This is a genomic window from Ectothiorhodospira lacustris (assembly GCF_022227785.1).
In the GTDB taxonomy this organism is placed as follows: Bacteria; Pseudomonadota; Gammaproteobacteria; order Ectothiorhodospirales; family Ectothiorhodospiraceae; genus Ectothiorhodospira; species Ectothiorhodospira lacustris.
The window spans coordinates 1-57,671 of sequence record NZ_JAJNQM010000001.1 but is presented as its reverse complement, the minus strand read 5'-3'; the positions used below and the strand labels follow the sequence as shown (position 1 = coordinate 57,671).

Genomic DNA, 57,671 nt, shown 5'->3' with positions numbered 1-57,671 from the left:
GTCTGCACAAGCTGTTCCTGTTCCTGCGCGAACACCGCAGCAACGGCCAGCAACTGATGATCAATGACCGCCTGAGGGACGTGGATGCCTTGCGCTCCGCCATCCGCGCTGCCGAAAAACGGTTGCAGACACGCAGCCACGACGTCCCCTGGACGGAAGTGGCCCACGCCCTGCAGGTCCTGGGCCTGGAGCCCGGCTGGGGCAAGGACGTGGGCCGGGTGCTGGAGAGCCTGCGGTTGCTTTCGGATCTGCTGGAAGCCCCGTCACCGGAGACCCTGGAGCGCTTCCTGGCCCGTATCCCCATGATCTTCAGCATGCTGATCATGTCGCCCCATGGCTTTTTCGGCCAAGCCAACGTGCTGGGGCTGCCGGACACCGGGGGGCAAGTGGTCTACATCCTCGACCAGGTGCGCGCCCTGGAGCGGGAGATGCACCGACGCCTGGAAGAGCAAGGCCTGGACATCCAGCCCCGCATCCTGGTGATGACCCGGCTGATTCCCGAAGCCCGGGGCACCACCTGCGACCAGCCGGAGGAGGCCATCTCCGGCACCCAGAATGCCAAGATCCTGCGGGTGCCCTTCCGTAGCCGCGACGGCGAAGTGATGTCCCAGTGGATCTCCCGCTTCGAGATCTGGCCCTATCTGGAACGCTATGCCGATGACGTGGAGACCCGGGTCAAGGCCGAACTGGGCGGCCGCCCGGACCTGATCGTGGGCAATTACTCCGACGGCAACCTGGTGGCCACCCTACTGTCCGCGCGCATGCAGGTCACCCAGTGCAACATCGCCCATGCCCTGGAAAAGACCAAGTACCTCTACTCGGACCTGTACTGGAAGGACAACGAAGAGCAGTACCACTTCTCCTGTCAGTTCACCGCCGACCTGATCGCCATGAACGCGGCGGATTTCATCATCACCAGTACCTACCAGGAGATCGCCGGCACCGACCATGCCATCGGTCAGTACGAGAGCTATGACGCCTTCACTCTGCCCGACCTCTACCGGGTGGTGAAGGGCGTGGATGTCTTCGACCCCCGTTTCAACATCGTCTCCCCGGGGGCGGATTCGGAGGTCTACTTCTCCCATCAGGAAACCGAGCGACGCATTCGGGGTCTGCACGAGGAGCTGGGGGAGATGCTCTTCGGCGGCCCCCATCCGGAAGGGCGTGGGGTGTTGGCGGATCCGGACAAGCCGGTGATCTTCACCATGGCCCGTCTGGATCGCATCAAGAACATCACCGGGCTGGTGTCCTGGTACGCCAACAACCCCGACCTGCGGGAGAAGGCCAACCTGGTGGTGATCGCCGGCTATGTGGATGGCGCCCGCTCATCGGACCGGGAAGAGCAGGAGCAGATCGCCCACATGCACCACTTGTTCGACGAACACGGACTGGAAGGCCAGGTGCGGTGGCTGGGGGTGCGTCTGGACAAGGTGCTGTCCGGCGAGTTGTACCGCTTCATCGCCGACCGCAAGGGCGTGTTCGTGCAACCGGCCCTGTTCGAGGCCTTCGGCCTGACGGTGATCGAGGCCATGGTCTCCGGCCTGCCCACCTTCGCCACCCTCTATGGTGGCCCCCTGGAGATCATCGAAGACGGCCGTTCCGGTTACCACATCGACCCCAACCACGGCGACGAGGCGGCGCGGACCCTGCTGGAGTTCTTCCAGCGATGCGCCGAAGACCCCGGTCACTGGGCGCGGATCTCCGAGGCCGGCATACGTCGGGTGGAGGCCCGCTACACCTGGAAACTCTACGCCGAGCGCATGATGACCCTGTCGCGGATCTACGGCTTCTGGAAATACGTCACCAACCTGGAGCGGGCGGAGACCCGGCGCTACCTGGAGATGTTCTACGCCCTTCAGTACCGACCCCTGGCGGCCCGGCTGGAGGGGTGAGCTTGCCGGTCAATTCAGCAGCAATGCCTGCCTGACCCAGCTGTGAGGCAGGTCGGTGGCTTCCGCCAGAATGTCCAGGAAGGTGTCGCAGGTGTCGGGGCTTCTCTGCCGGAGGGTGGAGAAATATCCGAACACCAGGACCACCGACTTTGCTTCATGGATGTCGTCATCGCCGAGGGTATCGGCCAGGGCATCCCAGTTGAAGCCGAACCAGGCGGGCAGGGCGCAACTCTGATAGAGGGCATGCAGCAGGGTGTCTTTGTCGAATACTGGTGCCCGGTCTACCCGCACCGCACGGAGGCCGCGGGCCCGCAGGGCCTCCATCAGGGCCTCCATCTCCCCCTCCAGCGGGGCTTCGAGGATGGGTTTAGTGCCGTCCAGGACGGCCTCCACGATTTGTTCGGGCAGCATCAGCGTATCCTTGTAAACGTGCGGTAATGGTCCGCCGTATAGTAGACCTCCCCTCCCTGGCCGATCACCAGGCGCTGGGGTCCTGCATGTCGGATGCCGGGCGTTCTCACCACGTATTCCCGGTAATACCCCCTTTCCCTGGCCGGCAGCCTGCCTTCCCGGTTCTGGAAGACGCTGCCGTCATTGCGATGGGGATCGCGCTCACCGCGCTTGATGCGGGCCAGCTCCGGCGCCAGGTCCACATCGCCCTGAAACGCCAGGCGGCCGTCCATGTCATGGACCCGGACATCCTTCACGATCAGGGAAGTGTCCGCCCCGGCCCGGCTGCCCGGATCGGAGTCCGATGCCGAGAAGCATCCGGTGAGCCCCGTCATCAAGACGATGAGCAGGCTGAAAAGAAATGTCAGTGATCGTGTCATCACGCTACCTGGGTTTCGATGGATCGGCTTCGGCTTCGGCTTCGGCTTCGGCTTCGGCTTCGGTTAAGGACGCTCTGAATACGTCATTCCCGCGCAAGCGGGAATCCATTCACAGCCTGAAAATTCCGGACTCCCGCCTTCGCGGGAGTGACGAGAGGGGGGCTTTGGCGTCCCGGCGTCAGAACCGGCTCCACTCGATCTTGAGGATCTGCCCGCCGCTGACGGTGATGGTGTAGTTGAGGTCATTGTGGCGATAGAACCAGGTTTCCGAGGCCCGCCATTCCAGGCAGCCGCGGCGATCCCGCCGCACGCAGGTTTCCTGGCTGCTGCGGTAGCGGGGCTCGCCCATGTGCTCCAGCAGCAGCCAGGCGGGGCTGCCTTCGCGGATGAGCACGCCGTCGAAACGCAGGCTGGAGGCCTGGGATGTGGCGGCTACCAGGAGTAGTAGCAGCAGGAGCCATGTCCAGTGTTTGATCATGTGCGCACAGACCTTGCCGGGAGGATTCTGCCGACATGATAGCAGCGGTCCCGTCGCATCCTCACCGCCCACGGCGACCGCCGCCGAGGTCATTGCACCACGATGGGGTGTCGCTGCCGGACCTCATAGCCTCCCGCGGGCCAGTCATGGTAGATCCTCAGTTCATACTTACCCGGCGGCAATGGATTGAAGATGGCTGTTCCGGCGGTTTGGCCCTGGGTATAAAACCACTGTGCATAACGGTTATCCGGCTGGCTGCTTTCAATCAGGGTGAGCCAGTCCTGCGGGTGGCCGGGCAGCGTGTCGTAGTCAAGGGTGATCGGTTCACCCGCGGTGAAATACCGCACCTCATCATCGGTTTCCGTGCGGGGAGGAAGGTGTTCGAGCTGATGGTTCAGCTCCAGGATCGGCGGGTATTCCGGATAGGCCCGGCGCAGCCGCTGGACGATGGCCCGGGCTTCATCCTCCTGCCGGCTTGTCATCAGGCGCGAGGCTTCGGCCAGGTCGCGATCAACGGTGTCCTGCAGATAGCTGAGTCGTTGCAGGTGACGACCGGCCTCGGTGTGGGCCGGATCAATGGCCAGTGCGTCCTGGACGGACCGCAGGGCGGAATCCAGCCGTCCCGCGCGGGCGTGGTCCCGCATGCTGTCCAGGTGAGCCTGGATCTGCCGGGCTCGTTCGTCGTCATCATCCGGCGGGGTATTTGACAGGACGCTGAGGGTGCGCCGGGTACTGCCCAGCATTCTTCCTTCGGCATCGTGCACGGAGAGCTCGATGGCATAGGTGCCGGCGGCATGGGCCGAAAACCGCGTATCCCGACCGCCGGGGCTGAACAGCCGGGCGCCCGAGGGGCTGACCTGCCAGCGGTAGCGGAACTGATCCGCTGTCCCGGGCGCTATGTGGGCGCTGAGGTAAACCTCCTCATGGGTGACAACGGCACCCTCGGGGACCGGGGCCAGGCCGCCTCTGGCCGCGTCCCAGACCTGGGCCGGTGGGCCGGGCCGACGTGGATCGGAGATGGACACCCGATAACCACTGCCGGTGTAACTGCCGCGAACCGTTGCCAGGGTGTCGCCGTGGTGAGGGACCCGGGCATGGACTTCCAGTTGCACGGGCTTTTCGTCCTGGATCACGAAGGCGATCTCGGCGGTGTGGCCGCCGTATTCAAGACGATTACCGGCAGAGGGTTCCATCCAGCGATGATCCACCAGTGCGTCCGCGACGGCGGGGCGGCTGACGACCCGTGCATGCACGGTGTCGCCGATCCTGGCCTGGCCGTCCGGTCGCGAAAACTGCAGGGCAAACTCGGGTGCGGCCACATCCACCGCCACGGGCTGGGACTCGGCGTGCAGGCGCCAGGTATTGCCTTCGCGAGCGAGTATCTGCACCCAGACCAGGACGCGCCCCATGCGATTGTAGGTCACGGTGGTGCGGGGGCTTTCCGTGGTGGGCTGGTCGAAGTGAAGGTCAGGGCTGCCGTGCCACACGTAACGATAGGGTGCTGGCTGGCGGCCGGTAGGCCGGGATGACCGTGTTCCTGCATCGATTCCCTCGATCCGGATATCGGCGCAGTAGCGGAACGGGTTGCCCGATTCGTCGGCAACCGCAAAGGGTGATTCTGGTCCGGGTTCGACGCATTCCACCGGCTCGGGCGGCGGGGGTTCGGGGACGCTGACGGTCAGGGTGGCCTGGCTGCCGTAAAGCACCCGTCCCTGCAGGGAGGCGGTCAGGATCGCGGTACGCTGGGCCGAGGTGCCTGCACCCGCACTTGCGCCGCCCCGGTCGGAGGCGGACGGCAACCCGGGTGAGGGCGCGGTCGGTGCCGCCACGGTATCGTCCGGGGTTGTGGCGGCGGCCGGTTGCGGGCTTGCGGGCTGGGAGTCCGGTTGAGATGCCGACGGTGGCCGGTCCTCGGGAGGACGGTCGGGTTCCAGACGGATCGGCAGAGCGGTCAGTGTGCCGTAGGCCTCCACGTGGTCGCGTTCGAAGGGCTTGTGATCCTTGGCGGTTGCGTGAAGGGTAAAAGGCGTGCGCCGGGTCACGACGGCAGAGAAGCGACAGCCGGATCGCGTGCATTCCAGGGGCTGGGTCTGGCCATCGATGCGCACCACCACATCGGCAAGCGGTACATCATGCGCGGTTGAAGTGACCTGTCCCGGTATGACGATCTGGTGCTGATGGGCTTCCACCCATTGGCTGATCAGGGACCGGAAGGGCTGACTGAAGAAGTTCAGGGCCGCAAATTCGTCCCGCCGGCCGCTGCGCAGCAGATAGCTGGTGCCGTCCTGGGCGGTCAACCGTTGGCCGTCGGTCTTGCCGGTCCTTTCCAGGACCTTCTGGAATTCATCGCTGCCGGGTCCGTCAACGATCTCGAAATACCGGCTGAAGGTCTGGTGCTGCTGGGTGATGGGCCGGGTCATCGCCATGGCGATGCTCACCAGGCGTTCGGGTGTGACCATGTTGCGGTGTCGCTCTTCGGTGCTGCCTTGCAGGGCCCGGTAATAGGCATAAAGGATGGCGAAGCTGCCACCATCCACCAGGGCGTGCATGCGCTCGTCCAGATAGATAAAGTGGCTGTTGTCTTCCACCCCCTGCCAGACCCGGATCGGACTCAGCCCCGGGTACTGATCGTCCTCGGCCAGAAAGGCGGCGCAATTGCAGTTGCTGCCGCAGCTTGCCTCGAAGGCACGCTGTACGGCCTTGTCCCTGCCCATCTGACCGCACAGCGCACCCTGGCGGGCCTGGGCGATCTGTGCATCGAGCCGATCCAGGGCGCCGATGAAGGCATCGGCGGCCTCCACGTAAAAATCGATCATGGCGTTGAGCGCCGGAACCTTATCGGTGAATTTTTTCGAGTAGGTCAGTACGTCCCGGATCCGGCGCAGGCTTTCGGTGGGGACTTCCGGGTTGGAACTGGTGGGGTCGAACAGCTTGACGAATTCCACCATGCCGCCGGCCGTCTTCAGGTGGGCTTCGCCCCGGTCCAGATGCGCCTTGGCCGTGCGCAGATGCCTGACCGCGGCACTGTCCCGGTAGGTGCGTTCCAGTTCGCTCAGCCGGTACATATGACCAAAGGCCTCGGAGCGGTTGCTGCGAAACCAGGAGAGCAGGTCCACTTGGTCGGAAATCCTGAATCCGAGGGTGTCCTGGAACTGACTCAGGGCCTTGAAGCCTTCTTCCCCAAGTCCCAGTGCCAGCAGCTTGTCGATGGCATCCTGGTTGAGATCCTGCAGCAGGTCTTCCACGCCCTGGATGTTTTTGTCCTGGGCTTCGCGCGTGGTGGCTCGCCGCCAACCGTCGATGGCCTGCTGGAATCGCTCCATCTGGGTAGCCGCGTAATCCACCCGGGACTTGACCTCATCAAAGGCCGCCTTGACGTCCCCGTAGGACTGCTCGTAGATCCGTTTTTCGATGTCGTTGGAGGCTGTTGCCATGGTTGGCAGGAGCAGGAGCACCAGCAGTGCCAGGGTCCCGACGAGGTTTCGGGCAAGGATCAGGGGCAGGACGGGCATCGGATCATGTCTCCCGGACGGCACATGCCGTGGCAGCAAGGATGGACTGGGAAGTCAGCGGCCAGTGTAGGTAAATCCCGGCCTGCCGGCTGTCGTCCGCGTGTCATCCGTCGCGGCCTCGCCTGCTTGAGCACTGCCTATCATCCGGTGGCCCTGTCCCTCTCTCCCTGCTATCCCTGCCGGCTTGCCTCGCACAGGGCGCGCATCTGTTCCGGCACATTGTCCGGGCAGGCGCCGCACTGTTCGTTGCCGGGCAGCGCGAAATCGATCTTGCGGGGGTAGGGCAGGTCCATCTCGTGCATGATCTTCACGAACTCCGCCTCCGTGCGGCCCTTGCCCAGCCGGGGGTTGCGCAGCTTTTCCTGGGCGATGGTGGTGATGCGCCGGTCTTCGTAGTCATGGGCGGGATAGACCAAGGTCTCGTCGGGCAGGGTGAAGAACTTGTCATGGATGCTGCGATACAGCACATGAGCATCACCGGACTGGAAATCAGTGCGTCCGCAGCTCTCGATCAGCAGGGCATCTCCCGAGAACAGGAGCTTGAGGCCGTGATGATCCAGCAGATAGGCGTGATGGGTGTCGGTATGTCCGGGGGTGAACAGGGGGTGGAGGGTGATGCCGCCCACCTGGAAGGATTCCCCTTCCCGCAGCCCTAGGTCTCGGCAGGGCAGCGCGTCCAGGGCCGGTCCCGCGATCCGGCAGCCGGTGAGTTGTTTAAGTCGCCGCGCCCCGGTGATGTGATCGGCGTGGATGTGGGTTTCCACCGCGTAATCCAGGGTCAGCCCCATGGACTGCAGGACCTCCAGGTCCCTGTCCACCGTTTCCAGCACCGGGTCGATGAGGGCCGTGACACCGGTGTCGGGACAGGCCAGCAGGTAGGTGAAGGTGGAAGAATCCGGTTCGAACAGTTGCCGAAAATGCATTGGGTTTTCCTCTTCCAGTCGTGTGCCCGTTGCGTCGGTTCCAGTATAGCCGGTCAGGTGCCCTTCCTTGGCGGGAGAGGGGGGCGCCTTTCCGCGCGCACCAAAAGACGACAGATGGTCGACTTTCGCACGCAGCCTGGGCGGGGCAGTATGGCCTCGGACCTTCATGATGCTTTTCCGACCCTGGGAGCGTTCCGTTTGCACATGGTCTTTCCAACCGCCTCGGTGCCTCTCCGGTATCCGGTCACCGCCCTGCGCCTGGCGATGCTGTCCATGCTGCTCCTCTGTGCCGGTGCCGTTCAGGCGCAGCCGATACTGAGCATCCTGCCGGAATCCACCGGCTGCGTGTCGGTGCTGACCAGCCAGGCCGGCGGTTTGTATCGGGCCTGCGGACCGGACTGGCGGTTCCGGCGCGTCGCCGGTGCGCCCGATGCGCTACCGGTGGCTCTGGCCGAGAGCCACCGTTCGCTGATCCTCGGCACACGCACCGGCCTCTACCAGCGCCCATCCGACCAGACCGGGTGGCAACGACTCAGCGATCAGCCCACCGGCGCGCTGGCCTGTCACGGCGCTCGCTGCGTGGTCCGGCCCTTCGGCCAGGGGCCGCAGCGGTTATCGGATGGCCGGTTCTCCCCGCCGCAGGTCCGGGGCCTTCCGGATCAGCCCCTGCAACAGTTCGTCATCGCCGGAGACGGTGCCCTGTATGGCGCCGGCATGGGCGCGGGTGTCCTGCGGCTCAAGCCCGGCAGTGATGCCTGGCAGCCCGTCGGGTTCGGTCTGGGCAACGGCAACGTGCTGGCTTTGGTGCTGGCGGACGACGGCACCCTCCATGCTGGAACCTATGGTGGCGGCCTTTACCGTCTGCGCCCCGGCGAGGTCCGCTGGCAGCGCCTGTCGGGTCTGCAAGCCGTGAAGGTAACCGCCCTGGCGGTGTCCGCCGATGGCAGCCGGGTGCTGGCCGGTGTCGGCGACGGGGTCCGGGAGTCGTGGGATGGCGGCGACAGCTGGCGGGAGGTGCCTGAATTGGCGGGTATCCCCGTGCTCAGCCTGGCCTTCGACGGGGCGGGCCGCGCCTGGGCCGGGACCCGGGAGGGACGGCTGTACCGTCGACAGGGCGAGGAGTGGGTGCGGGCCCGTTTCGGGGCTGATCTGATCGTCCACCAGGTGGCGTCGGTGGGGTCGGGCGGGCTATTCGTTCTCATGGGCGATCGGTTGTACCGGCGCCCGCATCCCGGTGCGGACTGGCAACGGATCGAAACGCCGTTTCCCCTCACCGATGGGTCGGTGTCCCTGGCCGTGGATGCCGTGGGCCGCCTTTATCTGGGCAGTCCACGGCATCCGCCCCGGCGTCTGGACAGCCGGACCGGGGAATGGCGGATGTCGGCATCGGGATGGCCGGGGCCGGGGGGGGTACGTGCCCTGCGCACCGGCCCGGAGGGTGTCGTGTACGGGATACATGCCGACACCGGCCAGCTCCACCGCCTGGATCCGGAACAGGATCGCTGGACGCCGGTCGAGGTCGGTGGGGCTCTGGGCCATCAGCTACGGGATTTGCGGTGGCTGCCGGGGGGGCATGGGGTGGCCTGGGGTCCCAATGACCTGGTGTGGCTGCGGCCCGGTGAGCCTTGGGGGCACAGCCGGTTTGCCCAGCTTGAGCGTGGGGCACCGGGACTGGATGCCGACGGGACGTTCTGGACTCGTCGCCAGGTCACGGTGTTTTCGCTGGCACCCGGCGAGGATCGCTGGCGCGACGACGCCATCCGACACCCTCTGTACGTGGAAGCCGTGACCCTGGCCGATGGCACGGAGCTGGCGCTGACCGAGGACGATCGTCTGGTGCGCCTGCGGCGTCGGGAGGATGGCACCTGGGTGGAACGCAATGCCTACGCACCGCCTGGGCCGCCGCCTTACGCACTGACTGCCGCGGGAGGCCGGGTCTATCTGGGTACCCTCGACGGTCTTCACGAACTGGACCCGGTGCATGGCACCTGGCGGGACATCACCCCTACACATTGAGGCCGGCCATCCACATGTTGCTTGTGTTTCGCAGTCTGATCGTTGCCATGCTTCTGGCTCTGGGCGTCATGCTCTGGTGGTATCCCGCCGCCACCCTGGTGACGGTGGAGCCGGTTGCCTGGGGACAGTTGCACGAGCAGCAATATGCCCCCCGGCAGCGGGCGTCGCCATTTCTGTCTTCCGCCGTGATCGAGCAGTCCCGGCAGTCGCGTCCCTTCATGCCGATGGCGGAGTTCATCCAGAACCAGGTCGGCGGGGCGATGCTGGAGGTCGAGGCTGGTGAGTGGAGTCGAGAGCTAACGGGTTTCGATGGCGACCGGACCTGGATGGCACCGGACCGGGTGCCCGTCACCGATCCTCCGCGCGGCTGGGTGCATCTGGCCCTGCGGGACGGGGAGTCGCTGGATTTCTACCGCCTGCAATGGGTGGATCCGCTACAGCATCTGGGTGACATACCCCCGGCGCAGGCCCATCCTTTCCGGAGTGTTCCGCTGCTCTGGGCGTGCATGGGCATCGTCCTGGTGGTGATGCTCGCGCTGCCGGTTCGTGAATCGCCTGCCCAGGCCAGCAATTTGGCCAGGGGCATGCGGGCGGGACTGGGCCTGCTGTTTTTTTTCCTGCCGCTGACCCTGGTGAGCCTGTGGCTATCGCAGCGTTCGGCGCCGGACGCGGTCTACGCCCTGATCGTGATCGGGGGCATGCTGGCATTGACCGGTCTTGTCACGGCCCTGATCTTCGGTCGGCAGTACGCCTGGCTCAGGCGACTCATGGCCGGTGAGGGTTTGCTGGCCCATTGGCAACTGGCACCCGAACAGTGGCGGGATTTCGTGCAGAGGGACATGCGGCGCAGCCGGGGGGAGAAGCTGGCCAGGCTGGTGATGGTGGCGGTGATGGCCGTGGTGGTGGGCCTGGGGTTTGTGCTGTTTGCGCCGGACCGGGGAGCGGGTCTGGTGGTGGCGGGGGTGCTGACGGGCATGGTGGTGCTGCTTGCACTGATCGTGTTGCTCATGCCCCTGTGGACCCGTCGACGTCTGTTACAGGCGTTACCGCAGGTCTGGCTGGGGCTGGAGGGTGTCTGCATCGGCCATCAGGCCCACCATTGGTCGGGACTGGGCTCACGGCTTGAGTCGGCGCGATTGCAGAGGGGCAAGCAGGGCCGTCCTGCCCGGATCGAGCTGACGTATTCCGGATTGCGCGGGGTGAGCAGTGGTCGAGGGGTGTATGTCTATCGTGACCAGCAGAACGTGGTGGTACCGGTCCCCCCCGGAAAGGAAGCGGAGGCGGAAGGGGTCATTGCCCGGCTGCGAGCCGGCAGGGGGAAATGAGGATGGGCATGAACACCCTGTTGCTGTCCCGGCGCCGCGGAATGTCACGGCTTGTTGTCGGCATGATGGGTGCCTGCACCCTGTCCCTGCTCCTGGAGTGCACTGCGCCCGCGAGGGCCGACACACCGGCTCTGGCCCCGGAACTGCAGACGCTGGCGGCCCAGGGCAAGCTGACCGTGCGCGCCCTGCGGGCCTGGGGGCTGTTGCCGGATGCCCATCAGGGTCTGGTGATGGCGCTGCATGGCCGTTCGCTGGACCTGCTGGCGGCGGATCAGGCGCAGGTTGATCGCTGGGTTGAGGATGCCGATAGTGGGCGCCTGTCCTTGTCGGCGGATCAACTGGGCCATCTCAGGGACCTGCAGGCCCTGATGGGTCGTATCACGACCCTGAGCATGGAAGCATCCGGCGCCGACTCCGCGCTGGCGGGTGCGCTGGATATCGAACAGACCTGGACCCTGGAGGACTGGGAATCTCTCGAAAAGGCCCCGGCCTCGATGCCGGGCGGGGGGTTCGGTGCCGTTCTGTTCGCCCAGGACCCCATGGAGGCGGCGATGCTGGACCGGCTGGAACGTCCGGAGGGTTTTGACCCTCCGCTGCGTCTGGATGCCCGGGCCACCCGTGAGTTGCTGTTCCCACCGGAGAAGGACACCCCGGATGTCGCTGCTGCGCCGCCCCCCAGCGTACCCGCCCCGCCCGCGGGGTTGATCCGCGCCGACCTGGCCCAGGGCGTCAATACCCTGGGGGATACCTACTGGGCAGGGCAGGTGATCTTTGCCATGCAGGGCATGCGCATGCTTTACGGCGTTCTGTCGGAAGCCGATGAGGCGGCCTTCAGCCGTCTCTGGGCACCGTTGTTCGAGCATCCCAGTGAGACCGTGCTGGCCTGGCTGCAGGCCCTCAACCCCTTGCTGATGGAGTTTCTGGCCGCGCAGCAGGAAATGGCGGCGCTGCTGGAGGGCCTGGACGAGGCAGATTTTGCCGTGGAACTGGCCATGGCCTACGGCGAGGACGCAGACATTGCCGCGGCCATGCATCGGGTGGGGTTGCTCAATGCCCGTATCGGTGACGTGAAGCGGCACATGGAACAGCTGGTGGCGGCCATTGATGCCCTGGGCGATCCACCCGATGTGCGGCGGGAACAGGCGCGTGCCCGGGCCAGAACCCGGCAGGCTGTCGAGCTGGTGAAATCCCTGGCCCCGCCCGCCGAGGTCCGTCACGTCCCCCGTCCCGGCTGGTCGGCGGAGACGGCCTGTGGGTTTGCCGGCGGTTGCCCCCGTCACGAGGACTTCGGTGAACTGAAGACGGTGTTTCACTACGCCTTTGAACATCGCCATTTGCGATGGGATGGTTCCATTTCCCGGGACCAGATCACCGCGCCGCTGATGCTGGCCTTCGTGATCCACGATCCGGTGCCGGCGGAGACAATCGTGCAGGGGCGCTGGGCCGGATGGCAGTGGATTGATGAATGGATGATTCCCCATTTCATGAGCCCGGACGCCGGTGACTGGGTCCGGACCCACCGGATGCAGGGGCGGTATGACGATGCCATGACCGGGCTGACGCAGACCACGGTGGATGGCCGTCCCGCCCTGCGCTGGCCCTATCCGTGGCTGTACGGCATTGAGCTGGTGAACTATCTGATCCAGCCGGGTGGGGATGAAGATCCGCGCATCCTCCTGATCCAGGTGCCGAACTGGGCGGTGATCGGCAATGCGGGGGGATTGCGTGATCAGATTCAGCGCCATCAGCTGTTTGAACTGGAGGCGATGATGGGGCATCTACGCCTCGGCCCCGATGGGGGTGGGGACGGTACGGATTCACGTTTTCCCGATATCGCGCTGGAATACACCCAATACCGGCAGCAGACCCTGGAATGGCTTGCAGAGCAGATGGCCGGCCTGCAAGGCGTGCTGGAGGTGGAACGTCGCCACGACATACGGCGGATACAGGAAGCCGGATTACACGAGTTACGGGATCTGATGGAGATCCTGCGCAGCGGGCGTTATCACTGGACGCCCACCTTCATGCACGAGCGCTGGGCCGAGCACGGATACGGCAGTCATGGTGAATACGGCCTGCGCGATGCCCGTCTTGAGCAGGCCCCGGCATCCTGGCTGCCCACGGCAAGGGTCGTGCTGGAGCCCGGCGCACCCCTGGATCTGCTGCCCCAGCCCATTGATGAGGTGGGAGAAGTGGCGCCTTGTATCGAGTGCCGTGTGCTCATGCCCGAGGTGATACCAGGATTCCCCTCGAACAATGAGAACGAATATCTCACGGTGCGTGAATTGGTGGCGGCGGGCCGCCTGCGCCTGTTACCAACGGATCACAGCCTGCCGGTGGGCAATCTCTTCGGCGTGGGTGATCTGGATGTGGCGCGTATCGACATCCCGGTGGCGCCGGAGGGATCATCGGCCCCGGCGGAGGATGATCCGCTGCAGGCCCGGGTGCGCTTTCACGAGAACAACATCGGCTGGCTGCAGGGCGACATCCAGCGCCTGGAACAGGCCATGCGCGGCAGCGGCAATGAGGATGAACGCCGGTTTCTGGCCCATCAACTCACCATCAAGCGGGCCGATCTGCAGGGAGAGCGGGATGCCATCACCACCCTGCGGACGGGCAATTTCGTCCGCACTCCCACTGCCTGGGATCAGCTGGTCAAGGAGCAGATGCTGGCGCAGGGGCGGGAGATGGCGGCCCGGGTGGAGCGGTCACGGCGCAATCTGGACCGCATCGAGCACATGGTGGATACCCTGCCGCCGGAAGAACGCCGCGACCTGAGGGACTGGGTGGATCGCCAGTTGCGGGATACCGGGATGGATCTGGAGCGGCAGGTGCAGGTGGGGCATGTGGTGGCCAGGAACCTGCAGGCGCGGGCGGAACAGCAGCGTGCCGCCGCCCAGGAGGATGAGGCCTGGGCTCAACTGGCGGTGGACATCCTGGAGAATTATCAGCAGGCGGCCACCTACGCCATGTATGCCACGCCCTTCGTCAGCGGAGGCGGCGTGCTGTCGGTGGCCTATGGCATCACCAGCGGCGGCATCGCCGGTTATGCGGAGCAGGGTGATGTTCACGGCGCCATCCGGGGCGCGGCGCTCACCTCCCTGCGTTACTGGTCGCCCAAGGCGGACTATGCCCTGACCGCCTATGAAGGCTACCAGGCCGGTGGCGTCGAGGGCGCCGCCCGGCGCGTGGCCTCCACCTATGTGCAACGCAAGGTGGTCCAGACCGCCACCCAGGCCGCCCTGAACGTACAGGGGCAGATCCAGGCTTCCCATCGGCAGGCCCGCCGGGAGGCCTGGCGCGAGGCCCAGCGCAAGGTGAATTTCCGCGAGGAGCGGGCCGCGGGCCGCGCCCTGGCGGAGCAGCACCAGGCCCAGTTCGCGCAAGTCCGCCGCCTTGAACGGAGCATGCGACAGCAGGGGTATATCGAAGTGGATGGCGTGCGCTACAGCGGTGACCTGATGTGGCGGACCCGCACCTGGACCGATGCCAACCGGGCGCTAATGGACACCACTGCCGCCATCAAGCACGCCCCCCACGCCAAGCTCTGGATGAAGCGGGGCGCCGATCCACTGGCCCAAAGGGACTACAACTTCACCGATCGGTTGCACACCCGCCAGGTGGTCAGGGATCTGCGTGCCGACCTGCAGGCCCAGGGGATTGCCCCCGATGCCCTGCAGTTTCGACCCATCCGCAACGCGGGCAATAGCTCGCCAGGCATGGACCTGGACCTGGCGATGCGTTTCACGGGCGATGCCAGCCATCTGCGGCGGGTCGATCCCGCCACCGGGCAGGCGCAGCAACTGAGCCTGGCCGAGGCCAACGCCTTCGTACAGGGACGTTTCAATCGGGTCTACGCCCGCAATGCCGGAGGGAGAACCGCGCAGGGTTCCTGGCAGATGGTCACCAGCAGTGCCCATGCCGAGGCCTACCAGGACACGGCATGGCTGCATGTGCGTGACATCGTGCGTTCCGGGGTGGACCCGAATTCGGTCATCAACCCACGGCATGCGGCCCAGGCAGGCGGCGTGACCGTGCACAAGGCACACGAGATGCGCCGTTTCACCGGCATGGGGACGGACAACCAGAACTTCGAGATCTACCGCGGCACCGCCAAGGATATCGATTCCAAGGTGATCCCGTTGCTGCAGTCACGGGTGCGGCAAGCGCCCGACGCGGGGCAACGTCAGGCCGCCCAGGAGTCGCTGGATTTTTACCGGGGTTTGTCTCGGGCGATGAACCGGGCGGTGATGGATCCCATCGCCGCCGACAAGGAGGTACGACAGATGACCGGCATGGATACGCTGGGCGCGGTGGAACTGGTGGGTGGGGCCATACAGGCCCTGGGGCAGGGGCTTCGGCACTGACAGGGCACGAGATTTGCGCGCCCAGTATCGGCATACGTAGGGAGAATCAATGATGACCCGGTTCAAGGCATGCCATCGCGCCCGTTGCCGAATGATGATGGCTATCACGCTGGCTATGTTGTGGCTGGCCGCAAGTGCATTCGGGCAGGAAATTGAAACTGCTGTCGGTACGGAGCGAGCCGAAGTGACGGCGAGGGAAAAAGGCGCCGAGACCCGACAGGCCGATCTGCCGGCAGAGCTGGTGGACCTTGCAGCCAGGGGTCAACTTACCGTCAGAGCCCTCCGTGGTTGGGATCGGCTGCCGGAGCGTTTCAGTCAGTTGGCACTGGAGTTGCGATCTTATGATATCGACCTGCTCGGTGCCGATCGGATCATGGTGGAAGCGCTTGTCGCCCGTTCGACTGAGGCGCCTTACCTGTCCTCCCGTATCAATGAACTTCGCGCCCTGGCGCAACTGCTGGCGAGCTTTGATCCGGCGGAAACTTCCTTGGCCGCGTCGATTTCCGAGCGGGCAACGCAGCACGGTGAAACGCTCACGCTCGACGGCGTTCCGGGCTGGGTGATGGTTTCCGCCGAAGAACGCTCGGGACAGAATCGCGATAGCCATCAAAGGACATTCTCTTTCAGTCTTCGATCTGATGGTGCTGTTGATCGGGCGCAGGTTAAACAGTCCAGTCAAGGCTACTTGCGTCAGGTTGGCCTCGCCTTCGACATGAACTGGGACGAACCGCCGCGTTATGTCTTCAACGGAAGCGCCTGGGACGGTCGAATTCGGGTGATCGACGCCGGTAGCGGCGTGGAATACCTGAGCGGGGCGTCGCCAGGGACGGACCCTCGGTCGGGCGGTTTCGCCGTTAGCGCTCAATACCGGTCCGGTAGCCGGCCGGTCTCGGATCGTGGTCGCGCGGCGACCGGCAGGTTTTCTCCAGACAACCCGGATTCCATCGGCAACCCCCAGGGAGAAGCCACGATTCGGTGGCCTGACCAGGGCTGCCCGGGTGATCAGTTCACCGTTGAAATACGGGCCAATGGCTGGTCTGGTCGCGGCACCGTGACCTGGGTCTATGAGTATCACCCCAATCTGCTGCGTTCGCCGGCGTTCAGCGGGCAGTTGGAAGCCCAGCAGAAGGCCAGTCCGTCGCCCTCCAGTCAGGCGGGAACCAATTTCGAATATTTCCGGGATTGCCCGGAATGTCCGGAGATGGTGGTGATTCCGGCCGGCAGTTTCCTCATGGGTGCTCCCGAGTCCGATCCCGGCCGCACGGAGCACGACTGGCCACGGATCAGGATCACCATCGCGCGACCCTTTGCCATGGCTAAAACGCCGATCACCCAGGCGCAATGGTCTGCCTTGATGGATGAGGAGCGTTCCCGCTTCAAGGATTGCCCCGATTGTCCGGTCGATAGTGTTTCGCATCGTGATGCCGAGGTGTTTCTCTATCACCTGAGCAGGAAGACCGGCCACGAGTATCGGCTACCCAGTTCCGCGGAGTGGGAATACGCCTGCCGAGCCGGTACCGAGTTGCGCTACTGCGGGAGCAATCAAGTCGACGAGGTGGCCTGGTATCGATGCAACAGTGACGGCCGAACGCATCCCGTTGCGGCCAAGGCCGCCAACGCCTTCGGCCTGTATGACATGAGTGGCAATGTCATGGAATGGACCCGCGATTGCTCCTCCGGCAATGTTGAGCTGATGCCGACGGATGGCAGCCCGCTGAGGGAGAGCGCTTCCTGCACGCTGATGATATCCCGTGGAGGTAGTTGGCTCAGGTCTGAAGCGGATGTTCGTTCAGCCGCCAGAAGCTCGGGGGGCATGATGGGCATGGGGGAAGACGGGTTTCGGCCGGTGCGAGTGCTGCCCGGGTCGGACGCCATGAGTCCTGAAGGCGGTGGCAGATAGAGGGCGCTGAGCATTATCGTCCCTTGGCACCCGGCGCCGGGTGCGGTTCGGTCGGGGCGATAGTGTTCGGTTTCAGGCCAGGGTGCTCAGTCCAGGTCGTCCTCTTCCATTTCAAACAGCGCGTTGAGTTGATCCAGGTAGGGCAGGATGGCGCGGATCTGGGCGGCGGGCACCGCGGCGAAGCGTGCCCGGGTGTCATGGAAGGTCTGGAAGAAGGGCATGGCCATCAGGGCCTTGCGCTCTTCGGCGGGCATGTCCTGCAGGGCGGTCTGGAACTCGTCAATACTGATCATGCCGATATGGGCGATGTAGGCCCGCGTGATATAGGCGGACTGTTCCGCGAAGGTAGACACCGAGGCATAGCCGTTGCGACGGATGATGTTCTCGGCTTCCCGGTTGTCGGCAAGGATTTCCATGAACTCGCTTTTCATGGTGTCGATGTCCAGGAAATTCAGATCGTCATCGTCGTCATCATCGTCATCAAACTCATGGTCATCGATATGGGGTATGAGCTGTTCAAAGGTGCTGATGAACCGCTCCATGTCCGATGAGGTGATGTTCATCGCCAGGGCCTGGCCTGCCAGCAGGAAGAATACACTGGCAATGATTGCAATCCGCTTGAGCATGGTGGTTTCCTTTGGTTCGGGGGTGGGTGTGTCTCGCCGTCAGTTGTTCTTCAAGATGTTTCGATCACGTCATTCCCGCATAAGCGGGAATCCAATGACGGGCTGGCTGGACTTCTGCTCTCTTCAAGATTTTCGATCACGTCATTCCCGCGCAAGCGGGAATCCAGTGACGGAAGGTGGCCCGCGCAGTATTTCCATGAGCACTGGAATGTCGATCTCCGGATCAGGTGCGCGGCGCGGCCAGGGTCATGTTCCGACAGCCGGTTTCCACCAGTCGCCAGGAGGCGATGACAGCCAGGGCGGCAAAGCCGGTGAGCAGCCACAGCCCGCGCTGGTAATCGGCCGCCGTGTACACGGGGACGCCGCCGCTCATCAGGCCCTCCCAGCCCAGGTCCATGGCCCAGCCGAACAGGGGCTGGAACAGAGCGGCCCCCAGGAACAGGCCGGTATTGACCAGGGCGATGGCCATGCCCGAGAGGGCCGGGTCCGCCACTTCCTTGGCATGGGCGTAGGCCACCACGAAACAGCCGGCGCTCAGACCCATGAGGGTGAACAGGGTCAGCCCGGAGGCCCCCGGACCCCAGGGCAGGAACAGCAGGCCCAGACAGACGGTCAGGTAGACCAGGGCGCCGGCCTGCAACACGGGACGGCGCCGACCCAGGCGGTCGGAGAAACTGCCCGCCAGCAGGCAGCCGACGGCAAAGGCGACCGTGGCCACGGTGGTGTAGACCGAGGCATCTCCCCGGCTCAGGCCGTGCACGTCCCGCAACAGGGGGATGGCCCAGAGTCCCAGCATGCCGAACAGGCTGCCGGTGATGCCGAAGTCATAGACAAACCCCGGCCACAGCCGGCGGTTGGCCAGCACGGCCCGCAGATCCTTGATCCAGTGCTGTTTTCTGGGGGCATGGGGCGGCAAGCCTTCCATCTCCCGCACCGAGGGAAAGCCCAGTTGTTCGGGACGGTCCCTGACCAGCCACCAGGAGAGCAGGGCGAGGACAATGGCGACGATCCCCAGAGCCACGAACAGGCTGCGCCATTCCACGTAGAGCAGCATCAGGGCCAGGGGGCCGGTGGCGGCAATGGCGCCCAGATTGCCCAGCAGCAGGGTGAGTCCGCTGATGCTGCCGTACTTGCGCTCGCTGAACCAGACGGTGTTGCTCTTCATGAGACCGACGAAGACCACCGAGACCCCCAGGCCCACCAGGAAACGGCCCACGCTGGCGGTGGCCAGGGTATCCGCCAGCCCGAAGACGATGGAACCGCTGCCGGCCACCAGATTGCCCAGGGTGACGGCATAGCGGGACCCCAGGGTGTCCGCCAGCACCCCGGCGGGGATCTGCATGGCGGTATAGATGTAGAAATACATGGCCGATAACGATCCCAGGGCCGCCGCCGTCACGCCGAACGCGGCACTCAGTTCGCTGGAGACCATCGCCGGTGCAAAGCGGTGGAAGAACACCAGCATGTAGGCGGCGATGAGGACGCTGTAGATGGTCCAGCGGATCCGTTCGAAACGGGCCGGATCGTAATGGGGGGGCATGCTGGCGCTTCCTGTAAACTTGGGCAAAATAAGCGAAAGCTAAGGTATGCACGATTGCCACCGGATGTTCAACCATGCCGGGTGGTGTTCAGGGCGACCTTATGGCACGTTGATCAGGCCAGCCCCCGCAATGTGGTCACCAGGAGCGTCATTCCCGCGCACGCGGGAATCCATGGCCGTGGTGAGGGAGCCGAGAGATGGATTTTACGGCCCTCCGTCATACACTCGCTCCATGATGATGGAGACATTGTTCACCGGCATGTCGATCACGGATTGCAGGGAAAGCCCATGTTCCCGCCCCGCAGTTTCGATGTCGGCGATGTCCCGCACGCCCCAGGCCGGGTTCTGCGTCCGCAAATACTGGTCAAACCGCTGGTTGCTGGGCGCGGTATGCCTCCCATCGCGGGAGTAGGGGCCATAGAGGTAGAGCAGGCCGCCTGGCATCAAATACTTGCCGGCATTCCTGAGCAGGCCCGCCGTGGTGGCCCATGGGGAGATGTGCACCACGTTGATACACACCATGACTACAAAGCCATCGCCGGGCGGCCGATTGGATTGTCCCAGTTCCCAGTCAGTCTGACTCGCATCCAGCCGCACCGGTGCGTTCAGGTTGGGCAGGGAGACATACTGCCGCCAGGCCTCGATGCTTTTCAGGTGATGCGGGTCAATATCGGTGGGCCACCAGGTGATCCCGGGGAATTCGCGCGCAAAGTCAACCACATGCTGACCGGTCCCGCTACCGACTTCCAGGGCGTGGCCTTCCAGATCCTGGAAGGCATCCCGCAGTACCGCCAGAATGGGCGTGATGTTTTCGTGGTAGGAAGCTGAATCCAGGCGGGTGTCGGTGGGCATCGGGTTGCGCTCATCTTGGCGGTATGAACGGAAACCGCTCGCTGGTGGCGAAGCCATGGATGATGGTCTGCATCTCCGTGGCTTGCAGATAACCGATGTAACGGTACCAAGTCCGCCCATCGGGACCGATCAGCAGGTGTTGTGGCAGGGTGCGGATGCTGTGCCCTTCTGCCAGTACCCGTTCGGGGGGAAGGCCAAAGCGGCCGGCCCAACGGCGGGCCTCAGCGACCCCCGCCGGCTGAAACGGTTCATCGGCACTGGTCAGCACGGTGTAGACCTGCAGTGAAGGCCCGGCCGACCGGAGCAGTTCACGAATGGCGGCAGCCTGGGTCTGACTAGCCCCGCACCAGGCCGCCGCGTAGGTCACCCAGATCCAGCCTTCCTCCACCTTGTCGCACACATCTACCCGGCGCCCCGTTCCATCCACACGCTCGTCGGCTACCAATGGAACAGCGGCACAGCCACCGGCACGATCCCAGTCGGTATAGAACTCACCGGTCTGATCCCTGGAAGAACCACAGGACAGCAGGGGCAAAGCCATCAGGCAGCCGAGCAGCCCGGCATGACGGCGTAGACGCTCAAAAAGTCGGAACGGAACGGACGGATGGTGCATCTTCCCGGCTCACGGAAGCGATAAGGAATCCCCTACCCGTATAGCACGGATCAGGGGGGCTGTTTGGTGGATATGAGGCTGGGTACTCTCGTGCGCCGGGAACACGGCAAAATGCTTCTGGATTGCCGGGTTTTTCCGTAGACTCTTCCCATGTCACTGACAGGCAAACATATCCTTCTGGGCGTTTCCGGCGGCATTGCCGCCTACAAGGCCTGCGAGCTCACCCGGCGGCTGATGGATGCCGGTGCCGAGGTCCGGGTGGTGATGACCCCCCACGCCACCGAGTTCGTGGCCCCGCTCACCTTCCAGGCCCTGTCCGGCCATCCCGTGCGCACGGCCCTGTTCGACGCCGAGGCCGAGGCGGGCATGGATCACATCAGTCTGGCCCGCTGGGCCGATGTCATTCTCATTGCCCCGGCCACCGCCGGCCTCACGGCCCGGCTGGCCCAGGGTATGGCCGATGACCTGCTGACCACCCTGTGTCTGGCCGCTGAGGCCCCCGTCTGCCTGGCCCCGGCCATGAACCGGGTCATGTGGGCCAATGCCGCCACCCAGGCCAATGTTCGCACCCTGTTGGAACGGGGCGTCCGCCTGTTCGGCCCCGGTGCCGGTTACCAGGCCTGCGGTGAGGTGGGGGAGGGGCGCATGCTGGAGCCGGGGCAGATCGTCACGGCGGTGGAGGATCTGTTTGCCGGCGGTGCGCTGGCGAGGGTGCGGGTGATGGTGACCGCCGGTCCGACCCGTGAGCCTCTGGACCCGGTGCGCTATCTCACCAACCGAAGTTCCGGGCGCATGGGGTTTGCGGTGGCGGCGGCGGCGGCCGAGGCCGGGGCGCAGGTGTGTCTGGTGAGTGGCCCGGTCCATCTGGATACCCCTCGCGGGGTGACCCGTGTCGAGGTGGAGACGGCCTTGCAGATGCATGAGGCAGTGATGGCGAGAGCCGGTGAGACGGATCTGTTCATTGCCACGGCGGCGGTGGCGGATTACCGGATGGCGGCGCCGGCGGAGCGCAAGATCAAGAAACAGGCGGATGAGCTGCAACTGACCCTGGTGAAGAATCCGGACATCCTCGCAGCGGTGGCGGCCCTGCCGGACGGGCCGTTCACGGTGGGTTTTGCGGCGGAAACCGATGATCTGGAGACCTACGCCCGGGGCAAGCTTGAGGCCAAGGGGCTGGACATGATCGCCGCCAATGATGTCTCCGGCGGGCGGGGGTTCGATGTGGCGGACAATGCCCTGACGGTCTTCTGGCGAGGTGGTTCCCTGTCTTTGCCGCAACAGTCCAAATTGCAACTGGCCCGTGAGCTGGTGGCATTGATTGCCCGACAGCATGGGGGCGGCTGACCCCGTGGGAGCGGCCCTCGGCTGCGAAGGTTTTGCCCGGCGTTGCCGTTCGCCGGCAGGCCGGCTCCCACGGTTGCAGGATGCTCATGGGGGCTGTCTTCCCTACAATTCCTGTTTCCATCTGACAATCGATCATCGACATCATGCGCGCCATCCAGATCAAGATCCTTGACCCCCGTGCCGGCACGGACTTTCCCTTGCCGGAACCGGCCACCCCGGGCTCCGCCGGCATGGACCTGCGGGCCTGCCTGGACGGACCCCTGACCCTGCAGCCCGGGGAAACCCATCTCATCCCCACCGGCATTGCCATGCATCTGGCGGACCCCGGGCTGGCGGCGATGATTCTGCCCCGGTCCGGGCTGGGCCATAAACACGGCATCGTCCTGGGGAATCTCGTCGGCCTCATCGACTCCGACTATCAGGGCCCGCTCATGGTCTCCTGCTGGAACCGGGGGGCGGAGCCGTTCGTCGTCCAGCCCGGCGAGCGCATTGCCCAGTTGGTGGTGGTGCCGGTGGTACAGGCCCGTTTCCAGGTGGTGGATGATTTCGAGGCGAGCCACCGGGGCACTGGTGGGTTTGGGTCCTCGGGCAGGGGTTAGCCCGGGCCAGACATGACCAAACACCGGGAGCGCAGGCACATGCCGAGGAACAGATCATGAGCATGAAAGTGGACCCCGGCATCTTCCGGGCCTATGACATCCGCGGCGTGGTGGGTGAACGCCTCAATCCGGATACCGCCCGGGCCATCGGCCGGGCCTACGGTGCCGAGGCCCGCGAGCTGGAGGTGCGGGAGGTGGCGGTCGGACGTGACGGCCGACTGTCGAGTCTCGAGCTGGAGTCTGCGCTGATAGAGGGGTTGCTGGCGGCGGGGTTGCGGGTGATTCAGGTGGGTTGCCTGCCCACGCCGGTGACTTATTACGCCGCGCTCAGGGAGGCCGGCGGCAACGGTATCATGGTCACCGGCAGTCACAATCCTCCTGCCTACAACGGCTTCAAGCTCATGCTGGCGGGGCGCACCCTGCACCAGGAAACGGTGCAGCGTTTGCGTCGCCGGATTGACGAGGGGCGCCTGCCCACCGCCCCCGGCGGCACCCTGGAGACCGCGGATGTTTGCGGCCGGTACCTGGATGAGCTCTGCGCCGACATTCACCTGGTCCGCCCCCTGCGGGTGGCGGTGGATTGCGGCAACGGCGCCGCCGCGGTGGTGGCGCCGGAGGTGTTCCGGCGGCTGGGTTGCGAGGTGGTGCCCCTCTACTGCGAGGTGGATGGGCATTTCCCTCACCACCATCCTGACCCGTCCCGCCCCGAGAATCTAGAGGATCTGCGGCAGGCGGTGGAATCCGGCGGCCTGGATCTGGGGTTGGCCTTTGACGGTGATGGGGATCGGCTCGGCGTGGTGGATGGTCGGGGGCGCATCCAGTGGCCGGATCGCCTGATGATGTGCTTTGCCGCCGATGTCCTGGCCTATCACCCCGGCAGTACCGTGGTGTTTGATGTGAAATGCTCTCACCATCTGGCCGCCCGGGTGCAGGAACTTGGCGGCGTGCCGGACATGTGGCGCACCGGCCACTCCTTGCTCAAGGCACGCATGGAAGAGACCGACGCCCTGCTGGCTGGAGAGATGAGCGGTCACATCTTTTTTCGCGATCGCTGGCTCGGAGTGGATGATGCCATCTATGCGGGGGCGCGGCTGCTGGAGTTTCTGGCCCGTGACCCTCGTCCACCGTCCCGGGTGTTCGATGAGTTGCCCCAGGGCTGTCACACCCCCGAACTGCTGGTGGCGCCCGGGGGAGATGAGGGGCATGCCGCCTTCATGGCCCGCTTCCTGTCCGAACCGGACCCGGACGGTGCCCGGGTGAATCGCATCGACGGATTGCGGGCGGATTTCGACGATGGCTGGGGGCTGGTGCGGGCTTCCAACACCACCCCCTGCCTGACCCTGCGCTTCGAAGGGAGCAGTCCAGAGGCCCTGGCCCGGATCCAGGCATTGTTCCGTGACCGCCTGCTGGCGGTGGATCCGGAACTGGAACTGCCGTTCTAGAGCTCTCTCGTCGCCGTCATTCCCGCGCAGGCGGGAATCCAGTAGCATACTGAAAACCCTTGATTCCCGCCTGCGCGGGAGTGACGGCAACGGGTTGTTTCAGAATTTCTTCAACACCAGCCCGGTCTGAAACCGGAGACTTCCTGAATGTCCGAAAACACTGCCATGGACCACACCAGCCCTCAGACCATCGCTCGGGTCCTGACCGAGGCGCTGCCTTATATCCAGCGCTTTTCCGGCAAGACACTGGTCATCAAGTATGGCGGCAACGCCATGGTGGATGAGGCGCTCAAACGTGGCTTTGCGCGAGATATCGTCCTGCTCAAACAGGTGGGCCTGAATCCCGTGGTGGTCCACGGCGGAGGGCCTCAGATCGGCAAGATGCTCAGCCAGCTGGGCAAGGAATCCCGCTTCGTGGACGGTCTGCGGGTGACGGACCGGGAGACCATGGACGTGGTGCAGATGGTGCTGGGCGGCCTGGTGAACAAGGAGATCGTCAGTCTCATCAACCAGTTCGGTGGCCGCGCAGTGGGCCTGACGGGCAAGGACGGCGGGCTGATCCGGGCCCGGCGCCTGACCCATCGCCGTGCCGGGGAGGACCCGGAGGCCTCGGAGATCATCGACCTGGGCCACGTGGGGGAGGTGGCCTCCATCGATCCCGCCGTGGTGCACATGTTGGATTCGGGGGCCTTCATTCCCGTGATCGCCCCCGTGGGCGTGGGCGAGGATGGGGCGGCCTATAACATCAATGCCGATCTGGTGGCGGGCAAAATGGCCACGGTGCTGGGGGCGGAAAAGCTGATCCTGCTCACCAACACCGCCGGGGTGCTGGATGGGGAGGGCAACCTGCTCACCGGCCTGACGGCGCGTCAGGTGGACGAACTGATCGCCGCCGGGGTGATTCACGGCGGCATGATCCCCAAGATCCAGTGTGCCCTGGACGCGGTGAAGTCCGGCGTCAAGACGGCCCATATCATTGATGGCCGGGTGCCGCATGCGGTGATGCTGGAACTGCTCACCGACAAGGGGGTTGGCACTCTGATCCGGGGCTGACGGTCTTCAGCGCGGGGGCTGTGGGTCGGCCTGTCGCCGACGCAGCTCCCGAAATCGCGCCAGGTCCCGGGCGAATCGGTCCAGCACGGCATCCCGCTCCTGCCGGCGTTCTTCCAGGTACTCCTCCTGCCCCCGGATCTGGCGGCGCAGGGAATCGGTTTGTTCCCGCAGGCCTTCCGGTACCGGTCTGCCACCCGCCTCAAGACCGGCAATGCGGGTCTCGGTCTGTGTCAGCTGCTCGCGCAGATTAACCAGCTTGTCCCGGGTGAGGTTCATGTTGGCCTCGATCAGGGCCACCCGGTCATCCCGTGCGTGCAGCAGTTCTCGCTCCGAGCCGAAGGACTGCAGCAGAATCCGGTCGATCCGCTCCTGCTCCGCTCGTTGTTGTTCCAGGGCCTCCAGGCGCTCCCGTTCCGCTTGTTCGGCCGCCAGTTCTTCCGATGTCCGTGCCCGCTCCAGGCGCTGGATCACCAGCCCCCGGCGATCGAGGACTTCGCGGTCATAGCGGGCGCTGTCCGGGGGTGGGGTGTCGCTCAAGTGGAGCTGGCCGGATTCATCCACCCAGCGATAGACCTGGCCGGAGGCAATGCCACTGACCCCGGCGGCCAGCAAGGCCGTCAGTATCAGTGTGGTTCCTGCTGCTGGAGAGATCCTGGGCATGCCTCTTCCCATCGGGGTTCAGGGGTGCCGTCGCCCGTGCGTCTCCGGCACGGCTATACGGCTAGATGCCGAACTCTTCCCGATAGGCCTGCACGGCGGCACGATGCTGTGCCATGTCCGGCAGGTCTTCCAGAAAGACGATCAGGTCCGACAGGGACGCAATAGCATGGACCTGCAGACCGTAATCCCGTTCCACTTCCTGGATGGCGGACAGTGCGCCGCGCCCCCGTTCCTGGCGATCCAGCGCGATCAGTACGCCCGCCGGTTCCGCGCCGGCGGCCTTGATGATCTCCACGGATTCACGGATGGCGGTGCCTGCGGTGATGACATCGTCCACGATCATGACGCGCCCGGACAAAGGGGCGCCCACCAGGGTGCCGCCTTCGCCGTGATCCTTGGCTTCCTTGCGATTGAAACAGTAGGGATAGTCGTGGTCGTGTTCCTGGGCCAGGGACACCGCGGTGGCGGCCACCAGGGGAATGCCCTTGTAGGCGGGGCCGAACAACATGTCCACTTGGGCGTTCGATTCCACCAGGGTGCGGGCATAGAAGGCCCCCAGGCGGGCCAGGTCCCGGCCGGTGTTGAATAGGCCTGCATTGAAGAAATAGGGGCTGGTGCGGCCGGATTTGAGGGTGAAGGAACCAAAGCGCAGGACGCCGCGTTCCAGGCAGAACTGGAGAAACTGGGTGCGATAGGTATTCATGATTGAGAAATTACAAGTTCCTGTGGGAGGGCACAAGCAGGGCCGGGCGCCCCCTGTCGGGGGGCTGTGTTAAGTTGTCGGATTGTACCCGGACCTCGTGAATACTGCCCTGCCGATCCGATGCGAATCATCACACTCAATGCCAATGGCATTCGTGCCGCCGCCCGCAAGGGCTTTTATGCATGGCTCAAGGCCCGGGATGCGGATGTGGTCTGCCTCCAGGAGACCAAGGCTCAGATCCATCAACTGACCGATGAGGCCTTTCATCCCGCCGGCTATTTCACCTGTTACCTGGATGCCCGAAAGAAGGGTTACAGCGGGGTGGCCCTGTATGCCCGACGCAAACCCGATGAAATTGTGATGGGGATGGATTCCGAGGAGTTCGATCCTGAAGGCCGCTATATCGAGGCGCGTTTCGGTAACTTGAGTATTGCATCCGTTTATGTGCCGTCCGGATCTTCCGGCGAACCGCGCCAGGCGGCCAAGTACCGTTTCATGGACACGTTCATGGGGCAAATGCGACAAAAGCGGGCCGATGGGCGCGAATACATTCTGTGCGGGGACTGGAACATCGCCCACAAGCCCATCGACTTGCGCAACTGGCGCAGCAACCAGAAGAACTCCGGCTTCCTGCCTGAAGAGCGGGCCTGGCTGGATGTGCTATTTGATGAGGTAGGCTGGGTGGACACCTTCCGGCGCCTGAACCAGGCGCCGGAACAGTACACCTGGTGGGCCAACCGGGGGCAGGCCTGGGCGAGGAACGTGGGGTGGCGACTGGATTACCAGATTGCCACGCCGGGGGTGGCGGCATCGGCCCTTGGGGTGAGCATCTACAAGGACGAGCGCTTCTCGGACCATGCCCCGGTCATCACCGACTACGACTGGCCGTTCCCATAGGGATATCCCTGGCAGGTCATTCCCGCGCAGGCGGGAATCCAGGCAGGGCGGCATTCTGGTCTCCCGCTTTCGCGGGAGTGACGACCTGAGAGTATCGGGAGTGAGGACCTGAGAGTATCGGGAGTGACGATAGGGGCGCTGATTCAGCACCTTCAACAGGGTATGCCTTCAAAATCCCAGGTGAATGCGGTGCCAAGGCCGGCCTTGCTGGCTATTTTTTAACCAGTTCGCATTATGTCAAAGGTTCATGTTAGCGTAAAAAAGGCTTGCGGGAGGTTTGCTTTCCGCTGAATTCCGGCGATCAAACCCACGAAGGGAGGTTACATGACCGAACAGAGTGCATCTTCAGCCCGTGCTCCACGCATCCTCATGAACCCGCCGGTGTTCATCACCTCGGCAGTACTCACTCTGGTCTTCGTGCTGTTTGCGGCCATCTTCACCGAGACGGCCGGTACCGTCTTCAGTGCCGTGCAGGGCTGGATTTCCGAGTCTGTGGGCTGGTTCTATGTGCTGGCGGTGGCCGGGTTCGTGGTCTTCATGGTCGGGGTGGCGGTTTCCAGCTACGGCACCATCAAGCTGGGTCCGGATCACAGCCGGCCCGATTACAGTTATGCCTCCTGGTTTGCCATGCTGTTTTCCGCCGGCATGGGCATCGGTCTCATGTTCTTCGGCGTGGCCGAGCCGGTCATGCACTACGTCACCCCGCCGGTGGGAGACCCGGAAACCGTCGAGGCGGCCCGCCAGTCCATGCGTATCACCCTCTTCCACTGGGGGGTGCATGCCTGGGCCATCTATGGCGTGGTGGCCCTGTCCCTGGCTTATTTTGCCTTCCGCCATGATCTGCCGCTGACCATCCGCTCCTCCCTGTATCCGCTGATCGGTGACCGCATCCATGGGGGTATCGGCCACACCGTGGACACCTTTGCCGTGCTGGGCACCATCTTCGGCGTCGCCACCTCCCTGGGGTTCGGCGTCATGCAGATCAACTCCGGCCTGAACTATCTGTTCGATATTCCCAATACCCTCTCGGTGCAGGTCATCCTGATCGTGGTCATCACCGCCATCGCCACCCTGTCCGTGGCCCTGGGCCTGGATGGCGGCATCCGCCGGATTTCGGTGCTGAACATGATTCTGGCCGGGGGACTGCTGGCCTTCGTGCTGGTGGCCGGACCCACCGTCTATCTGTTGCAGACCCTGGTGCAGAACACGGGCAATTACATGTCCAACCTGTTCTCCATGACCTTCAATCTGTACGCCTACGAACCCACCTCATGGATCGGTGGCTGGACCCTGTTCTACTGGGGCTGGTGGATCGCCTGGGCGCCCTTCGTGGGCATGTTCATCGCCCGTGTCTCCCGGGGGCGCACCATTCGTGAGTTCACCTTCGGGGTGTTGCTGGTGCCGGTGGGCTTCACCATCATGTGGATGACCTTCTTCGGCAATACCGCCCTGCACATGATCATGGAGCAGGGCATCACCGAGCTGGCGGATGCGGTGGCGGCGGATACCTCGGTGGCCCTGTTTCAGTTCTTCGAGCATCTGCCCCTGTCCTCCATCATGGCCATGGTGGCCACACTCCTGGTAGTGACCTTCTTTGTGACTTCTTCGGACTCCGGCTCTCTGGTTGTGGACATCCTCACCTCCGGTGGCCGGGAAGAGTCGCCCACCTGGCAGCGAATCTTCTGGGCCGTGATCGAAGGTGTCGTGGCGGCGGCCCTGCTCATCGCCGGCGGCCTGGCGGCCCTGCAGACGGCCACCATCGCCAGCGCCCTGCCGTTCGCCATCATCATGTGCTTCATGTGCTGGGGGCTGCTCAGGGCACTGCGCATCGACACCATGAAGCGGATCAGCCTGCAGGCTCGGGTCTTGCCCATCGGCCCCCACTCACCCCTGAGCTGGCAGTCGCGCCTGCGCGCCATCGTCCATCAGCCCCGGCGCAACGAGGTCATGCGCTATATCCAGGAGGCCGTGAAACCGGCCCTGGAGGCGGTGGCCGAGGAACTGCGCAAGCAGAATCGGGATGCTCACACCGGGGTGGGCGAGGATGGACGCTGCTGGGTAGAGGTCCGCCACGGCGAGGAGATCGACTTCTTTTACTCAGTGCGTCCCCGTGCCTATGAGCCCCCCACCTTCGTCATGCGCGATACCCGCAGCCAGCGCGCCGAGGCACTCAAGTATTTCCATGCGGAAGTGCATCTGAGCGAAGGCGGCCAGGACTATGACGTCATGGGCTGGAGCAAGGACGCCATCATCAACGACGTTCTGGAGCACTACGAGCGTCACATGCATTTTCTCAGCGCCGTGCGTTGACCCTTGCTTGATATCGCGGGCCGTGGATCGGTCTGATCCGCGGCCTTTTTCTTTTTCCGGCATCCGATGATGCCCGTCGTCAGACACTGACACCGACCCACCCCTTACGGGGGGAAGACAGGACAGTAGCCTTGCAACCCAAAATAGCAGTCAAAAACCTCACCAAGGTCTTCGGCGACCCGCCGGCCCCGGCCTTGAAGCTCATGGAGGAGGGATACGACCGTAAGGAGATCCAGCAACGTACCGGGCTCACCCTGGGTGTCGCCGACGTCGGTTTTGATGTGGCGCAAGGGGAGATCCTGGTGGTCATGGGCCTGAGCGGATGTGGCAAATCCACCCTGATCCGCTGTCTCAACCGCCTGATCGAGCCGACGGCGGGCCAGGTGCTCATCGATGGGGAAGACATCACCGTATTGAGCAACAAGGATCTGCTGGCGTTACGGCGCAGCAAGTTCGGCATGGTGTTCCAGAACTTTGCCCTGTTCCCCCACCGGAACATCCTGCAGAACACCGCCTTCGGACTGGAGATCTGCGGCATGGAGCAGGCCGAGCGTGAGGAGCGGGCAGCCCAGGCCCTGCAGCTGGTGGGTCTGGACGGCTGGGAGCAGGCCTGGCCCGCGCAGCTCTCCGGGGGCATGCAGCAGCGGGTGGGGCTGGCCCGGGCACTGGCCGTGGACCCGGACATCCTGCTCATGGACGAAGCCTTCAGTGCGCTGGACCCGCTGATACGCCGGGACATGCAGCAGGAGCTGATCAATCTCCAGGCGCGGGTGAAGAAGACCATCGTGTTCATTACCCACGATCTGGATGAGGCCCTCAGGCTTGGTGATCGCATCGTGCTGATGAAGGATGGGCGGGTGGTCCAGATCGGGACCCCGGAAGAGATCCTGAGTTCTCCGGCCAGCCGCTATGTGGAGCGCTTTGTGGAAGATGTGGACAAGACCCAGATCCTCACCGCCGGCGGGATCATGCGCGATGCAAGGGTGTTGGCCCTTCCCTCGGACGGCCCCCGCACCGCCCTGCACAAGATGGAGAAGGAGAGTTTCTACAGCCTCTTCGTGGTGCAGCGGGACGGCACCCTGGAGGGCTACGTGTGGGCGGATGACATGGGGCGGGCGATCGAGCAGGGAGACAAGCAGATTGCGGCCCACATCCAGCGGGACCATCAGACGGTGGGGCCGGATGAGCCGGTCAGCACCCTGATCGGGCTGTTGGCGGACAGCCGTATTCCAGCGGCGGTGGTGGATGACGGTGGGCGTCTGCTGGGCACCATCGTCAAGAGCAACGTGCTGGCGGCCCTGTCGGCCAGTCAGTCGGATCATGTGGCGACGGCACTGGAAACTGCCGCGGACCGAACCAGTGAAGCACTGTCATGAATCATGATTTTCCTTTCTTTGGCAAGTTTCCCCTGTCGGACTATATCGACGATGGCCTGGACTGGCTGACCGATACCTTCTCCGGTCTGACCCGGGCCATCAGCACCGTCCTGAGTGACGGAGTGGACGGCGTGGTGATGCTGCTGAGTTTTCCGCCCCCCTGGGTGGTGATCCTGGCCTTTGCCGGCATTGCCTGGTGGGCGGCGGGGCGTCGGGTGGCCATCGGGACCGTGGCCGGCCTGCTGTTCCTGTGGAACCTGCAACTCTGGCAGGCCACCATCGAGACCCTCACCCTGGTGCTGTTTGCGACTGCGGTCGCGGTGGCCATCGCGTTGCCTATCGGCATTCTGGGCGGTCTGTCGGAGCGCTTCCATCGGGCCACCATGCCGGTACTGGACTTCATGCAGACCATGCCCGCCTTCGTCTATCTGATTCCGGCGATTCCCTTCTTCGGTCTGGGGCAGGTGTCGGCCATGTTCGCCACCGTGATCTTTTCCATGCCACCGGCCATCCGTCTCACCATTCTGGGTATCCGTCAGGTGCCTCGGGAGCTGGTGGAAGCCGCGGATGCCTTCGGCGCCAGCTGGAAGCAGAAGTTGTTCAAGGTCCAGCTGCCGCTGGCGGTACCCACCATCATGGCGGGCATCAATCAAACCATCATGCTCGCCCTGTCCATGGTGGTGATTGCCGCCATGATCGGCGCCGGCGGTCTGGGTGGCGAAGTGTGGCGGGCAATCCAGCGGCTGCAGCCGGGCAACGGCTTCGAGGCCGGTATTGCCATCGTCATCCTGGCGATGATCCTGGACCGGGTGACCCAGCGCATCGGGCAGAAGCCCGGGGCATAGCCGTCGCCATATTTCCCCCGGCTCGAGTTCGGGGGGGGCTCTCTTCAGGATTCATAGAGAGCAGTCCTTTCCAGGGAACGGTTCTTGAGGGAGGTCCTGAATAAGTCATTCCCGCGAAGGCGGGAATCCGGTCATGGGCCGACAGTTGAGCCCGTCATTCCCGCGAAGGCGGGAATCCAGTCGCGGGTTCAAAACCCTGGGCTCCCGCTTTCGCGGGAGTGACGACCTGGGGGGGGCGTGACGACTTGGGGCGGGAATGACGACTTGGAAGTATCGGGAATGACGGCGGGAGGGCCTTCATCGGGGGTCGCGATAGGGACCCTTCGCGGAAGTGACGGCAAGAGGCTTTTTCAGGACTTTATGAGTATCCATGCAATTTTCCGGAGGAAGATGATGACTTCAACAACAAGGCCGGGAATCCCGGCGATCACCAGTCTGATCCTGGTGGCAACCCTGGTATTCGCTCCCCTGTCGGCCATGGCCGGCGACAAGGGCCGGATCAACATCCCCTATGTGGAGTGGGCCAGTGAAGTGGCCAGTACCAATGTGATCCGGGTGGTACTGGAAGAGGCCGGTTACGACGTGCGGCTGACGTCCGTCAGTGCCGCAGCCATGTGGCAGTCCGTCGGCACCGGTGACCAGGATGCCTTCGTGGCTGCCTGGCTGCCTACCACCCATGAGCATTACCTGGAGCGAGTGAAGGATCGGGTGGAAGACCTGGGTCCCAGCCTGGTGGGTACCCGTATCGGTCTGATGGTCCCGACCTATGTGGAAATTGACTCCATCGAAGAGCTGAACGACCACGCACGCCGTTTTGACCGTCGCATCATCGGCATCGACCCCGGCGCGGGCCTGATGAGCAGCACCGAGCGGGTGATCGACGAATACGGCCTGAGACTGCGCCTGATCGAAGGTTCCGATGCCACCATGACCGGCGTGCTGGCCAATGCCGTCCGCAACAATGACTGGGTGGTGGTCACCGGCTGGACCCCCCACTGGAAGGAAGGCCGCTGGGAGCTGAAATACCTGGATGATCCCAAGGGTATTTATGGCGGCGAGGAAGCCATTCACACCATCGTGCGTGCCGGGTTGAAAGACGAGATGCCCGAGGCCTACGCCATCCTCGACAACTTCAGCTGGACCCCCGCCCAGATGGCGGCGCTGATGATCATGAATGAGGAGGGTGGTGATCCCTACCAGAATGCGAAGCGCTGGGTGGAACAGAACCGGGATCTGGTGGAGACCTGGTTGCCCTGATTGTTTTTGGTGGCGGGTGGCCCCTGTTTTTCCGGCCGCTCGCTACCCGTGTAACCATCGATATACTTGACTGGAAATTGACCCATGAACAGAAAGACCCTGATCGCCTCATCCGTTGCCGCAGCCATGGCCGTGCCGGCGGCCGTACAGGCGAGTGACCTCAACTTTGATTTCTACGGCTCCGCCCGGGTGCAGGTGGAGTCCGTGCGGCCCGATAACCGGGAGCATCTGGACTCCTATACCGGCGTGCGGGATGCCTATTCCAACATCGGTTTCAATGCGGACTATCCCCTGATGGAAGGCCTGACCCTGATCGGTCAGCTGGAACTGCCCCTGGATCTGGCCAACAAGGCCGTTCAGGACCCGTGGGACCAGGAGCAGGACGTACGCGTGGCCCAGATCGGTGTCCAGGGCGAGATGGGGACCCTGCTCTATGGCCAGATGTGGATGCCCTACTACAATGCTATCGCCGCCCCGGTGGACATGTTCAGCACCTACTACAGCGGGTTTGCCACCTATACGGCCTTTCGCCAGGGTGACACTGTCAGTTACTACAGCCCGGACATGAGCGGCCTGTCCTTCGCCTTCGCCTGGAGTGAGGACAACGGCGACAATGATGATAATCGCGTTCAGCTGACCGGCAGCTACAACTTCGGTGATACCACCTTGGCCATCGGCATGGATGAGCTGAATGGAAATGACAATACTCGAATCGTGGGTGTTTCTGCCGCTCATGCCATCGGTAATCTGTATCTGGCAGGCAAGTTCGAGCGTATCAGCAGCGATGATGATGCGACTGACGGGAACAATGCCGTCAATGTCTATGCCGGCTACACCCTGGGCAAGAACACCTTCAAGCTGATGGTGGCCGAGGTGGAAAACTACGGCGAGAGCATCGTCCACGTGGGCGTGGATCATCAGTTCAATCCCAGCCTGACGTTCTTTGCCGAGTACTATTTCGAGCAGGAAACCGCCGCGATTACCGAGAAGCGGGGTGGACGGCAGCAGCCTTATGACAGCAGCGAGGGTACCCTGGGCGATGTTCGCGGCGGCCAGGTCTTCGCCGCCGGCGTGCGTTTCGACTTCTGATGGACCCTTTCGTCGGCAGGCCGGCTCCCACGGGTGCCGGCCTGCCGCTTCCCGTCCACGTTTTTGCGCTGCAATACCTTTACCCCGCTGCCTCCCTTTCACTATCCTGTGTGCAACATCATCACAGGCCCGTAGGGCATCATCCACCATGGCCCATATTCTCGGCATCGGCGTCGCCACCCTGGACATCATCAACATCGTTGACCACTATCCGGTGGAGGATGAGGAGATCCGCGCCCGAGAACAGCGCGCCTGTCCCGGCGGCAATACCGCCAACAGCCTGTATGTATTGCAGCAACTGGGTCACCAGTGCGACCTGGCCGCCGTGGTGGCCGATGATCCGGACGGCGAATACCTCCTGTCCTTGCTGGGGGAGCGGGGGATCAACGTGGAAACCTGCCGCCGTCGCACCGGGCGCACCCCCTGTTCCTACATCACCCTCAATGCCGCCAACGGTTCCCGCACCATCGTCCACTACCGCAACCTGCCGGAACTGGACGCCCCTCATGTGGCCAAGCTGAGCCTGGACAAGTACCAATGGGTGCACGTGCAGGCCCGGGATACCCACACCACCAGCCGCATGCTCCAGGCCCTGCGCAGCCAGCAGAAGTCCCATCAGCCTATCTCCCTGGAGGTGGAAAAGGACCGGGACGGGGTGGACATGTTGTTCGGACAGCCCGATGTGATCATCTTTTCCCGCCCCTTCGTGCTCGGGCGGGGCTACGAGGAGCCGGAGCCGTTCCTGCGCAGCGTGCATAAGCGCGTGCCCGGCGCCGTGCTGATCTGCACCTGGGGGGAGGAGGGCTCCTGGGCCTGGGCCAGTCGGGACGGTCTGTTCCATGCCCCGGCCTGGCGCCCACCCCGGGTGGTGGACACCCTGGGGGCCGGGGACGTGTTCAATGCCGGCCTGATCCATGCCCTGGCCACCGGCAGTTCGGTGCCGGAGGCCCTGGCCACGGCCACCCGCCTGGCGGGTTACAAGGTGGGGCGGCAGGGGCTGGACGGACTGGATGCCGCGCTGATAGTGCCCGAGGAGGACTGATCCGCGCTACACTAACGGGGTTTTCCTCACTTCCGGCCCGGCTCTTGACTATGCAATACCAGGCACAATACGACGTCATCGTCGTGGGCGGCGGCCACGCCGGCACCGAGGCCGCCCTGGCGGCGGCCCGCATGGGCTGCAGGACCCTGCTCCTGACCCATAACATCGACACCATCGGCCAGATGAGCTGCAACCCCGCCATCGGCGGCATCGGCAAGGGCCATCTGGTCAAGGAGATTGATGCCCTGGGCGGCCTCATGGCCCGTGCCGCCGATCTGGGCGGCATCCAGTTTCGCACCCTCAACAGCCGCAAGGGTCCCGCCGTGCGCGCCACCCGCGCCCAGGCCGACCGCGCCCTCTACAAGGCCGCCGTGCGCCACGCGGTGGAAAACCAGCCGGGCCTTGAGCTGTTCCAGCAGGCGGTGGACGATCTGATCGTGGACGGGGACCGGGTTACCGGCGTCGTCACCCAGGCCGGCCTGCGCTTTGATGCCCCCTGTGTGGTGCTCACCGTGGGCACCTTCCTGGGCGGGCTCATCCATGTGGGCGAGGCCAACTACGCCGGTGGTCGCGCCGGTGACCCACCGGCCATCCGTCTGGCCCAGCGGCTGCGGGAGCTGCCCTTGCGGGTCGGGCGTCTGAAGACCGGCACGCCGCCCCGCATCGATGCCCGCAGCATCGATTATTCCCGCCTGACCGAGCAGCCCGGGGATACCCCCGTGCCGGTGTTCTCTTTCCTGGGCAAGCCTTCCGATCACCCGTCCCAGGTGAGCTGTCACATCACCTGGACCACGCCCCGTACCCTGGAGGTGATCCGCACCAACCTGCACCGGTCTCCCATGTACAGCGGCGTGATCGAAGGGGTGGGGCCGCGCTACTGCCCCTCCATTGAGGACAAGGTGGTGCGCTTTGCCGACAAGGAACGCCACCAGATCTTCATCGAGCCGGAGGGGCTCAGCACCCACGAGGTCTACCCCAACGGCATCTCCACCAGCCTGCCCTTTGACGTGCAGGTGGCGGTGGTGCGTTCCATCGAAGGCTTCGAGCAGGCCCATATCACCCGGCCTGGCTACGCCATCGAATACGATTTCTTCGACCCCCGGGACCTGCGCCCCAGCCTGGAGACCCGTCCTCTGCAGGGCCTGTTCTTCGCCGGCCAGATCAACGGCACCACCGGCTACGAAGAGGCCGCGGCCCAGGGCCTGGTGGCCGGGATCAATGCCGCCCTGCGGGTGCAGGGGCGCGAACCCTGGCATCCGCGTCGGGAGACGTCCTACCTGGGCGTGATGATCGACGATCTCATCACCCAGGGCACCCGGGAACCCTACCGCATGTTCACCAGCCGGGCCGAGTATCGCCTCACCTTGCGGGAAGATAACGCCGACCTGCGCCTGACCCCCGTGGGCCGGGAGCTGGGTGTGGTGGATGACGCACGCTGGACGGCCTTCGAACGTAAGCGGGAAGCGATCGAGCAGGAAACCCTGCGTCTTGAGACCGTGACGATGCGCCCCGGTGATCTGGCGCCGGAGGATGGCGAGCGCCTGTTCGGCGGTCCCCTGAGTCGGGATTATGCCCTGATGGATCTGCTGCGGCGCCCCGGGGTGGGCTACGAAGACCTCATGTCCCTGCCCGGTGCGGGGCCGGCCGTGGCGGATGGCCGGGTGGCGGAGCAGGTGGAGATCCAGGCCAAGTATGCCGGCTATATCCAACGCCAGCAGGACGAGGTGGACCGGACCCGGCGCCTGGAAGACACAGTGCTGCCCGATGATCTGGACTACGGTGCCGTCAGTGGCCTGTCCCACGAGGTCCGTCAGAAGCTGGCGGACCATCGCCCCCATACCGTGGGGCAGGCTTTCCGCATCCCCGGTGTGACCCCCGCCGCCGTTTCCCTGTTGCTGGTGCACCTGAAGAAGCAGGCCCTGAGCCTGAAGCGCAGTGCTTGATCCCCGGATGTCCGACACCATGTCCCATACCCTGCCGTTCGGCGCGGCCGATCTGCTTCACCGTGGCCTGAACGAACTGTCCCTGGATCTGACCCTGGCCGGGCCTTTGAGCCGCTACCTGCGCCTGATGGAGCGCTGGAACCGGGCCTACAATCTCACGGCGGTCCGGGATTTCGAGGACATGGTCCGGCTGCATCTGCTGGACAGTCTGGCGGCCCTGCCCCGGGTGAAGGGGCCGCGCATCGCCGATATCGGGACCGGCCCCGGTCTGCCCGGGATTCCCCTGGCCCTGGCGTGTCCCGACTGGCAGGTGGTGTTGCTGGACTCCGGCGGCAAGAAGACCCGCTTCCTGCGCCAGGCGGTGATGGAACTGGGGCTGTCCAACGCCGTCGTGGTCCAGGCGCGGGTGGAAAGCTATCGCCCCGACGGGGGCTTTGATACAGTCGTCAGCCGTGCGTTCGCCGCTACCACCACCTTTACCCGTCTGGCCGGGCACCTGTGCGCCCCCGGGGGCCAGCTGCTGGCCATGAAGGGGCGGGATGCGGACGACGATCCCGAGGCGCTGCCTGCCGGCTGGCGCGTGGTGGCCACCCATTCGCTCCGGGTGCCGGGCCTTGAGGCCGTGCGGCATCTCGTCGAGATCACCAAGGACTAGCACACATGGTCAGAATCATCGCCGTGGCCAACCAGAAGGGCGGGGTGGGCAAGACCACCACCAGCATCAATCTGGCCGCCTCCCTGGCCGCTACCCGACGCCGCGTTCTCCTGATCGATCTGGATCCCCAGGGCAATGCCACCATGGGCAGCGGGGCCGACAAGTACGACCTCACCCACAGCGCCTGCGATGTGCTCATGAAACGCGTCAGCGCGGAACAGGCCATTCTGAAGCTGGACCCGGTGGGTTACAGCCTGATGCCCGCCAACGGGGATCTGACAGTGGCGGAGGTGAGCCTGATGACGGCCCTGCGCCGGGAATACCGGCTGCAGGAGGCCTTGGCGCCGATCCGGGATCAGTACGATTTCATCTTCATTGACTGCCCTCCCGCCCTGAACATGCTCACGGTGAACGCCCTGGTGGCGGCCCATGGGGTGATCATCCCCATGCAGTGCGAGTACTACGCCCTGGAGGGGCTGTCGGCCCTGGTGCAGACCGTCGACAGCATCCGTGAGTCGGTCAATCACGAGTTGCACATCCACGGTCTGCTGCGCACCATGTTCGATCCGCGCAACAACCTGACCACCGAGGTGTCCGAGCAGCTCACCCGCCATTTCGGTGACAAGGTCTATCGCACCGTCATTCCCCGCAATATCCGCCTGGCCGAGGCGCCCAGTCATGGTCTGCCGGTGATCCTTTATGACAAATCCTCCCGGGGCGCCCTGGCCTACCTGGCGCTGGCGGGGGAGATCCTGCGCCGCGAGGGTCGCGGAGCCGCACCGGAAGGGGCGGTCGAGGCAGTGTCCGTTTCTGGAGAGCAGTAAGTCATGACAAAGAGAAAGACAGGGCTGGGGCGTGGTCTGGACGTCCTGCTGTCCAGTGCCGGTGCCGCCGGCACCCGGTCCGAGTCGGAGGCCCGCGAAGAGGGCGGTAACGGCCTGCGTCATATTCCCGTGGAGCAGGTCAGCCGCGGGCGTTATCAGCCCCGGATGAACATGCGCCCCGAGGCACTGGAGGAATTGGCCGAGTCCATTCGTGCTCAGGGCGTGGTGCAGCCGGTGGTGGTACGCTCGGTGGCCGGCGGCTACGAGCTGGTGGCCGGTGAGCGGCGCTGGCGGGCGGCGCAGATGGCCGGGTTGCGGGAGATCCCGGCCGTGGTGCGGGAGGTGCCGGATCAGGCGGCCGCCGCCATGGCCCTGATCGAAAACATCCAGCGGGAGGATCTCAATCCCTTGGAAGAGGCCAATGCCCTGCAGCGGCTGATTCACGAATTCGGCATGACCCACCAGCAGGCCGCCGAGGCGGTGGGGCGTTCCCGGGTCGGCGTCACCAATCTGCTGCGTTTGCTGGACCTGGAAGGGCCCGTGAAGGCGCTGCTGGACGAGGGGCGTCTGGAGATGGGCCATGCCCGTGCACTACTGGCCTTGGTTGAGGGTGAGCAGGTGACGGCGGCCCGGGAGGTGGCGGAGAAGGGCTTGTCGGTACGGGAGACGGAGCGCCTGGTGCAGTCGCTGCAGAAAAGCGCGCAGCAGGAGGCAGCGCCTCCGCCGCCGCGCAACCCGGATGTGGCCCGGTTGGAGAGCGATCTATCTGATCGGCTGGGGGCGCGGGTGAATATTCAGTACAACACCAAGGGCAAAGGGCGGCTGGTGATCCAGTACAACAGCCTGGACGAGTTGGACGGGATTCTAGGCCACATCCGCTGACCCCGGACTTCCATATGAGATCATTAACAGTCACTGATACATTGACCCCCCGTCCATGGACTCTTATAATCCGCGGCTGCCGTCGACCGTGGGCGCCTGTCCGGCGCCGGGAAGAATGGGTGAACTTCATCAGCGAGTCAGACAATCAGTTCGCCCGGAGCAGTCATGATTAATCGGACTGCCGGAACGGTCCTCGGGCTGCAGATGATCGTGGCGATCGCCGGATGGCTGATCGCCTACGGGCTGGCCGGACCACAGGCCGCCTGGGCTGCACTGACGGGGGGCATGATCAGTTTTATTTCGACGGCCTATTTTGCCCTGCGCGTCTTTTCTGGCCGGAGAGGGAAGCCGGCGAAGATCATCGTGAGAAGTTTTTATGTCGGGGAGGCACAGAAGATCCTCCTGACCGTCATCCTGTTTGTGGTTGCAATCGTGTGGCTGAAAGTGGACTTCCTGCCCATGTTCCTGACTTACATGGCCGGTCTCTTGGCCTTCTGGCTGGCACTGCTGCCGATGCTGTCCGGCGCGAACGAGTAAAAGCGAGCGAACACCATGTCAATGGAATACGAATCTGCTGGGGATTACATCAAGCACCATCTGGGGCACCTGACGCTGGGTAATCCCGAGTCGTTCTGGTCGATCCATGTGGATACCATGCTTTTCTCCCTGCTTGCAGGCGGGGTGTTCCTATACATTTTTATGCAGGTGGCCAAGAGCGTCACCACCGGTGTCCCCGGCGCCCTGCAGAATTTCGTCGAGATCATCGTCGGCTTCGTGGACCAGCAGGTGAAGGACACCTTCCACGGTCGCTCCGATCTGATCGCCCCGCTGGCGCTGACCCTGTTCGTGTGGATTTTCCTCATGAACTCGCTCAAGCTGCTGCCCTATGACCTGCTCCCCTATCTTGCGCACGCCATCGGCATCGAATACCTGCGCATCAATCCCACGTCGGACATCAATGCCACCTTCGGCATGTCCATCGCGGTGTTCTTCCTGATCATTTTCTACAGCATCAAGATCAAGGGTGGTGCCGGCTTTGCCAAGGAGATGATGTTCCATCCCTTCGGCAAGTGGTTGCTGCCCTTCAACCTGGTCCTCAAGGTGGTCGAAGAGATTGCCAAGCCCGTCTCCCTGTCCCTGCGACTGTTCGGGAACATGTACGCCGGCGGCCTGATCTTCACCCTGATCGCCCTGTTGCCCTGGTACATCCAGTGGACCCTGGGGCTGTCCTGGTCCCTGTTCAAGTTGCTGATCATCACCCTGCAGGCCTTCATCTTCATGGTGCTGACCATCGTCTATCTGAGCATGGCCCACGAAGACCACTGATGAATGATGCCTTCCCGGTCGGTGCTGAACCGGCCGGGGTTCATTCAAACCAAGTTGTTCTTGCATTGTTTTGACCTTTCACATTTGGAGGAAGTTATGGAACTCGCACTTGCTGTCGCTAACGTTCAGGGTATGACCGCCATCGCTGTTGGCCTGATCCTGGGTATGGGTGCTCTGGGTACCGCCATCGGCTTCGGTCTGCTGGGTGGTCGTTTCCTGGAAGGCGCAGCCCGTCAGCCGGAAATGGTGCCGATGCTGCAGGTCAAGATGTTCATCGTGGCCGGTCTGCTCGACGCCGTGACCATGATCGGTGTGGGTCTGGCCCTGTTCTTCACCTTTGCGAACCCCTTCCTGGGTGCGGTGACCGGTTAAGGCGCGGATCTTTCCCGCACATGCCATCCGTTAAACCGTCTCAAGGGGAGGTAGCAACGTGAATATCAATCTCACGCTGCTCGGCCAGATGATCACCTTCGCCCTGCTGGTGTGGGTCACCATGAAATATGTGTGGCCCCCCATCATCAAGGCGATGCAGGAGCGTCAGAAGCAGATTGCCGATGGCCTCGCCGCTGCCGAGCGTGGCAAGCATGAGCAACAGCTTGCCGAAGAAAGAGCCAAAAAGGTTCTTCAGGAGGCCAAGCAGCAGGCCGCAGATATCGTCGCCATGGCCCAGAAGCGGGCCAACGAGATCGTGGAGTCCTCCAAGGACACCGCGCGTCAGGAAGGTGATCGCATCAAGGCGGCTGCCCAGTCCGAGATCGAACAGGAAGTCACCCGTGCGCGCGAAGAACTGCGCAAGCAGGTGGGTACCCTGGCCATCTCCGGTGCTGAACGCATCCTGAAGAAGGAAATCGACGCCAAGGCCCACAATCAGGTGATCAAAGACCTGGTGAGCCAGATCTAGGTGAGCCGCCATGTCTGAAAACACGACGGCCGCAAGGCCTTATGCCAAGGCGGTGTTCGAAGTCGCTCGTGATGCCGGTAATCTGGCCGGCTGGTCTGACCAGCTGGCCTTCATGTCGGCGGTTGCGCACGATCCGAACATGCGTGCCTTACTCGACAGCCCCAAACTCACCCGCGAGACGATCGCCAAGGCCTTCACCGAAGTGTGCGAGGGCAAGGTGGATGATGGCGGACGCAACTTCATCCGTCTGCTGGCTGAGAATGGCCGGCTTGCGTTGCTGCCGGAGATCACCGCCCTGTTCGAGGTGATGCGTGCCGATGCCGAGAACAAGGTGGAAGCCACCGTGATCTCCGCCCAGGCGGTGGACGCGGAGCAGCAGAAGTCCATCGCCGCAGCCCTGAAAAAGCGGCTCGGCAAGGAAGTGGATTTGGTCTGCGAAGTGGACGACAGCCTCATCGGCGGCGCCATCATCCGCGCGGGAGATCTGGTCATCGATGGCTCAGTCCGTGGGCGCCTGACGCGCCTGGCCTCCAATCTGAGCCGCTAAGAGGATTCGAAATATGCAACTCAACCCGTCTGAAATCAGTGAACTGATCAGCCAGCGCATCAAGAACTACGAGTCCGCGGCGGAAGCACGCACCGAGGGCACCGTGGTCAGCCTGTCCGATGGTATCGTCCGCCTGCACGGTCTGGCCGATGTCATGCAGGGTGAAATGATCGAGTTCCCCGGCAACACCTTCGGCATGGCCCTGAACCTGGAGCGCGACTCCGTGGGCGCCGTGGTGCTGGGTGACTACAAGCACATCACGGAAGGCGACACCGCCCGCTGCACCGGTCGCATTCTTGAAGTCCCGGTGGGCGAGGCCCTGCTGGGTCGCGTGGTGAACTCCCTGGGCGTGGCCATCGACGGCAAGGGTGCCATCGAGACCAAGCACAGCTCCCCCATCGAAAAGATCGCGCCGGGCGTGATCGAGCGCAAGTCCGTGGATCAGCCGGTGCAGACCGGTCTGAAGGCCATCGACGCCATGGTGCCGATCGGCCGCGGTCAGCGTGAGCTGATCATCGGCGACCGCCAGACCGGCAAGACCGCCGTAGCGGTCGACGCGATCATCAACCAGAAGGGTACCGGCATCAAGTGTATCTACGTGGCAGTGGGCCAGAAGGCCTCCTCCATTGCCAACGTGGTGCGCAAGCTGGAAGAGCACGGCGCGATGGATCACACCATCATCGTCGCTGCCACCGCCTCCGACTCCGCCGCCATGCAGTACATCGCCCCCTACGCCGGTTGCGCCATGGGTGAGTACTTCCGTGACCGCGGCGAAGACGCCCTGATCATCTATGACGACCTCACCAAGCAGGCCTGGGCTTACCGTCAGGTCTCCCTGCTGCTGCGCCGCCCGCCGGGCCGCGAAGCCTATCCGGGTGACGTCTTCTATCTGCACTCCCGTCTGCTGGAGCGCGCCTCCCGCGTCAACGCCGAGTACGTGGAAGCCTTCACCAACGGTGAAGTGAAAGGCAAGACCGGCTCCCTGACCGCCCTGCCCATCATCGAGACCCAGGCGGGTGACGTGTCGGCCTTCGTGCCCACCAACGTGATCTCCATCACCGACGGTCAGATCTTCCTCGAAACCGACCTCTTCAACTCGGGTATCCGTCCGGCCATCAACGCCGGTCTGTCCGTGTCCCGTGTGGGTGGTGCGGCTCAGACCAAGATCATCAAGAAGCTGGGCGGCGGTGTGCGTCTGGCCCTGGCCCAGTACCGTGAGCTGGCTGCGTTCTCGCAGTTCGCCTCCGATCTGGACGAGGCCACCCGCAAACAGCTGGAGCGTGGTCAGCGCGTCATGGAACTCATGAAGCAGAAGCAGTATGCCCCGCTGTCCATTGCCGAGATGGCCTTCTCCCTGTATGCCGCCGAACAAGGCTTCCTGGACGATGTGGACGTGAAGAAGGTGGTGGATTTTGAGCACGCCCTGCACGACTATCTGCGCTCCAGCCAGGCGGAACTGCTCGCCAAGATCAATGAGAAGGGCGACTACAGCGATGAGATCCAGGCCGGCATGAAGGCTGCCCTGGAAGACTTCAAGGCAAACCACAGCTGGTAACCGGGAGCTGACTTATGGCAGGCGCAAAAGAGATCCGCGGCCAGATCAAGAGTATCAAGAATACTCAGAAGATCACCAAGGCCATGGAGATGGTGGCCGCCAGCAAGATGCGCAAGGCGCAGGACCGCATGCTGGCGACCCGCCCCTATGCCGACAAGATCCGTCAGGTGATGGGGCACGTGGCGATGGCCCATGCCGAATATCGGCACCCCTACCTGGAGGAACGCGAGGTCAAGCGGGTGGGCATCATCGTCGTCTCCACCGATCGCGGCCTGTGCGGCGGCTTGAACATCAACCTGTTCAAGAAGACCGTGCAGACCATGACCGAATGGCGCAACCAAGGCGCGGAGATCGAGTTGTGCCTGATCGGCAACAAGGCGCTCGGATTCTTCCGGCGCCTTGGCGGCGAAGTCGTGGCCAATGTGGGCAACCTGGGCGACCGGCCCCGGTTGAATGACCTCATCGGCAGCGTCAAGGTCATGCTGAACCACTACGACGAAGGTCGTATCGACCGGCTGATCCTGATGGAAAACGAGTTCGTCAACACCATGAGCCAGCAGCCCAAGGCCACCACCCTGCTGCCCATCGTGCCGACCGGCGAGCAGGAGCTCAAGCATCACTGGGATTACATCTACGAACCGGACACCGTGCCGGTGCTGGATACGCTGCTGACCCGGTACATCGAGTCGGTGATCTACCAGGCGGTGGTCGAGAACGTTGCCTGTGAGATGGCTGCCCGCATGGTGGCCATGAAGTCCGCCACCGACAACGCCGGAGATCTCATCCATGAGCTGCAGCTGGTCTACAACAAGGCCCGCCAGGCAGCCATTACCCAAGAGATCTCCGAGATCGTCGGCGGCGCCGCAGCGGTCTGAGGCCGACCCCGGTTCAAGATTTGAGAGACTAGAGGATTATCAACATGAGTGCTGGAAACATCGTTGAAATTATCGGCGCGGTGGTGGACGTAGAGTTCCCCCGTGACGCCGTGCCCAAGGTCTACGATGCCCTCATGGTGGAGGAGGTCGGCCTGACCCTGGAAGTGCAGCAGCAGCTGGGTGACGGTATCGTGCGTACCATCGCCATGGGTTCTTCCGACGGCCTGCGCCGCGGCATCAAGGTGTCCAACAGCGGCAAGCCCATCTCCGTGCCCGTGGGCAAGGCCACCCTGGGCCGTATCATGGACGTGCTGGGCCAGCCGGTGGACAACGCCGGTGACGTCAAGGCCGATGAACACTGGTCCATCCATCGCGCGCCCCCCAGCTATGAAGAGCAGGCGGGCTCCACCGAACTGCTGGAAACCGGCATCAAGGTGATCGACCTGCTGTGTCCCTTCGCCAAGGGCGGCAAGGTGGGTCTGTTCGGCGGCGCCGGTGTGGGCAAGACCGTGAACATGATGGAGCTGATCCGCAACATCGCCATCGAGCACTCCGGCTACTCCGTGTTCGCCGGCGTGGGTGAGCGTACCCGTGAAGGGAACGACTTCTACCACGAAATGAAAGACTCCAACGTGCTCGACAAGGTGGCCCTGGTGTACGGCCAGATGAACGAGCCGCCGGGCAACCGTCTGCGCGTGGCCCTGACCGGTCTGACCATGGCCGAATTCTTCCGTGACGAAGGCCGTGACGTGCTGATGTTCATTGACAACATCTACCGTTACACCCTGGCCGGTACCGAGGTGTCCGCACTGCTGGGCCGCATGCCTTCCGCGGTGGGCTACCAGCCGACCCTGGCCGAGGAAATGGGTGTGTTGCAGGAGCGCATCACTTCCACTAAGAAGGGTTCCATCACCTCCATCCAGGCCGTGTACGTGCCTGCGGACGACCTGACCGACCCCTCTCCGGCCACCACCTTTGCTCACTTGGACGCCACCGTGGTGCTGTCCCGTCAGATCGCCGAGCTGGGCATCTACCCCGCCGTGGACCCGCTGGACTCCACCAGCCGTCAGCTGGACCCGCTGGTCATCGGTCAGGAGCACTACGACACCGCCCGTGCCGTGCAGAACACCCTGCAGCGCTACAAGGAACTCAAGGACATCATCGCCATTCTGGGCATGGACGAGTTGTCCGAAGATGACAAGCTGGTGGTGGCTCGCGCGCGTAAGATTCAGCGCTTCCTGTCCCAGCCCTTCTTCGTGGCCGAAGTGTTCACCGGCGCACCGGGCAAATACGTGTCCCTCAAGGACACCATTCACGGCTTCCAGGCCATCGTCAACGGTGAGTACGATCATCTCCCCGAGCAGGCCTTCTACATGGTGGGCAGCATCGAAGAGGCCGTCGAGAAGGCGGAGAAGCTCAACAAGTAATCGGGGGCACCCATGGCTATGACGTTTCACGTCGACATTGTGAGCGCGGAGGAGTCCATCTACTCCGGTACGGCTCACATGCTGGTGGCGCCGGCAGAACAGGGCGAGGTGGGTATTCTGCCTCGTCACTCCCAGTTCGTGGCATTGCTCAAACCCGGCGAAATCCGGGTGAAGGTGTCCGAGTCCGGAGAAGAGCATCACATCTTCATCTCCGGTGGTCTGCTGGAAGTGCAGCCCCATGTGGTGACTGTACTGGCGGATACGGCCATCCGCGCCAAGGACTTGGACGAGGCCGAGGCCCTGGAGGCCAAGCAGCGGGCGGAAGATGCCCTGGCCAACCGCCGGTCCGACTTCGACTATGCCAAGGCACAGTCGGAGTTGATTGAGGCTGCGGCGCGCCTGCGCATGATCCAGAAGTTGCGCAAGAGCACTAACCAGTAAGCAGTACCCGGGAACACACGGTCATGCCGACGGCATGACCGTGTTTCCGTTTCCGCGCACAACCCAAGGCAGGACTGCGGGTGACTATGGAAACCACCATCATCATCCTTGCCGCCGGGCAAGGGACACGTATGCGATCGGCACTGCCCAAGGTGCTGCATCCGCTGGGCGGACGCCCACTCCTTTCTCACGTCATCGAAACCGCGCACTCACTCAGGCCCGAGCGGCTTGCGGTGGTCTATGGCCATGGCGGCGACCAGGTCCGTGAGCGACTGACCGATGCCCCCGTCACCTGGGTGGAACAGCGGGAGCAGCGGGGCACCGGTCATGCCGTGGCCCAGGCCCTGCCGGTGGCCGGTCCCGATGACCGGGTGCTGATCCTCTACGGCGATGTCCCCCTGGTGAGTGCCGCGAGTCTGCAGGCCCTGCTGGACGGCCTGAACGACCATGCCCTGGCCGTGCAATCCATGATCCTGCCGGACCCCGCCGGCTACGGACGCATCATTCGCGACGACCGGGGCAGGCCCCTGCGCATTGTCGAACAAAAGGATGCCGATGCCGGAGAGCGGGCCGTGAATGAGGTCAACACCGGTTTCATGGCGGCCCGTCGCACCGCCCTGGCGAGCTGGCTGGACCAGCTCTCGCCGGACAACGCCCAGGGTGAGTTGTATCTCACCGATTGCATTGGTCTGGCGGTGGCCGAAGAGGTCCCGGTGACCGTGATCCCGGCCACGGATGCCGATGAGTTCATGGGCATCAACGACCGGGTGCAACTGGCAGCCATGGAACGCCTGTATCAGCGTCGTCAGGCCGAGGCCCTGATGCGCGCCGGTATCACCGTCATGGACCCCGCCCGGCTGGACATCCGCGGTACCGTCACCGCCGCCCGGGATGTCACCCTGGATGTGAACGTGATCCTGGAAGGCCATGTGGTGCTGGGGGAGGGGGCGCATATCGGTCCCCACTGCGTGCTGACCAATGCCCACGTGGGTCCCGGCGCGGTGATCCGCGCCCACAGTGTGATCGAAGACGCCCGCATCGGCCCCGGCTGTACCATCGGCCCCTTCGCCCGCCTGCGCCCCGGCACCGAACTGGACGACGGTGTGCATGTAGGCAACTTCGTGGAGATCAAGAAGAGCCGGGTGGGGCAGGGCAGCAAGATCAACCACCTGAGCTACGTGGGTGACACCCGGGTGGGCCGTCAGGTCAATATCGGCGCCGGCACCATCACCTGCAACTACGACGGGGTGAACAAGCACCAGACGGTGATCGGCGACCACGCCTTCATCGGCTCCAACACCGCCCTGGTGGCCCCGGTCACCATCGGCGAGGGCGCCACCATTGGTGCCGGCTCCACCATCAACCAGCCGGCTCCGCCGGGCCGGCTCACCCTGACCCGCGCCCCCCAGGAGACCCGCCCGGACTGGCAGCGACCGGTGAAAAAGCGCTGAGGTAGAAAACGCCCTTCTCCCCTCGTGGGAGAAGGGCCGGGGATGAGGGGGGAAGCCAAACCCAGCCACCCGGTCAAACCCATCCCTCACCCCAACCCCTCCCGAAGAGCGAGAGGGACCCGAAGACCAGCAGAGGCCAGCAAACCATGTGCGGAATCATCGGCGCCATCGCCCAGCGTGACGTAGAACCCATCCTTATCGAAGGCCTGCGCCGCCTGGAATACCGCGGCTACGACTCCGCCGGCCTGGTGGTCCTGAACCCGGATGCCGGCCTGCAGCGGGAGCGGGCCGTCGGCAAGGTGGAAGCCCTCGCCCAGCGCCTGGCCGGAGCCGGCCTGCGCGGCACCCTGGGCATCGCCCACACCCGCTGGGCCACCCACGGCAGCCCCACCGAATACAACGCCCACCCCCACATGAGCCGGGACCACATCGCCGTGGTCCACAACGGCATCATCGAGAACTACGCCGAGATCCGCAGCGAACTCAAGGCCAAGGGCTACACCTTTACCTCGGACACCGACACCGAGGTGATCGCCCACCAGATCATGGATTACTGCCTCCAGGGGATGGACCTGCTGGAATCAGTGCAGCGGGCGGTGACCCACTTCACCGGCGCCTATGCCCTGGGCGTGATTGCCCGCGACCAGCCCGACCGCCTCATCGCCGTGCGCCAGGGCAGCCCCCTGATCATCGGGGTGGGCATCGGCGAACACTTCATCGCCTCCGACATCCAGGCCATGCTGCCGGTGACCCAGCGTTTCATCTATCTGGAAAACGGCGATCTGGCGGAACTGCGCCGGGACCAGGTGCAGCTTTTTGATGCCGAACTGCGTCCCGTGGAACGTCCGGTCACCGAAAGCAGCCTCACTGCCAACGCCGCCGACCGGGGCCGCTACCGGCACTTCATGCTCAAGGAGATCCACGAACAGCCCCGGGCCGTGGCCGAGACCCTGGAGGGCCGCCTGTCCGGTGACGGGGTGCTGGAAGGTATCCTGGGTCCCGACTCCGAGGCCCTGCTCAAGCGGGTGAGGTCGGTCCAGATCCTGGCCTGCGGCACCAGCTACCATGCGGGTATGGTGGCCGCTTACTGGATCGAGGGTCTGCTGGGTCTGCCCTGCCGGGTGGAAGTGGCCAGCGAATTCCGCTATCGCCGCCATGCCGTACTGCCCGACTGCCTGCTGCTGACCATCTCCCAGTCCGGCGAAACCGCCGACTCCCTGGCCGCCCTGCGGCAGGCGCGGGAAGATGACTACCTGGGTTCTTTGGCCATCTGCAACGTGCCGGAAAGCTCCCTGGTGCGGGAGTCCGACATGGTCCTCATGACCCATGCCGGGCCGGAGATCGGCGTGGCCTCCACCAAGGCCTTCACCACCCAACTGGTGGCCTTGTTCCTGCTGGTCCTGGCCCTGGGTCGCCACCACGGCCTGGATGCCGCCCGCATCCGCCACTTCGTGGAACAGCTACGCGCCCTGCCGGCGGTGATGGAAAAGGTACTCCACCTGGACGGCCCCATCGAACGCCTGGCCATGACCCTGGTGGAAAAGCAGCACGCCCTGTTCCTGGGCCGGGGCTGTCATTACCCCATCGCCCTGGAAGGCGCCCTCAAGCTCAAGGAAATCTCCTACATCCACGCCGAGGCCTATCCCGCCGGCGAACTCAAGCATGGCCCCCTGGCCCTGGTGGACGCGGACATGCCCGTGGTGGTGGTCGCCCCCAACAACCCCCTGCTGGAAAAGCTCAAGTCCAACCTGGAAGAAGTCCGGGCCAGGGGTGGGCATTTGCTGGTCTTCACCGACGACGTGGAAGCCCTGGGCCACGATGGCGCCATCCAGAGCCTGGCGGTGCCGCCGGTGGACGATTGGCTTTCTCCCATCATCCACACCATCCCCCTGCAACTGCTGGCCTATCATACCGCCGTGCTCAAGGGCACCGACGTGGACCAGCCCCGTAACCTGGCCAAGTCAGTTACGGTGGAGTAGGGGGTGGCGTCTTCGATCCTATTTGTGTGGGATGAAACTTTATTTTCATCCCACAACCGTTGTCAGGATTGCGGGAATTGAAATCTGTCTGGCAGGTAGATACATATGTTGACACCTGTTTTCATGCCGACTATGGTAGGCGCATTGTGCGTCCATGGCGGTTGGCCGGGGGGGGGATATGCAAAGCCAAATCAAGCGTTGGGGAAACAGCGCGGCTGTGCGCCTGTCCAGCAAGATTTTGGCTCAAGCCAAACTGGACATTTCCAGCCCGATCACCATTGATGTGAAGGCCGGAAAAATTGTGATCGAGGCTGCCGAAAAGGCGCCGCGCAAGGTCAACCTTCCCTTCTCGGAAGCCGAGCTGCTGAAAGGGCTTGATGCCCATGGTGCTCACGCGGACGAGCTTGCCCGACCCTCCTCGGCCGAGGTGGGGGATTGATGGTTCAGTACGTTCCTGATCGAAACGATATTGTCTGGCTGGACTTCGAGCCCACCAAGGGCAAGGAGATCGGAAAATACCGACCAGCGCTGGTATTGTCATCCAGGCAGTACAACGGGCAGACTGGATTGCTGATCTGCTGCCCAATCAGCACAAGCATTCGCGGTACTGCCACCGAGGTTCCCGTGAGTAATCTGGACAAGCCTTCCGTAGTCGCGTCAAGCCTGATCCAGACCCTGTCCTGGAAAGACCGGAAAGCCGATTTCATCACCAAGGCCGAGAACGGCGTAATGGATCAGGTGCTGGTCCGCATTCTCCCCCTGATCGGGGCGGACAGCGTGATTGAGAAATTCGTTTCCTGACCCCGTTTGCAAACGCCACCTACCCGGCGTGATCGGGCAGGAACGCTCCGTGAAAGCCGAAGGGCAGGGGGATGGGCAGGGTGGCCCGCGCCCGTTCCTCCAGGGTGCGGGCATCCAGGATCAGCAGGTGACTGGTGCCGGCGGCGGCGTCCAGGATCACGCTCAGCAGCACGCCATCGTCCTCCTCGGTGGCGCCGGGTCTGGGCACGAACACCGGTTCGCCGGGGTAGCAGTCGGCCTCGCTCCAGGTCAGGTGCGTGCCGCGTCCGACATCTAGCTTCACCAGTTCATCCATCAGCGCCCCGGGGACATGGTTGCCGGTTCCGTAGACGTAACGATAGTCCCGTCCACTGCATCGGGTGGCATGGATGCGGGGTAACTCCAGGCCGCGTTCACCGAGCACGGTGCGGGTCGCGGTGCCCCGGCGGACATCCAGCGTGAAGCGCCAGGCCTCGCCGCAGGCCGGCTCCGTCCAGCCCCGGCGTAGGGGTTCCAGGTACAGGCGGCGGATGACGTCGGCATCCGGATAGGCGGCCAGATCCACCTGCAGCCGACCGGCCTGGTCCTCAAAGGCGTTGATGTGATGAAAGGCAAAGCAGGGCTCCCCGACGCAGGTGGCCAGGTGGGTGCCGCGCTGCCGGTCGAAGACCTGGAAGCGGGTGCCAAGCTCTGGTAGCCAGCGGAAGTTTTCGATGAACGGCCGGCCTGTGATCAGCATGTCCAGGGGCGTGACCACCAGCGGAAATTCGCTCAAGACCAGGTGGTGACGGGTGAGGGCGAAGCTGTGCATGTAGGCGGGGGTCTTCACCGGCAACCGGGCGATGATCCGGCGCCGCCGTGTGCCGGCGGGGATGCGGAACAGCAGGTATTCACTGTTGAGGCCGAACCGTATCCCGAAGCCGTAGAGATCCCCGCTGTGGCTGTCCACCATGGGGTGGGCCGTGCTCAGGTGCAGGTCGGTGGTGTCGGTGAAGGGCAGGATGCCCCGGGTCTCCAGGGTGTCCGGGTCGAAGGCCATGGGGAGGGGCGTTTCGGTCAGGCATACGACCTGGCCGGCCAGATGGGCAATGTTCACGTTGGCGTTGTCCGTGAGGACGGGCCGCACCAGACCCCGCAGGCGCTTGAGCAGGGAATGATGGGTGTCGGTGGCGAATCCCGAGCCCTGGATACGTCCGTTGTGCCGGGCCTGTTCCAGGGTGCGAGTGGCCAGATGCCGGTTGCGAAACCCCACGCGCCCGCCCCGCAGGGTGAAGGACTGCAGCATGGCCAGCCCGTCGAACCAGTGACGGCAGTGGTAGTCGCCGGTCTCGAACAGGCCTGGACCGTTGCGCAGCAGTACCCCCTTCAGCCAGTCGGGCAGGTGCCCGCGCAGGGGCAGGGCGTCCTGATCCACCTCCCGGCCCTGGGACGTGACACCCAGGTGATAGCCAACCCTTGCTGCCGTCATATCAAGCTCCCGTTCCGCCAACTGTCAAGATGCATGAGAGTCAACGCGAAAGAACCCGGATTCCATCGCAGATACGCCCCTCTCCCCGAGGGGCTTGGTGCAGCAACCCTGTTGTCTTCTTTCATCAAGGGTACATCGCCATCAGGATATATGAGGGTTAGAATGGTTCTACAGGATTTCCGCAAATGAATGAATCCGGAGGTGACCGTGTCGACCGAATCGCAACCTCGCCTTTACTATGACGCCTCCTGCGGGCTGTGCCGGAAGGAAATCAACAAACTGCGTCCCCGTCTGGAGCCACGGGTCCGGCTGATCGACATCAGTGCCGCCGATTTCCGGCCGCCCGAGGGCTATTCACTGGAAGCCCTGCTGACCCGCATCCATTATTTCGACGGTGAACGGATGCGGGTGGGCTTTGCCGCCACCCTGGGTTACTGGCGCGCGGCGGGCATGGGCAGGACCGCCGCCCTGTTGAGTCTGCCGGGGCTTTTCCATTGCGGTGACTTTGCCTACAACCAGTGGGCCAAATGGCGCCGTAGACACAGCAGTCAGTGTACGATCTGAAGATCATGCCCGCACCCGGTTCCTCCCATGAGTTCAATCCTGAATCCCGCCGTTCCCGCCTGGCTGAACCTGTTTCGCCGTGCCCCCGTCGTCGACGACACCACCCGCGCCTGGATCCGGGACGTTCACGCGTGGGCCATGGCACAGCAGGATGACCTGCGTCCCCTGGACCAGGCCCGCCTGGTCATGCCCATCCGCGAACATTTCCCGGCCCAGGTACAGTCACCCCACGAGGCCGCCGTGGCCACCTTTGCCGCCATTCGCCGCCATGCCGGGCTTGAAGCGGTACCGATGCAGCTGGTGCCGGCCGGTGACGGCACACGGTTTCCGGCGGTACCCAGCGAGACGGAGCCGCTGGTGCTTGAGTACGACCCGTTGCTGTGGACGAACCGTCAGGCCCTGGTGGCCCAGTTGGCCCGGGACCTGGCCGGCTGGTGGATGTACACGCGCTCCCGACCGGCACCGGCCCAGGCGGGCAACGAGACCCATGTGGCGGAGCTGATCGCGGTCTGGATGGGATTCGGGATTTTTATGGCCAACACCGCCTTCATCAGCCGGGTGGGCGGATGCGGCAAATGCGCCGGCCCGGCCATCGACCGGTCCGCCTCGCTGGGGCGCCCGGAGATCGTCTATGCCCTGGCCTGTTTCTGCCGCGACAGGAAGATTGCGCCCGGCGAGGCCAGATCCTTTCTGGAGCCCCCGTTGAAGGGACTGTTCCGCCAGGCGCTGCGGCTGGCGTAGGGAAGGCGATCTCTCAAAGCGGCCACACCACCAGCAGCAGGGGTATCGAGACCGCCACCACGATGATCTCCAGGGGCAGGCCCAGCTTCCAGTAGTCGCTGAAGCGAAAACCGCCGGGACCGAGTATCAGGGTGTTGTTCTGATGGCCGATCGGGGTGAGGAAGGCGCAGGAGGCACCGATGGCCACCGCCATCAGGAAGGAGTCGGGGCTCACGCCCAGCGCGGCGGCGGTGCCGATGGCAATGGGGCACATCACGGCGGCGGTGGCGGCATTGTTCATCAGGTCGGACAGGAACATGGTAACCACCAGGATCAGCGCCAGCCCGACAACGGCATGACCCTGCGCCACGTTCTCGATCAGAAGGCGGGCTATCAGGTCCGCCGTGCCGGTGGCCTCCATGGCGCCAGCTACCGGGATCAGGGCGCCCAGCAGCACGATCACCGGCCAGTCGATGGCATCGTACACCGCTCGCGGCGGCACGGTGCGCAGGGCCATGGAAGCAAGCACCCCAATGGCGAAGGACACCGCCGCCGGCAGCAGCCCGAAGGCGGCACCACCGATCGCAAACAACATGATCAGACTGGCCTCCCAAATCTTGCGCTTGTTGGGGATGCGCAGCTCCCGCTGGGCCAGGGGTACACAGGCATTGTCGGAAGCGAACTCCGAGATGGACTCGGGGGGACCCTGCATCAGCAGCAGATCGCCCGACTGGATCGCCATCGAACGCAGCCGCTTCATCGAACGCTTGCCCTCCCGGGACAAGGCCAGCAGGTTCACCCCATAGCGTGTGCGCAGAAGGATGTCGCTGGCCGAGCGTCCGGACAGGGGCGAGTTGGGCAGTACCGCCAGTTCCATCAGCACGATGTCACCGGATTTCAGCGGGGCTTCGGCGGCCTCGATGTCATCGCCGTCGCCGTCGCCGTCGCCGTTGTCCCGTTTGCCGGCCCTGTCCGCATCCTTGCCTTTTTTGTCCTTGGCCGCGGCGGCATCGGCCTTTGCATCCGCTTCGGGGAGGGCGTCCTTCTCGGGCTTGACCTCCTCTTCCAGCTTGAGACCGAGGATGGACAGCACATCGGTCAACGCATCGGCCTCGGCCTCGATCATCAGGATGTCGCCGGCATGCACCTTGCGCCCTGAATTGGCGGCGATGATGCGCACTTCCCTCTGTACCAGGCCGATGATCTGGGCATCGACATCGGCAAGCGCATTCTCGATCTCCCGTAGCCGCATGCCCGCGGCCTTGCTGTCTTCCATGACGCGTACCTCGGTGATATAGGCGCCGGATTCGAAGCCCTCGATGCCTGATTGCTTGCGCGCCGGCACCAGTCGCCAGCCGATCAGGGCAACGAACAGCACGCCCGCCAGCGCGACGGCCAGGCCGATCGGGGTGAAGTCGAACATGGCAAAACTGCCCGGCCCGGTTTCGGCGCGAAAACCGGAGACGATGAGGTTGGGTGGGGTGCCGATCAGCGTGGTCATGCCGCCGAGAATGGTGCCGAAGGCCAGCGGCATGAGTACCTGACCGGGGGTGAGTTCGAGTCGCTGGGACAGATGGATCGCCACCGGCATGAGCAAGGCCATGGCCCCCACATTATTCATGAACCCCGACAGGAAGGCCCCCAGGCCCATCAGCGCCATGAGACTGAGCATGCGTCCGGACTGGGCCGGCAACACGGTGCGCGCCAGCACGTCGACGGCCCCCGAAGTTTGCAGGCCGCGACTGAGCACCAGCACGCAGGCAACCGTGATCACCGCCGGGTGGCCGAACCCGGCGAAGGCCTCGCGGGCGGGCACCAGGCCCACCACCACGCAGGCCAGCAGGGCACCGGCCGCCACCATGTCGTGGCGCCAGCGTCCCCACAGGAACATGGCGACCGTTGCGGTCAGGATGGTCAGAATGAGCCATTGATCCTGTGTCATCGCGCGTCAGGTCCCTGGTGTCCGGGATGAATCAACTCAGCATTGCCCGCGGGCGGAGGGCAAATGTGTGTTGGGGGGTACGTCCTGTGCTGGGGAGCACGCCCACCATGTTCCGGGGCGCCCCCCCACCGTCACTCCCGCGAAAGCGGGAGTCAAGGACTTTCAGTGGATCACTGGATTCCCGCCTGCGCGGGAATGACTGTGTGCGTCTGGATTCCCGCTTACGCGGGAATGACGGGCCCGGAGCATTCAAAAGGGGGTATGCCCCCGCCCGCCCCCGCATGACCAGGGCAGCGACCTCCTGAAATACCCGCTTCGGCAAGGCGCCTCAGGCCGACAGTTTTGACGACACCTGTCCAAGACGCCCGGAGAGGGTATGCAGATGCCGGCTGGCCTGCTCGGTACGCTGCACGCTGTCCTGGTTGGTGGTGGCGATGTCGGTGATCTCCACCAGATTGCGGGAGATATCCTCCGCCACCGAGGTCTGCTCCTCGGCCGCCGTGGCGATCTGTCGGTTCATGTCCCGGATGGCTTCCACGGCGGCGGTGATCCGCTCCAGCATCGCTCCGGCCGCATGCACCTGCTCCAGTCCCGCGGTGCTGCTGCGTTGGCCTGTCTCGATGGCGCTCACGGCATCCAGAGCGCCGTTCTGCACCGTATCGATGATCTGATGGATCTCGGCGGTGGATTCCGCCGTGCGCCGGGCCAGGGTGCGGACCTCGTCGGCCACCACCGCAAAGCCCCGGCCCTGTTCCCCGGCCCGGGCCGCCTCAATGGCGGCGTTCAAGGCCAACAGGTTGGTCTGTTCAGCGATGCCCCGGATCACCTCCAGCACCTTGCCGATGCGGGCACTGTCCTCCTGCAGGCGGCGGATCACCTCGGCGGTGTTGCCGATCTCCCCGCTCATGGTGGTGATTCGTTCAATGGTGGTCTGCATCACCCGGTGCCCCTCGCCGGCGGCACGGTCGGCCTCATCGGCGGCGTCGGCGGCCTCGGCCGCGTGGCGAGCCACCTCCTGGGCGGTGGCGGACATTTCGTGCATGGCAGTGGCCACCTGGTCGGTACGGTCAAACTGATCCCGGGTGCCCTGGGCCATGCGGCCGGCAATGGTATTGAGTTCGGAACTGGCGCTGTCCAGGGCACTGGTGCTTTCTTTGAGGCTCTGAAAGGTCTCGGCCAGAAAATCCCGCAGCAGATTGGCGGCCGAGGCCAGACGCCCGAGTTCGTCCTTGCGCCTGACCTCCACCCGCCGGGCCACCCGCCCATGACTGAGTTCGTCGATATGATCGACGAGGTGATTGATGGGCAGGACGATGGCCCGGTTCACCATCCACAGGCTGAAGGCGGCCACCCCGGCAATGCCCGCGATCAGGATGATCCAGCCCAGCATCAGGGTCCGGCCGGCGGCATCGCTGATCCTCCCTGATTCCTGGGTGGCCCGCCGATGCAGGGTCTCCACCAGCGCGGTCATCTGCTCGGAGGCCGCCCGGTCGATACCCCGCACGGCGGCATCGCCAATGGCGGGATTCGCGCCCGCGGCCAGGAAACGCTCATTGCCCTGGCGATACGCCTGCCCCATGCGCTGGTGCTCGGTTCGCAGCGTCTCGATCTGGCGCAGAAGTTCCGTGTCGCCCATCTGCCGGGCGGTGGCCGCGGCCGCTTCCAGGCGTTGCTGTACCTGGGTTTCGTGGTTCTGGAAGCTGCGCCAGTAACGGTCATGGTCGGCGGGATTGGCCCCTCGGATCAGGACGTTTTTCCATTCCTGCACCTGTACCTTGAACTCCACATTGGCGGCGTCCACCTGGGTGGCAACCCGAATGGTTTCTTCCACCAGGGACCGGTACTGGCCCAACCCTTGCCCCAAGGCCACGAAGCAGGCGGCGGCCACGATCAGCACCAG

Annotated in this window: 48 protein-coding genes and 2 pseudogenes (1 of these 50 running past the window's edge); 35 read left to right on the top strand and 15 right to left on the bottom strand. The window is 64.2% G+C overall.

The genetic code is table 11. The features are described from left to right. A protein-coding gene (locus LQ952_RS00245; RefSeq protein ID WP_238620542.1) for a sucrose synthase crosses the window boundary here: on the top strand, positions 1–1,892 show its 3' portion. It extends 493 nt beyond the left edge of the window; only the last 1,892 of its 2,385 coding nucleotides appear in the window; its start codon lies beyond the left edge, outside the window; the stop codon is at positions 1,890–1,892. A gap of 9 nt (positions 1,893–1,901) precedes the next feature. Here LQ952_RS00245 and LQ952_RS00240 read toward each other — a convergent pair whose 3' ends face one another. From LQ952_RS00240 to LQ952_RS00220, 5 genes are all read right to left on the bottom strand, one after another. Then, positions 1,902–2,303, bottom strand: coding sequence for a barstar family protein (locus tag LQ952_RS00240; RefSeq protein WP_238620541.1), 402 nt, complete (start codon positions 2,301–2,303; stop codon positions 1,902–1,904). Next, positions 2,303–2,722, bottom strand: a complete 420-nt coding sequence (locus tag LQ952_RS00235; protein WP_238620540.1) for a guanyl-specific ribonuclease — start codon at positions 2,720–2,722, stop codon at positions 2,303–2,305. The genes LQ952_RS00240 and LQ952_RS00235 overlap by 1 nt, the downstream gene beginning before the upstream one ends. Positions 2,723–2,900: 178 nt before the next feature. Then, positions 2,901–3,200 carry a DUF2845 domain-containing protein gene (locus tag LQ952_RS00230; protein WP_238620539.1) on the bottom strand — a complete coding sequence of 100 codons (300 nt, stop codon included), beginning with the start codon at positions 3,198–3,200 and terminating at the stop codon, positions 2,901–2,903. Positions 3,201–3,289: 89 nt separating this feature from the next. After that, on the bottom strand, positions 3,290–6,712 hold the full coding sequence (locus LQ952_RS00225) for a hypothetical protein (RefSeq protein ID WP_238620538.1): 3,423 nt from the start codon (positions 6,710–6,712) through the stop codon (positions 3,290–3,292). A 170-nt stretch (positions 6,713–6,882) separates the two neighbouring features. After that, a complete protein-coding gene (locus tag LQ952_RS00220; RefSeq protein WP_238620537.1) occupies positions 6,883–7,635 on the bottom strand; it encodes an MBL fold metallo-hydrolase in 753 nt (250 codons plus the stop codon). Positions 7,636–7,839: 204 nt separating this feature from the next. On the opposite strand from LQ952_RS00220, the gene LQ952_RS00215 reads away from it, so the two are divergent. From LQ952_RS00215 to LQ952_RS00200, 4 genes are read left to right on the top strand one after another with little or no spacing between them, the layout of a single operon-like run. Beyond that, the gene (locus LQ952_RS00215; RefSeq protein ID WP_238620536.1) at positions 7,840–9,651 is read left to right on the top strand and encodes an NHL repeat-containing protein; all 1,812 of its coding nucleotides are present in this window, start codon (positions 7,840–7,842) and stop codon (positions 9,649–9,651) included. 14 nt (positions 9,652–9,665) lie between these two features. Beyond that, on the top strand, positions 9,666–10,976 hold the full coding sequence (locus LQ952_RS00210) for a hypothetical protein (protein WP_238620535.1): 1,311 nt from the start codon (positions 9,666–9,668) through the stop codon (positions 10,974–10,976). An 8-nt stretch (positions 10,977–10,984) separates the two neighbouring features. After that, positions 10,985–15,343 (top strand): hypothetical protein, encoded by a 4,359-nt coding sequence (locus LQ952_RS00205; protein ID WP_238620534.1) that lies wholly within the window; start codon positions 10,985–10,987, stop codon positions 15,341–15,343. Between the two features lie 49 nt (positions 15,344–15,392). Continuing rightward, the gene (locus LQ952_RS00200) at positions 15,393–17,243 is read left to right on the top strand and encodes a formylglycine-generating enzyme family protein (RefSeq protein WP_238620533.1); all 1,851 of its coding nucleotides are present in this window, start codon (positions 15,393–15,395) and stop codon (positions 17,241–17,243) included. Between the two features lie 86 nt (positions 17,244–17,329). Here LQ952_RS00200 and LQ952_RS00195 read toward each other — a convergent pair whose 3' ends face one another. From LQ952_RS00195 to LQ952_RS00180, 4 genes are all read right to left on the bottom strand, one after another. Continuing rightward, positions 17,330–17,869, bottom strand: coding sequence for a hypothetical protein (locus LQ952_RS00195; RefSeq protein ID WP_238620532.1), 540 nt, complete (start codon positions 17,867–17,869; stop codon positions 17,330–17,332). Positions 17,870–18,092: 223 nt separating this feature from the next. Continuing rightward, on the bottom strand, positions 18,093–19,409 hold the full coding sequence (locus tag LQ952_RS00190; RefSeq protein WP_238620531.1) for an MFS transporter: 1,317 nt from the start codon (positions 19,407–19,409) through the stop codon (positions 18,093–18,095). Between the two features lie 204 nt (positions 19,410–19,613). Then, complete coding sequence (locus tag LQ952_RS00185; protein ID WP_238620530.1) at positions 19,614–20,261, bottom strand: DUF938 domain-containing protein; 648 nt, start codon at positions 20,259–20,261, stop codon at positions 19,614–19,616. Between the two features lie 10 nt (positions 20,262–20,271). Then, positions 20,272–20,802, bottom strand: coding sequence for a TlpA family protein disulfide reductase (locus tag LQ952_RS00180; protein WP_238620529.1), 531 nt, complete (start codon positions 20,800–20,802; stop codon positions 20,272–20,274). Between the two features lie 222 nt (positions 20,803–21,024). On the opposite strand from LQ952_RS00180, the gene coaBC reads away from it, so the two are divergent. The 4 genes from coaBC to argB all read left to right on the top strand — a co-directional run bounded on the left by coaBC (position 21,025) and on the right by argB (position 25,312). Further along, positions 21,025–22,218: a bifunctional phosphopantothenoylcysteine decarboxylase/phosphopantothenate--cysteine ligase CoaBC gene (gene coaBC / locus LQ952_RS00175; protein WP_238620528.1), complete on the top strand. Its 1,194-nt coding sequence runs from the start codon at positions 21,025–21,027 to the stop codon at positions 22,216–22,218. 143 nt (positions 22,219–22,361) lie between these two features. After that, positions 22,362–22,817, top strand: coding sequence for a dUTP diphosphatase (gene dut / locus LQ952_RS00170; RefSeq protein ID WP_255721883.1), 456 nt, complete (start codon positions 22,362–22,364; stop codon positions 22,815–22,817). Positions 22,818–22,873: 56 nt separating this feature from the next. Further along, positions 22,874–24,259 (top strand): phosphomannomutase/phosphoglucomutase, encoded by a 1,386-nt coding sequence (locus LQ952_RS00165; protein ID WP_238620527.1) that lies wholly within the window; start codon positions 22,874–22,876, stop codon positions 24,257–24,259. Between the two features lie 147 nt (positions 24,260–24,406). Then, positions 24,407–25,312 (top strand): acetylglutamate kinase, encoded by a 906-nt coding sequence (argB, locus tag LQ952_RS00160; RefSeq protein ID WP_238620526.1) that lies wholly within the window; start codon positions 24,407–24,409, stop codon positions 25,310–25,312. A gap of 6 nt (positions 25,313–25,318) precedes the next feature. Here argB and LQ952_RS00155 read toward each other — a convergent pair whose 3' ends face one another. Together LQ952_RS00155 and pyrE are read right to left on the bottom strand one after the other, a co-directional pair. Next, on the bottom strand, positions 25,319–25,972 hold the full coding sequence (locus tag LQ952_RS00155; protein ID WP_238620525.1) for a DUF4124 domain-containing protein: 654 nt from the start codon (positions 25,970–25,972) through the stop codon (positions 25,319–25,321). Between the two features lie 61 nt (positions 25,973–26,033). Next, positions 26,034–26,675 (bottom strand): orotate phosphoribosyltransferase, encoded by a 642-nt coding sequence (pyrE, locus tag LQ952_RS00150; protein WP_238620524.1) that lies wholly within the window; start codon positions 26,673–26,675, stop codon positions 26,034–26,036. Positions 26,676–26,795: 120 nt separating this feature from the next. Between pyrE and LQ952_RS00145 the strand changes: the two genes are divergently transcribed. The 24 genes from LQ952_RS00145 to LQ952_RS00030 all read left to right on the top strand — a co-directional run bounded on the left by LQ952_RS00145 (position 26,796) and on the right by LQ952_RS00030 (position 51,098). Beyond that, on the top strand, positions 26,796–27,572 hold the full coding sequence (locus LQ952_RS00145) for an exodeoxyribonuclease III (RefSeq protein WP_238620523.1): 777 nt from the start codon (positions 26,796–26,798) through the stop codon (positions 27,570–27,572). A 324-nt stretch (positions 27,573–27,896) separates the two neighbouring features. Further along, a complete protein-coding gene (locus LQ952_RS00140; protein ID WP_238620522.1) occupies positions 27,897–29,882 on the top strand; it encodes a BCCT family transporter in 1,986 nt (661 codons plus the stop codon). Positions 29,883–30,085: 203 nt separating this feature from the next. Then, positions 30,086–31,258: a quaternary amine ABC transporter ATP-binding protein gene (locus tag LQ952_RS00135; RefSeq protein WP_238620573.1), complete on the top strand. Its 1,173-nt coding sequence runs from the start codon at positions 30,086–30,088 to the stop codon at positions 31,256–31,258. After that, positions 31,255–32,103 (top strand): ABC transporter permease, encoded by an 849-nt coding sequence (locus LQ952_RS00130; RefSeq protein WP_238620521.1) that lies wholly within the window; start codon positions 31,255–31,257, stop codon positions 32,101–32,103. The genes LQ952_RS00135 and LQ952_RS00130 overlap by 4 nt, the downstream gene beginning before the upstream one ends. Positions 32,104–32,496: 393 nt before the next feature. Continuing rightward, entirely contained in the window at positions 32,497–33,360 is an 864-nt protein-coding gene (locus LQ952_RS00125) for a glycine betaine ABC transporter substrate-binding protein (protein ID WP_430733417.1), read from the top strand. 84 nt (positions 33,361–33,444) lie between these two features. After that, on the top strand, positions 33,445–34,449 hold the full coding sequence (locus LQ952_RS00120) for a porin (protein WP_238620520.1): 1,005 nt from the start codon (positions 33,445–33,447) through the stop codon (positions 34,447–34,449). Positions 34,450–34,597: 148 nt separating this feature from the next. Beyond that, positions 34,598–35,491, top strand: a complete 894-nt coding sequence (locus LQ952_RS00115; protein ID WP_238620519.1) for a PfkB family carbohydrate kinase — start codon at positions 34,598–34,600, stop codon at positions 35,489–35,491. A 50-nt stretch (positions 35,492–35,541) separates the two neighbouring features. Then, the gene (gene mnmG / locus LQ952_RS00110) at positions 35,542–37,434 is read left to right on the top strand and encodes a tRNA uridine-5-carboxymethylaminomethyl(34) synthesis enzyme MnmG (protein WP_238620518.1); all 1,893 of its coding nucleotides are present in this window, start codon (positions 35,542–35,544) and stop codon (positions 37,432–37,434) included. A 19-nt stretch (positions 37,435–37,453) separates the two neighbouring features. Next, entirely contained in the window at positions 37,454–38,089 is a 636-nt protein-coding gene (gene rsmG, locus LQ952_RS00105) for a 16S rRNA (guanine(527)-N(7))-methyltransferase RsmG (protein WP_238620517.1), read from the top strand. Positions 38,090–38,094: 5 nt separating this feature from the next. Further along, positions 38,095–38,913 (top strand): ParA family protein, encoded by an 819-nt coding sequence (locus LQ952_RS00100; RefSeq protein ID WP_238620516.1) that lies wholly within the window; start codon positions 38,095–38,097, stop codon positions 38,911–38,913. Between the two features lie 3 nt (positions 38,914–38,916). Further along, the gene (locus LQ952_RS00095; RefSeq protein ID WP_238620515.1) at positions 38,917–39,795 is read left to right on the top strand and encodes a ParB/RepB/Spo0J family partition protein; all 879 of its coding nucleotides are present in this window, start codon (positions 38,917–38,919) and stop codon (positions 39,793–39,795) included. A 165-nt stretch (positions 39,796–39,960) separates the two neighbouring features. After that, complete coding sequence (locus tag LQ952_RS00090; RefSeq protein WP_238620514.1) at positions 39,961–40,332, top strand: ATP synthase subunit I; 372 nt, start codon at positions 39,961–39,963, stop codon at positions 40,330–40,332. A 15-nt stretch (positions 40,333–40,347) separates the two neighbouring features. After that, a complete protein-coding gene (atpB, locus tag LQ952_RS00085) occupies positions 40,348–41,121 on the top strand; it encodes a F0F1 ATP synthase subunit A (RefSeq protein ID WP_238620513.1) in 774 nt (257 codons plus the stop codon). A 96-nt stretch (positions 41,122–41,217) separates the two neighbouring features. Continuing rightward, a complete protein-coding gene (gene atpE, locus LQ952_RS00080; protein WP_008932344.1) occupies positions 41,218–41,493 on the top strand; it encodes a F0F1 ATP synthase subunit C in 276 nt (91 codons plus the stop codon). A 58-nt stretch (positions 41,494–41,551) separates the two neighbouring features. Continuing rightward, positions 41,552–42,022 carry a F0F1 ATP synthase subunit B gene (locus tag LQ952_RS00075; protein ID WP_238620512.1) on the top strand — a complete coding sequence of 157 codons (471 nt, stop codon included), beginning with the start codon at positions 41,552–41,554 and terminating at the stop codon, positions 42,020–42,022. Positions 42,023–42,032: 10 nt separating this feature from the next. Then, entirely contained in the window at positions 42,033–42,569 is a 537-nt protein-coding gene (locus tag LQ952_RS00070; protein ID WP_238620511.1) for a F0F1 ATP synthase subunit delta, read from the top strand. Between the two features lie 13 nt (positions 42,570–42,582). After that, entirely contained in the window at positions 42,583–44,124 is a 1,542-nt protein-coding gene (gene atpA / locus LQ952_RS00065) for a F0F1 ATP synthase subunit alpha (RefSeq protein WP_238620510.1), read from the top strand. A 14-nt stretch (positions 44,125–44,138) separates the two neighbouring features. Continuing rightward, a complete protein-coding gene (atpG, locus tag LQ952_RS00060) occupies positions 44,139–44,999 on the top strand; it encodes a F0F1 ATP synthase subunit gamma (RefSeq protein ID WP_238620509.1) in 861 nt (286 codons plus the stop codon). Positions 45,000–45,043: 44 nt separating this feature from the next. Beyond that, positions 45,044–46,426, top strand: coding sequence for a F0F1 ATP synthase subunit beta (gene atpD / locus LQ952_RS00055; protein WP_238620508.1), 1,383 nt, complete (start codon positions 45,044–45,046; stop codon positions 46,424–46,426). Positions 46,427–46,438: 12 nt separating this feature from the next. Beyond that, positions 46,439–46,867: a F0F1 ATP synthase subunit epsilon gene (locus tag LQ952_RS00050; protein WP_238620507.1), complete on the top strand. Its 429-nt coding sequence runs from the start codon at positions 46,439–46,441 to the stop codon at positions 46,865–46,867. 86 nt (positions 46,868–46,953) lie between these two features. Continuing rightward, the gene (gene glmU, locus LQ952_RS00045; protein ID WP_238620506.1) at positions 46,954–48,318 is read left to right on the top strand and encodes a bifunctional UDP-N-acetylglucosamine diphosphorylase/glucosamine-1-phosphate N-acetyltransferase GlmU; all 1,365 of its coding nucleotides are present in this window, start codon (positions 46,954–46,956) and stop codon (positions 48,316–48,318) included. Positions 48,319–48,464: 146 nt separating this feature from the next. Then, positions 48,465–50,297 carry a glutamine--fructose-6-phosphate transaminase (isomerizing) gene (gene glmS, locus LQ952_RS00040; protein WP_238620505.1) on the top strand — a complete coding sequence of 611 codons (1,833 nt, stop codon included), beginning with the start codon at positions 48,465–48,467 and terminating at the stop codon, positions 50,295–50,297. A 178-nt stretch (positions 50,298–50,475) separates the two neighbouring features. Beyond that, positions 50,476–50,736 (top strand): AbrB/MazE/SpoVT family DNA-binding domain-containing protein, encoded by a 261-nt coding sequence (locus LQ952_RS00035; RefSeq protein ID WP_238375882.1) that lies wholly within the window; start codon positions 50,476–50,478, stop codon positions 50,734–50,736. Then, a complete protein-coding gene (locus tag LQ952_RS00030) occupies positions 50,736–51,098 on the top strand; it encodes a type II toxin-antitoxin system PemK/MazF family toxin (RefSeq protein WP_008932354.1) in 363 nt (120 codons plus the stop codon). Before LQ952_RS00035 ends, LQ952_RS00030 begins: the two co-directional genes overlap by 1 nt. A gap of 19 nt (positions 51,099–51,117) precedes the next feature. Here the strand turns inward: LQ952_RS00030 and LQ952_RS00025 are convergent, their stop codons facing one another. After that, positions 51,118–52,545 carry a carotenoid oxygenase family protein gene (locus LQ952_RS00025; RefSeq protein ID WP_238620504.1) on the bottom strand — a complete coding sequence of 476 codons (1,428 nt, stop codon included), beginning with the start codon at positions 52,543–52,545 and terminating at the stop codon, positions 51,118–51,120. Between the two features lie 207 nt (positions 52,546–52,752). Here LQ952_RS00025 and LQ952_RS00020 point away from each other — a divergent pair, with 207 nt between their 5' ends. Both LQ952_RS00020 and LQ952_RS00015 read left to right on the top strand, forming a co-directional pair. Continuing rightward, positions 52,753–53,109, top strand: coding sequence for a thiol-disulfide oxidoreductase DCC family protein (locus tag LQ952_RS00020; protein WP_238620503.1), 357 nt, complete (start codon positions 52,753–52,755; stop codon positions 53,107–53,109). 27 nt (positions 53,110–53,136) lie between these two features. Beyond that, positions 53,137–53,850, top strand: coding sequence for a hypothetical protein (locus tag LQ952_RS00015; protein WP_238620502.1), 714 nt, complete (start codon positions 53,137–53,139; stop codon positions 53,848–53,850). 13 nt (positions 53,851–53,863) lie between these two features. Here LQ952_RS00015 and LQ952_RS16100 read toward each other — a convergent pair. From LQ952_RS16100 to LQ952_RS00005, 3 genes and pseudogenes are all read right to left on the bottom strand, one after another. Then, a pseudogene (locus LQ952_RS16100) lies at positions 53,864–54,697 on the bottom strand (SLC13 family permease); the annotation flags it as partial. Between the two features lie 537 nt (positions 54,698–55,234). After that, positions 55,235–55,720 (bottom strand): annotated as a pseudogene (locus LQ952_RS16095) (SLC13 family permease); the annotation flags it as partial. Positions 55,721–56,099: 379 nt separating this feature from the next. After that, the coding region (locus tag LQ952_RS00005; protein ID WP_238620500.1) for a methyl-accepting chemotaxis protein at positions 56,100–57,671 on the bottom strand (1,572 nt) is incomplete at its 5' end.

Bases quoted from the DNA above. Each gene is read 5' to 3' on its own strand.
- LQ952_RS00240 (WP_238620541.1), bottom strand. From the start codon at position 2,303: ATGCTGCCCGAACAAATCGTGGAGGCCGTCCTGGACGGCACTAAACCC.
- LQ952_RS00235 (WP_238620540.1), bottom strand. From the start codon at position 2,722: ATGACACGATCACTGACATTTCTTTTCAGCCTGCTCATCGTCTTGATG.
- LQ952_RS00230 (WP_238620539.1), bottom strand. From the start codon at position 3,200: ATGATCAAACACTGGACATGGCTCCTGCTGCTACTACTCCTGGTAGCC.
- LQ952_RS00225 (WP_238620538.1), bottom strand. From the start codon at position 6,712: ATGCCCGTCCTGCCCCTGATCCTTGCCCGAAACCTCGTCGGGACCCTG.
- LQ952_RS00220 (WP_238620537.1), bottom strand. From the start codon at position 7,635: ATGCATTTTCGGCAACTGTTCGAACCGGATTCTTCCACCTTCACCTAC.
- LQ952_RS00215 (WP_238620536.1), top strand. From the start codon at position 7,840: ATGGTCTTTCCAACCGCCTCGGTGCCTCTCCGGTATCCGGTCACCGCC.
- LQ952_RS00210 (WP_238620535.1), top strand. From the start codon at position 9,666: ATGTTGCTTGTGTTTCGCAGTCTGATCGTTGCCATGCTTCTGGCTCTG.
- LQ952_RS00205 (WP_238620534.1), top strand. From the start codon at position 10,985: ATGAACACCCTGTTGCTGTCCCGGCGCCGCGGAATGTCACGGCTTGTT.
- LQ952_RS00200 (WP_238620533.1), top strand. From the start codon at position 15,393: ATGATGACCCGGTTCAAGGCATGCCATCGCGCCCGTTGCCGAATGATG.
- LQ952_RS00195 (WP_238620532.1), bottom strand. From the start codon at position 17,869: ATGCTCAAGCGGATTGCAATCATTGCCAGTGTATTCTTCCTGCTGGCA.
- LQ952_RS00190 (WP_238620531.1), bottom strand. From the start codon at position 19,409: ATGCCCCCCCATTACGATCCGGCCCGTTTCGAACGGATCCGCTGGACC.
- LQ952_RS00185 (WP_238620530.1), bottom strand. From the start codon at position 20,261: ATGCCCACCGACACCCGCCTGGATTCAGCTTCCTACCACGAAAACATC.
- LQ952_RS00180 (WP_238620529.1), bottom strand. From the start codon at position 20,802: ATGGCTTTGCCCCTGCTGTCCTGTGGTTCTTCCAGGGATCAGACCGGT.
- coaBC (WP_238620528.1), top strand. From the start codon at position 21,025: ATGTCACTGACAGGCAAACATATCCTTCTGGGCGTTTCCGGCGGCATT.
- dut (WP_255721883.1), top strand. From the start codon at position 22,362: ATGCGCGCCATCCAGATCAAGATCCTTGACCCCCGTGCCGGCACGGAC.
- LQ952_RS00165 (WP_238620527.1), top strand. From the start codon at position 22,874: ATGAGCATGAAAGTGGACCCCGGCATCTTCCGGGCCTATGACATCCGC.
- argB (WP_238620526.1), top strand. From the start codon at position 24,407: ATGTCCGAAAACACTGCCATGGACCACACCAGCCCTCAGACCATCGCT.
- LQ952_RS00155 (WP_238620525.1), bottom strand. From the start codon at position 25,972: ATGCCCAGGATCTCTCCAGCAGCAGGAACCACACTGATACTGACGGCC.
- pyrE (WP_238620524.1), bottom strand. From the start codon at position 26,675: ATGAATACCTATCGCACCCAGTTTCTCCAGTTCTGCCTGGAACGCGGC.
- LQ952_RS00145 (WP_238620523.1), top strand. From the start codon at position 26,796: ATGCGAATCATCACACTCAATGCCAATGGCATTCGTGCCGCCGCCCGC.
- LQ952_RS00140 (WP_238620522.1), top strand. From the start codon at position 27,897: ATGACCGAACAGAGTGCATCTTCAGCCCGTGCTCCACGCATCCTCATG.
- LQ952_RS00135 (WP_238620573.1), top strand. From the start codon at position 30,086: ATGGAGGAGGGATACGACCGTAAGGAGATCCAGCAACGTACCGGGCTC.
- LQ952_RS00130 (WP_238620521.1), top strand. From the start codon at position 31,255: ATGAATCATGATTTTCCTTTCTTTGGCAAGTTTCCCCTGTCGGACTAT.
- LQ952_RS00125 (WP_430733417.1), top strand. From the start codon at position 32,497: ATGACTTCAACAACAAGGCCGGGAATCCCGGCGATCACCAGTCTGATC.
- LQ952_RS00120 (WP_238620520.1), top strand. From the start codon at position 33,445: ATGAACAGAAAGACCCTGATCGCCTCATCCGTTGCCGCAGCCATGGCC.
- LQ952_RS00115 (WP_238620519.1), top strand. From the start codon at position 34,598: ATGGCCCATATTCTCGGCATCGGCGTCGCCACCCTGGACATCATCAAC.
- mnmG (WP_238620518.1), top strand. From the start codon at position 35,542: ATGCAATACCAGGCACAATACGACGTCATCGTCGTGGGCGGCGGCCAC.
- rsmG (WP_238620517.1), top strand. From the start codon at position 37,454: ATGTCCCATACCCTGCCGTTCGGCGCGGCCGATCTGCTTCACCGTGGC.
- LQ952_RS00100 (WP_238620516.1), top strand. From the start codon at position 38,095: ATGGTCAGAATCATCGCCGTGGCCAACCAGAAGGGCGGGGTGGGCAAG.
- LQ952_RS00095 (WP_238620515.1), top strand. From the start codon at position 38,917: ATGACAAAGAGAAAGACAGGGCTGGGGCGTGGTCTGGACGTCCTGCTG.
- LQ952_RS00090 (WP_238620514.1), top strand. From the start codon at position 39,961: ATGATTAATCGGACTGCCGGAACGGTCCTCGGGCTGCAGATGATCGTG.
- atpB (WP_238620513.1), top strand. From the start codon at position 40,348: ATGTCAATGGAATACGAATCTGCTGGGGATTACATCAAGCACCATCTG.
- atpE (WP_008932344.1), top strand. From the start codon at position 41,218: ATGGAACTCGCACTTGCTGTCGCTAACGTTCAGGGTATGACCGCCATC.
- LQ952_RS00070 (WP_238620511.1), top strand. From the start codon at position 42,033: ATGTCTGAAAACACGACGGCCGCAAGGCCTTATGCCAAGGCGGTGTTC.
- atpA (WP_238620510.1), top strand. From the start codon at position 42,583: ATGCAACTCAACCCGTCTGAAATCAGTGAACTGATCAGCCAGCGCATC.
- atpG (WP_238620509.1), top strand. From the start codon at position 44,139: ATGGCAGGCGCAAAAGAGATCCGCGGCCAGATCAAGAGTATCAAGAAT.
- atpD (WP_238620508.1), top strand. From the start codon at position 45,044: ATGAGTGCTGGAAACATCGTTGAAATTATCGGCGCGGTGGTGGACGTA.
- LQ952_RS00050 (WP_238620507.1), top strand. From the start codon at position 46,439: ATGGCTATGACGTTTCACGTCGACATTGTGAGCGCGGAGGAGTCCATC.
- glmU (WP_238620506.1), top strand. From the start codon at position 46,954: ATGGAAACCACCATCATCATCCTTGCCGCCGGGCAAGGGACACGTATG.
- glmS (WP_238620505.1), top strand. From the start codon at position 48,465: ATGTGCGGAATCATCGGCGCCATCGCCCAGCGTGACGTAGAACCCATC.
- LQ952_RS00035 (WP_238375882.1), top strand. From the start codon at position 50,476: ATGCAAAGCCAAATCAAGCGTTGGGGAAACAGCGCGGCTGTGCGCCTG.
- LQ952_RS00030 (WP_008932354.1), top strand. From the start codon at position 50,736: ATGGTTCAGTACGTTCCTGATCGAAACGATATTGTCTGGCTGGACTTC.
- LQ952_RS00025 (WP_238620504.1), bottom strand. From the start codon at position 52,545: ATGACGGCAGCAAGGGTTGGCTATCACCTGGGTGTCACGTCCCAGGGC.
- LQ952_RS00015 (WP_238620502.1), top strand. From the start codon at position 53,137: ATGAGTTCAATCCTGAATCCCGCCGTTCCCGCCTGGCTGAACCTGTTT.